This window comes from Micromonospora sp. WMMD975, assembly GCF_029581215.1.
Classification (GTDB): Bacteria; Actinomycetota; Actinomycetes; order Mycobacteriales; family Micromonosporaceae; genus Micromonospora.
Genome location: NZ_CP120739.1, coordinates 914773 through 972443 on the forward strand (window position 1 = coordinate 914773; position 57671 = coordinate 972443).

Consider the following 57671-nt stretch of genomic DNA (forward strand, 5'->3'; position numbering starts at 1 on the left):
GGGTGGGAAGCATCCGGACGCTCGGCGCCGGCGGGCCGCTCCAGAACGTGCTGATCTCCTCGACCGTCGACTTGGTCGCCTCGGCGAGGTCGTCGACGGACGAGTTGCCGTCCATCCGGGGGAGCGCCCCGAGGAAGTGCAGGCCGCCGCTGGTCAGGCCCCGGCCCGGCTGGTGCGGCACGGTGGCCGCCTTGCGCGAGCCCACGTCGGACTCCATCGAGTCCGCGAGCCGCAGCTCCAGCCGGGTGCCGAGCAGGTCCCGCAGCCAGGTACGCATCTCCGACCAGCGGGTGGTGGAGACGATCACGTGGATGCCGAACGACAGCCCCCGGGAGACCAGCTCCTGGAAGCGCGTCTCCAGGTCGCTGAAGTCCTGCTTCATCGTGTACCAGCCGTCGACGACCAGGAACACGTGCCCGTACGCGTCGGTGATCTCGCCCCGGGCCCGGGCCGCCAGGTAGGCGCCGATCGAGTCGAGGCCACGGTTGGCGAACTCGTGCTCGCGACGCTCCATCACCTGCCAGATCTCCTCGATGGTCCGGACCACCCGGTCGCGTTCCATCCGGGTCGCGATGGAGCCGATGTGCGGCAGCCCGGCGATCGAGGCGAGCCCGCCGCCGCCGAAGTCGAGCCCGTAGAACTGCACCTCCTGCGGGGTGTTGGTGAGCGCCAGCCCGAGGATCAGGCTGCGCAGCAACGCCGACTTGCCGCTCTGCGGGGCACCGGCGATGCCGACGTGCCCGTCCGCTCCGCCGAGGTCGATGGTGAGCAGTTCGCGGAGCTGGTCGGCGGGCCGGTCGACGACGCCGACCGGCACCCGGAGGCGGCCCTGCGCGCCCGGGTCGTCCACCGTCATCCCGCGCAGCGGATCCGGCACGACGCTCGGCAGCAGCGTGTCCAGGCTGGGCGCGGTCGACAGCGGCGGCAGCCACACCTGGCGGGCCGGCGGTCCGGTGCCGGCGATCCGGTTGAGCAGCACCTCGACCAGGCTCGGCCCGGCAGTGCTCTCGGTCTCCTCCGGCTCGCTCTCCTCGACCGGGTCGGCGGTCCGGACCCGGCCCGGGTCGTGCCGGACCGCGACCTGGCCGGTGGTGAACGGGACGACCTCGGCGGTGATCCGTTCGTCCTCGTCGGTCGAGCTGGACAGCCCGCTGCCCCGGTACGGCCCGGACACGTAGGCCGACTTGAAGCGGACCAGATTCGTGGTGTCGATCTTCAGGTAGCCGTTGCCCGGCTCGGGCGGCAGCTCGTACGCCTTGCCGACGCCGATCACCGACCGGGACTCCATGCTGGAGAAGGTCCGCAGCGCGAGCCGGTACGACAGGTGGCCCTCGACCCGGTTGATCCGGCCCTCGTCCAGCCGCTGCGAGGCGAGCAGCAGGTGCACGCCGAGCGACCGGCCGAGCCGGCCGATCGAGACGAACAGGTCCATGAACTCGCTCTTGCTGGAGAGCAGCTCGCTGAACTCGTCCACGATGATCAGCAGGACCGGGAACGGCATCAACTGGGCACCGGCGGCGCGGGCCTTCTCGTAGTCGAACAGTGAGGCGTACCCGCTGGCCCGCAGCACCTCCTGGCGGCGGGTCATCTCCCCGTTGAGCGCGTCCTGCATGCGGTCCACCAGCGGCAGCTCGTCGGCGAGGTTGGTGATCACGGCCGAGGTGTGCGGCAGCTTCTCCATGCCGAGGAAGGTCGCCCCGCCCTTGAAGTCCACGAGCACCAGGTTGAGGATCTCCGAGGAGTGCGTGGCGGCCAGCGCGCAGACCAGCGTCCGCAGCAGCTCGCTCTTGCCCGATCCGGTCGCGCCGATGAGTAGCCCGTGCGGTCCCATCCCGCCCTGCGCGGACTCCTTCAGGTCCAACCCGATGACCTCGCCGCCCTCGGTGACACCGATCGGGACGGTGAGGCGGTTGCGCTGCGGCGCGCGGGTCCGCCACAGCGCCGCGACGTCGAAGGTGTGCGCGTCGCGGATGCCGAGCAGCGTGGTCAACTCGAAGTCGCTCTCCAGCGGCTCCTCGACCACGTCGAGGGTGCCACTCGTCCGCTTGGGGGCGATGATCCGGGCCAGCGCCTCGCACTCGGTGGCGCCGAGCCCGTCGCGCGCCGCCGAGCCGGTGGTCTCCCCGGCGGGGAACGTCACCTGTTCCCCGTCCAGGGTCAACCGCAGCACCTTGGGTCCGCCCGGCATCCGGCCGGTCAGGTCGAGCATCACGACGTTGCGGATGCCCGCGCCGAGCAGCCGCGAGCTGTCCGGCAGGTCGGCCAGGTGCGCGATGATCACCACGAACGGCTCGGTGGACGAGGGCCGGGACTCCCGGTCGTGATCGCCCCGGTCGGAGATCTCCGCGCCGAGCAGGTCCATCAGTTCCTCGTGGCCGCCGGCGAACATCCGTACCGGGCCGGCCGCGTCGAACGCGGTCGGGTGGGCGTTGTGCGGCAGCCACTTGATCCAGTTCCACGGGCCCCGGTGGACCTCCGGCGCCAGCACCGCCACCCGCAGCTCGTCCGGCGCGTGCAGGGTGACGAGCGCGGCCACCATCGCCCGGACCAGGTCGACGGCCGCGTCGGCTTCCCCCTCGAACTCGACGCTCGTGAAGCTGCGCAGGCCCACCGAGGTGGGTACGCCGGAGACCGTCCGGTACGCCTCGGAGAAACGCCGCAACGAGATGGAGGCGAGCGGTTCGAGGTCCTCGATCGGCTTGGTCTGCGGAGGAAGGAACCGCAGCATGGCGTTCTGCCGGCCGAGCCCGATCCGCACCCGCGCGAAGTCGTCGTGGCTGGGTCGCCGCTCCCACAGCCGGCTGCTCATCGCCACCGACCAGAGCCAGTCCGGCTGCGGGTTGTTCCAGATCACCGCCGCCCGCTGCTGCTCGGCGGCCTTGCGCGCCTGGCGGCGCAACTGGGCGATGTACCGCAGGAAGTCGCGGCGTTCCCCGCGCATCTGGCGCTTGCGCTCGGCCGCCGCCCGGCCGACCTGCATCACGCCCATGACCAGCATGCCGACGGCCATCGCGCCGCCCATCACGTACAACACCGGGGCCCGGCTGTAGAGGCCGAACATGGCCATCATCGCGCCCATGCCGAGCCCCATCGGCACGATCATGGCGAACGAGCGGAAGTCGAGTGGCGCCTCCTCCGCCATCAGTGGCGGTTCCTGCAACTCCACCTCCCCGTCCGGGGTTTCCGGCCCGGACGCGCGGGGCGGGCGTTTGACCGTGACCGTGCTCATGTCGGCATCCCGTCGTGGCTCATCCGAGCACCCCCGTGCCAGCCCCGCCGCCGCCCCAGGCCGAGTCGTCCTGCCGGAGCAGCTTGACCGCGTACCGGTCCTTGCGGAGCCGTTCGGCGGCGAGGAAGTCGTCGTCCTCGTCGGCCGGCTTCGGCCGGCGACGCTTGCCGGCCTTGCGCGCCTCGGCCTCCGCCCGCTCGCGGGCCGCCTCGTCCATGGCCCGCTGCTTCTCCCGCATCAGGTCGAGGCGTTGGGCGGCGGTGTACTCCGGGCCGCCGCACATCGCCGGCCGGGTGCCGCCGGGCGACGCCACCGGCCGTTCCCGCTTCCACGCCTTGAAGGGCGTCGGTTCGAGCTGGTCAGCCATCGCTCGTCCGTTCCGTACGCTCGACGTCGCCGTGCAGCCACCACGCGTCCCCGTAGTCGTCCCAGGCCGACGTCTCGGCGTCCGCTCCGGCGGGCCGCACGATCACCACCCGGTCCTCGTCCGCCGGAGGCTCGGCCCCGGTCCAGGTGGGTTCCTCCTCGCGGAGCAGCCCGACCGCGTCCGGGCGGTCGGCCGGCGTCCGGTCGTCGTCCCCCGGGCCGCCGAAAACCGGGAGGGGTACGGCCGGGACGGCGGCGACCGGACCCACCGGGGCGTCGGCCCCGACGACGGGTACGGCGAGAGCGTCCTCCGACCGCCACTCCGGCCCGGGGACCACGTCCGGGTCGTCGGCCTCGGGCCGCGGCGCGGGTCCCCGGTCCCGTCCGCCGGGCGGGGTCGGCCCGGACGGGAACGGCGTCCTCGGGGTACGCGTCGCGGCCGGCGCGGTGGACGCCGGCACGATGACCGGCACCGGCACGACGGCCGGCACCTGTGGTTCGCCGAGCCTCAGACCGGCGCCCCCGGCGGCGGCACCGTCGGGAGCGGACGGCGGACCGACCTCGTCCGTGGGTGGCGTCCAGTCGTCCGGGTCGCCGTCGACGAGTCCGCCCGCATCCGGGCGGTCCGGCGTCCCGCCGCCGCCCGCACCCGGGGTGCCGGGTGAGCCGGGCGAACCGGGCATCGGCGGCGCCACCGGCACCCCGCCCGGTCCCGCCGCGCCCGGCGGCTGCCCGACCGGCGGCGCCCCGACCGGCGGCTGTTCCACCTGCGGATCCCGCAGCCCGGCGCCGCCGGCGGCGGCGCCGCCGGGAGCGGACGGCAGGCCGACCTCGTCCGTGGGTGGGGTCCAGTCGCTCGGATCGCCGTCGACGAGTCCGCCCGCATCCGGGCGGTCCGGCGTCCCGCCGCCGCCCGCACCGGGAGAACCCGGTGAACCGGGTGAGCCGGGCATCGGCGGTGCCACCGGCACCCCACCCGGTCCCACCGCGGCCGGCGGCTGACTGATCCCGGGTTCCCTGATGCCGCCGGGGCTGGCGCCGCCGGGGGCGGACGGGTCGACCGGCGGGGGGACGACCGGGGTCCAGTCGTCCTGGTCGCCTTCGACAAGTCCGGCGGCGTCGGGACGTTCCGCCGCCGATCCGCCACCCTGCCCGGCGCCGGGGGAGCCGGGTGTCCCCGGCATGGGTCCCATCGGCGCGCCTGGCGGCGGACTACCGACGGGCAGGCCGGGAGGCGCCTGACCGACGGGCGGCGGGTTGACCCCGCCCGGCGGGTTGACCCCGCCGGGCAGGCCGCCGCCGCCGGGTGCGCCCGGCAGGTCCACACCGCCGGGGGCGTTCGGTGGGGCGTGGAGAGCGGGTGGGACGACCGGCTTGTTGTTGCCGTTGCCCGTGGTCCCGCCGGGGTTGGTCGGTGGGGCGCTGACCGCTGGCGGGACGACCGGCTTGATGTTGCCGCCACCGGGGTTGGTCGGCGGGGTGTGGAGAGCGGGTGGGACCACCGGCTTGTTGTTGCCGTTGCCCTGGTTGCCGCCGCCCGGCGGAGCCGGCACCACGGGCGGGACGACTCCGCCCGGTCCACCGCCACCCGGCCCGCCGCCGAGGCCCGGTGGATTGCTGACACCCGGTGGATCGGCGATGCGACTGTTGAATTCCGGGTCGTTGAGGCCGGGCAGGCCATCGGGTGGATTCGAGGCGACGGGAGGGGCGAGGGCCGGGCCGTCGGGTCCGGATCCCGGCGGCTCGACGCCCGGGCCGCCGGGCGGATCCACGTCGGGGATCTCGGCCGTGGAAAGGTCGGGCGGATCGGCGACGGGCGGCGGCTCCACGCCCGTCGGAGGCGGCAACTCGGTCGGCGGCGGTTCGTACGGTGGCGGCGTCGGCGGCAACTCGGTCGGCGGCGGCGTCGGTGGGTCGTACGGTGGCGGGTCCGGCGGGGCCGTGGGCGGATCGACGGGCGGTGGGGTCGGCGGGTCCGGCGGTGGGGTCGGCTCGGCCGGCGGCGTCGGCGGCTCGGGTCCGAGGCTGCCGTCGCCGTCGGGTCCGCTGACGGAGCCGTACCGCAGCCGCGCGTACTGCTTCGCCAGTGTTTGTGCGACCTGGAGCATCTGGTCCGTCATCGGCCGGGCGAACCGGGTCGAGCTGATCGCCACGTTGCCGCCGCCCGTGTGGTTGGCGCCGTCGGCGGCGGCGATCTGCGCCCAGGTCACGTCGAGGTAGTCGACCTGCTCCTGCGCCCACTTGAGGTAGCTGGCGTTCATCATCAACTGGTATGGCACGCTCGACGTCTCGGGCATGCCCGCGCCACCGAGCAACCGCTCGGCCTGGCTGCCCAGGTAGTCGCCGAGATAGTCCATCTTGGCCAGGAACGCCCGGGCCGCAGTGCCCTGCCAGGGCTTCTCCTCACCGGCGATGGCATGCGAGTGGACGCTGACGAACGTCTCCAGCCAGTGCAGCAGGTTGTACGCCTCCTGGAACGCGTTGGCGGCGTCGATCAGGCTCTGGTAGTTGACCAGGGTCGCGGCGTACTCCCGGCCGGCGTCGCTCTCGATCGCCGAGCCGCCCCTGATCGCGGCCTTGATCCGGCGCCACCCGGGCGGGTCCATCCGCGCCCAGGTCTCCAGGTCGTTGACGTCCTCGACCGAGGTGTTCGGCGGCGGAAAGGTCGCCGGCTTGTCGACGGAGTTGGTCCAGTCGTCCGAGTCGTTGTCTGCCATGCCCCGCGGTGCCTACTTCTCTCCGTCGCCCGAGCCGTCGCCGCTGCCCGAGCCGTCCCCGTCGCCGTCGCTGCCGCCCGAACCCGAGGAGTCGCCGCCGCCGAAGTCACCGATGTCGCCGATGTTCCCCCACGAATCACCCATGGCCTTGCTGAACTCCTCCTCGGTCATCGCGTTGAACTCGGCGGTCTTCTCCTCGAAGTCCTTGCCGGTACGCGCGTTGCCGTCCTCGGTCTTCTCATAGGAGTCCGCCATCGTGAGCAGGTCCTGGCGCAGGGTGTAGAGCGTCTGGTGGATCTTTTCCATCAGGCCCTGGGTGTCGCCGATCAGCCCGACGCCCTCGCCGCCACCGTGGATCTTGCGTCGCATCAGTTCGGCCACCGCGAACTTGCCGGGCAGCACGTCCAGGTCGCCGAGTTTGTCGCCCACCGTGAGCATGAGGCTGCCGCCCCTGCCGTTCGGGTTGTCGAACAGCTCGCCGATGGAGTTCGCGAAGTATCGGATGGCCTCGGTACTGACCTTCAGGTCGCCGTCCTTGTTGTCGCCCCCGGTGTACGCCTTGACGTCCGGCGTGTCGATCTTCCCGTCGATGTCGAGCTTGTCGGACTCCCCGAACTCGTCCCACTCGACGGAATCCTCGTCGGGGACGTCGTTGTCCTTGAAGTCCTTGACGACGTCGTCCCAGTTGTCGACGACCTCGTCCCGGTACCACTCGTAGGCGGCCCGCTCCTCCGCCGAGTAGTCCGACCAGTCGACGTGGTTGGTCCGGCTCGACATGATGTCCGACTGAACCCGGTCGATGATCGCCTGGATCCAACCGTCCGGATGTTCCTTCGAGAAACCGTCGATCTCACCGTTGTTGAACTTGTCCAGGATGCCGATGTAGTCGATGGCTTTCTCGTTGGGATAGCCGAAATCGATGGAAGCCATCCGTCACAACCTTTCCAGCGCGGCCGACTCGGAGGAGATGGTGCCCGGGGCGTGCCGGCTGCCGGGGGCACCAGACCCGGCAGCCGGCCGACGGTCAGCCGCCGCGGACGTCGTTCCAGATCTTGGAGTGCCGCTGCTCGGTGGTCCCGTAGTTGTCGGAGATCGTGAGCAGCGTCTGTCGGGCCCGCTCAAGGTGGACCGTCATCGCGCCGGCGGCGTTGCGCCACTCGGCCTTGGCCACGTAATAGGCGCTGCGCGCGTCACCGGTCCATTCCTGGAGACTCCGTTCGACGTTGCGTTCCATCTCGTCGAGCGCGCTCGAGATGCGGCCGTTGATCTGGTTCATGTCGTAGAGGGTGGCGTCGGCCTGGTTGAAGTCGAACCGGTAGTTGGACACCGAGGTTCCTTTCGCAGAGATGGTGACGGGTCAGACGCCGGGGAGCGCCGAACCGAACGACTGGGCGGTCTGCGACGCGTCGTCCTCGGCGGTCCGGTAGCCGGCGGTCGTGACGCCCATCACGTCCAGCATGTGCAGCAACTGGTTGATGACGGTCTGGAAGGACCGCTCCCAGTTGTCCATCGCCTGGTTGAAGTTGTTCGAGGCGGTACCGTGCCAACTCGCCTGGAGCGCGGCCATCTCCGAGTTGACGCTGCGGAGGTGACCGGTGAACTCCTGGGCCTTGTTGGCGAACTCGTTGGCCGCCGCCTGCATACCCGGGTCGGTGGTCTGCACCGTTGGCATGGTCACAACGACACTCCTTTCGTCGTACGTCGAGGGGTGACGACGTCGAACCAGATGTGCTCGGCGTCCGCCGTGCCGAAGATCCTGGTGATCGCCCCGGCGCGGCAAGCTCCGCGCGGGGCGCATGTCCGAATGACAGGCAACTCTGCCTACTTCACCCCGGTACGCCACACGCGCCGGGCCGGTAACGGGCCGTGGCCGTGCGGTAGGGAAAGAAGCCCTGCACGTTCGTGCCCGACAACCGCCGCGCCCCTTCCGGCGTCGGCACGGCCGCCATGTACTGGATCTCTCGCAGAAGGGGGCCGGCCGGTGAACGTGGACGATCGCGTCGAGGAGCTGTTCGCGGAGTACGCACGGCAGCGCAGCAGCCTGAGCGACCTTCAGGAACGGATGAGGAAGGTGCAGGGCTCCGCCACCTCGCCCCGACGCGAGGTGACCGTCACGGTCGGGCAGAACGGCGTACTGACCGAGATCGCCTTCCCGACCGGCGCGTACCGGCGGATGACCCCCACCGAGTTGCAGACCACCATCCTGCAGACCTTCGCCGAGGCGAAGGAGAAGGTGATGGAACAGGCGGCGGAGCTGATCGCGCCGCTGCTGCCACCGGGCATGGACGCGGCCAGGATGGTACGCGGTGAGGCCGGCCCCGACATGTACCTGCCGCCCGGCGGACCCCGGATGACGAGCGGTGTCCGCGCCCTGCTCGGCCTCAGCCCGGAACAGCCGTGAACCACCCGAACGGACCCCTCTGGGTCGATCCCGAAGGCGTCATCTCGGTCGGCGACACCTACCTCCAGCACATCGAGCGCTACGACGAGTGCCTCCGTCATCTGGGCCTGCTGCGGGCGCGGTACGCGCTCGCCTGGGGCGACGACGACATGGGCAACCAGTTCCAGAAGCGCTTCGACTCGACCATGGACGGCGTCGAGGGCAGCATCCTCGGCGTCCGGGGTTACCTGGAGTACGCGGTCGTCGGGCTGCGCGTCAGCGGCGAGGGCTATCGGCAGGCGGACGAGGACGCGGCCCAAGCCGGACGCAGGATCGCCGCTGATTTCACACCGCTCTCCGCGTCGTTCGCGGCCGGACCCGACGGGGACGCGCAGGACCCGGTTCCGCTCACTCCCGCACACGCGGTGGTGGCCTTCCGGGTCGAGGAGGAGCCCGCCGAGCTCACGCCGACCCGCAGCTTCGTGGCTTTCCGAGCCGAGGCCCCGGGCGACGGCGAGCCCGCCCAGCTCACCCCGCTGATCCCCGCGATCTCGGCGTTCCGGACGTACGACACCACCGGCCTGTTCGTCGACGGTGAACCGATTCCCCCGGGCTACCAGTTGCAGACGCTCACCACGTTCCCGGACGGCACCTCCCGGATCGACGCCAACTACTACGACTCGGTCATCCCGCTTGGTACCCGGCAGCCGACCACCGCCGACGGCCGGCCCGTCGACCCGAGTGGCGACCAGTTCTTCCTGGTCAAGCGGAAGGAGGACGCCGCTGTCGAACCCTCCGCGCCCGGCTACCGCCCGCTGCTGATCAGTTTCAAGCCGGACGGGTCAGCGACGCCGATGACCGTGGATCCCGGCTGACGCCGTACCCATGGGCGACTTCCACATTCCCAACGACCCCAACTGGCAGTGGGCGTACGACGCGATCCTCTACACCGTCGGTGAGCAGTTTCCCAAGGGCGATCCGTCGCAGCTCAAGGCACTCAGCGCCGAGCTGCGACAGTTCAGCGCGAACCTGCGTAACGGGATCGCCGCCACCCAGGCGCTCGGCGTCGGGCTCCAGGGCAACCTCGACGGTCCGGCCGCCGACGCGTTCGCCCAGTTCCAGCAGATCATCACCCGGCCGCTTCCGGCGGGCATCCGCACGGCCCTGATCGCCGGCGACGTCGCCAACCAGGCAAACGAACAGATCGACTACGGACAGACCCAGATCGTCGTCGCGGCGTTCATGATCGTCCTGGACATCGCCGCGGCGATGGCAACCGGTTTCGGCGCCACGCTCGTCCCCGCGTACCTCAACATCGGTCAGAAGCTCACCCAGGCGCTGCTCGACAGGTTGCAGAGCCGACTCCAGCAACTGATGGCCCGGCTCGTCATCGGAGCGGTCGACGAGGGCATCGAGGAGGGCGCGGAGAACGTCATCGCCCAGACCTACGTGATCGCCAAGGGCAACAAGAGCGACGGGTTCAGTGGCTCGGACGTCCTGGACTCGGTCGGCGCGGGCGTCGCCGTCGGCGCCGTCGCCAGCGGTGTCTTCCTGGTCGGCGGACGCTACTTCCCCAGGTTGGCCGGCAACACCCACGGACAGGCCGGGCTCGGCGCGATCGGGGAGACGCTCGGCGAGTTCGCCTACATGGCCATGATCGGGGCCGCCGGCCAGTTCAACGCGCTCGCGACCGCGATCTCGTCCGGCGTCGGCACGTACGCCAGCCGCTACGCCCACGACTTCGGCGGCGCCTTCGGTGGCGGCCCCAGAACTCCCACCCCGCCCGGCATCACCGGTCCCGGTCCCGCGAAGGACCTGGCGGCCACGGGCCCCGCCTTGACCGGCCCCGGTGGCGTCGGCACCGACGAGCGGTCCGATGTCCGTACCGGACCCGGCGGCCCGGTCCCCGGGCCCGGCTCGACGGTCCCCGGGCCCGGCTCGACGGTCCCCGGGCCCGGCTCGACGGTCCCCGCCCCCGGGTCCGGGGGTCCGCCGTCCACCGTTCCCACCCCGAACGCCCCGCCCGCTCAGGTGCCCCCGGCCGGTTCGGCTCCCCAGTCCCCGGCCGGTCCCGATCCCCGGGCCACGCCGCCGGTCGCCGCCGTGGACGGCAGCCGTCCGCAACCGGGGCGACCCGGGGATCCGTCGGCCGGCGGCTCCATCGTCCAGCCGCCCGCAGCGCAGACCGACCTGGTACGGCCGCCCTCGGCAGGCGGGACTCCGCGTGCCGGACTACCCGGCTTCGAGACCCCGCCGGCTGACCGGGCCGTCGTCGGGTCGCCGGTCGACGCGGTGCCGGACCCCACTGCTGACCCGGCCACCGTCGACCGCGCGTCCGCCGCGCCAGCTCCGGCCGCGCCGAACGAGATTCCGGCTCAACCCGCGCCGCCCACCGCCCCGACGGCGACTCCACCCCAGGCGGAGGCTCCCGCAACGACCCCGCCCGCTCCGGTCCCGACGGCGAACCCGGCTCCACCCACCACGCAGCTCCCGACCTCTACGCCGCCGGCCGCACCGCCGGCCGTCGACCTGGCGGGACCACCGCCAGGGACGACGCCTTCGAACACGACTGCGCCCGCCACCTCGCCGCCGGGCACCCCGCTGCCGGTGGCCGCGCAGTCCGGCCCGATCCCCGCCGTCGGTGAGTCGACCCCATCGGGTCCGACGACCCCGACGGGTCCGAACTCGGGCAGCCTCGACACTCCAGGGTCATCCACTCCATCGACCACCGGCCCGACCACGTCACCCCCGGTGGCACCCGCCGTGCCCGGGTCCACCGCGACACCCGGCCCGATCACCAGCCCGCCGGCCACGCCGGGCCAGGAGGTCGATACGGCGCCGGGCGGCCCGCCGACCGCTCAGGCCCCGACCCCCACCACCCAGGTCGCGACCCCGCAGACCTCGTCGCCCGCCACGTCGTCGCCGGAGGTCGCCTCACCTGTCACCCTGCGACCCAGCACCACCGAGCCCGCCGGGGCCCGACCTGTCGACTCCCCGCCCGGCACCGTCCAGCCCGGCACCGCCCCGCCCGGCACCGTCCAGCCCGGCACCGCCCCGCCCGGCACCGCCCCGCCCGGCACCGCCCCGCCCGGCACCGTCCAGCCGGGCGCCGCCTCCCAGCCCGGTGCCGCCTCCCAGTCCGGCGCCGTTCAGCCCCGGGACACGCCGGCCGAGCCGGGCCGGCCCGGCCCGACCCACGTCACCCCGGGCGCGCAGGATCAGGCAGCTCGACCAGTGGACACGACTGCCGGCGAGGCCGTACCGCCCCCGACCGATCGGGTCGCCGGCCCTACCGGCACCCAACCGATCGCTGTGCTTCCCCCCGCCGCACCGGAGACCGAGCCGGCTATCGACCCGCCCACCGCGCCGAGGTCCACACCCGAGGGTCAGCTGCCGGCGACGGCACCGGTGGCGCCGGCAACCGGACAGCCGTCGACTCCGACACGCACGTCCGCAACCGAACCCGCCTCCACCTCGACGATCACGCCGGCAGTCGGGCCGCCCCCGGTCCCGGTCACCGGCCCCAGGGTCACCGGCTCCACGCCGTCGACCACGACGGACGCGAAGACCTCGATGCCGGGCGCGGGCAGCCGCCCCGTACCGCCGGCATCGGTTCCCCCGTCCTACGCCGACTCGGTCGAGCCCGCGCCGAACCCAGCCGTAGCCGACACCCAGCCCCCACCCCCCTACGCGGACCTCCCCCCGTCCCCACCGCCCTACGCGCCCCGAACCGACCCCGACCACACCGATCTTGGTACGAAACCGCCCCCCGAGGGGCGCCCGCATACCAAGATCGCCTCCGGCGAGACGCGAGCCGGCGAGACGCGCGCGGGCGGGGCGCGGGGGCAGGGGCGTGAGTGGGGTGGGAAGGGGGCGTGGCTGCGGGACGTGCCGGTCGCCTCGGTGTGGAAGTCGACAGGTGAGACCGTCTGCGTCGGTGACCCGATCGATGTCACGACCGGCCGGATGATCTACACCGAGACGGACGCGCGGCTGCCCGGCCTGGCGCTGGAGCGTACCCACCGATCGGACTGTCACTGGGGGAGGACCTTCGGCCCGAGGTGGACGTCCACGCTGGACCAGCGCGTCGTCGCGGACGGGACGCGGGCCTGGTTCCTGGCCGCCGACGGCTCGATTCTCACCTACGAGATGCCCGTCGAGGGCGCGGAGGCGCTGCCGCTGCTCGGGCGACCCGCGTCGCTACGGCGGTTGAGAGGCGGTGGCTGGGCGATCACCGACCGGGACATGCTGCTGCTGTTCGCCCCGGCCGGGGAGGACGGCGAGGCCCTGCTCTCCGACGTCGCGGCGGACCGCGTCAGGTGGCATGTCACCCGGGACGACGCCGGCACCCCCACGCTGCTGGCGTCGTCGTCCGGGGACCGGGTGGAGCTGCACACCCGCGCCGGCCTGGTGACCGGCGCGCGGTTCGTCCCGGCCGACGGCGCCGACGTGGTCGAGCTACCCACGTTCGGGTACGACGACAGGCGCCGCCTGGTCGAGGTACGGAACTCCTCCGGCGACCCGGTGCGGCTCGGTTACGACGACGCCGGCCGGATCGTGCGGTGGGAGGACCGCAACGGCGAGTGGTACACGTACGCCTACGACCGGGCGGGCCGGTGCGTGCGCGCCGACGGCAACGGCGGTCACCTGCGGTACGGGTTCGCGTACGGCGAGGGTGTCACTGTCGTGACCGACTCGCTCGGCGGGCTGCACCGGTACGAGGTGAACGAGCGTCTCCAGGTCACCGCGGTCACCGATCCGCTCGGCGCCACGACCCGCGAGGAGTGGGACGCGGCGAACCGGCTCCGGTCGCGCACCGACCCGCTCGGGCGGGTCACCCGGTTCACCTACGACGAGGCGGGTCGCCCGGTCGCGACGATCCGCCCGGACGGCAGCCACCACCCGGCCCTGCCGGACGGCACGCAGACGGACGGCACGCGGACCGACGGCGAGCGGGCGGACGGCGTACCCGGGACTGTTGTTGATTTTGACGGTCTGGGGCGGCCCCGGTCGGTGCGGCTGGCGGACGGTGCCGTCACCGAGTTCGGGTGGACCGCCGAGGGGGATCTGGCCTGGCGCACCGACCCGGCCGGCGGCACCCGGCGGTGGCGGTACGACGGCGAGGGAAACCTGGTGGAGGGCGCCGACGCCGAGGGGCGGAAGGTGCGGATCGAGTACGGTCCCTTCGACCTGCCGACCGCCCGGATCGACGCGGCGGGGCACCGGACCGAGTTCGCCTACGACACGGAGCTACGGCTGGTCGCGGTCACGAATCCGCTGGGCCAGGTGTGGCGGTACGCCTACGACGCGGCGGGGCGGCTCGTCACCGAAACCGATTTCGACGGGCACGTGCAGCGTTACGCCCACGACGCGGCCGGGCAGGTGATCGCCCGCACGAACGCGGCGGGCGACACCATCCACTTCGGCTACGACCTGCTCGGCCGGGTGGTCGAGCGCCGGGCCGGCGACGCGGTCACCCGGCTGGCGTACGACGACGCCGGCCACCTCGCCGAGGTGACGAGCCCGGACGCGGTGGTGCGGTTCGAACGCGACGACCGGGGCCGGATCGTCGCGGAGACCGTCGACGGCCGGACCGTCCGTACCTCCTACGAGGGGAACGGGGTGGTGGTCCGGACCACCCCGTCGGGCCGGGCCAGCCGGTGGACCGTCGACGGGCGGGGCCGGCCGGTCACGCTCGTCACCGGCGGGCACGTGCTGCGGTTCGGCCACGACGCGGCCGGGCGGGAGGTCAGCCGCAGCGTCGACGACGTGGTCGCGTTGCGGCAGGCGTACGACGGGGCGGGCCGGCTGGCGGCGCAGCACGTCGCGGACGCCGCCGTGCGCGGCTTCGACCACGACGCCTCCGACCGGGTCGTCGCGATCACCGATTCGCTCGACGGCGACCGTTCGTTCCGGGCCGACGAGACCGGCCGGGTCCGCGCGGTGACCGCCGGCGGCGTCGTCCGGGAGCGGTACGCCTACGACGCTGCCGGCAACCTCGTCGGCGCCGGTGACGGGCGGTGGGAGTTCGCCGGCGGCCGGCTCCTGCGCGCGGACGACGCGCGGTTCTCCTACGACGGGAAGGGCCGCCTGACCACCCGCGTCGACGAGGCGGGCACCTGGCGGCTGACCTGGGACGCCGAGGACCGGTTGACGGCGGTCACCACACCCGGCGGCGACCGGTGGCGGTACCGCTACGACGGGTTCGGCCGCCGGGTCGCCAAGCAGCGTCTGGCCGGCGACGGCACGGTCCTGGCGGAGACGCGTTTCGCCTGGGCCGGCGACCTGATGGTCGAGCAGACCGACGCCACCGGCACCGTCTCGTGGGACTACCGTCCCGGCGACTCCGCGCCGGTCGCCCAGACCAGCGACGCCGACGGGCTGCACACGGTCGTCACCGACGGCATCGGCACACCCACCCACCTGGTCGCGCCGGGCGGGCATCTGCGTTGGCGGTCGCGGGGCGACCTGTGGGGCCGCACCGGCGGCCCGGCCGGCACCCCGTTGCGCTTCCCGGGGCAGTACCACGACACCGAGACCGGCCTGCACTACAACCGGTTCCGCTACTACGACCCGGCCACGGCCCGCTACCTCAGCCCGGATCCGCTCGGGCTGGCCGGTGGGCCGAACCCGGCCGCGTACGTCGACGACCCGCTCACCCTCGCCGACCCGCTCGGCCTGACCCCGTGCAGGCCGGGCCGCAGCGGCAGTCGTTCGCCGGGTCCGGCCGGTGAGCGCGGCGAGCCGAGCATCCTGCCGCCGCAGGCGGCCCCGCCGTCGCCGGAGCAGTTGATCGGCGGGCCGCAGACCCCGTCCGGCCCGTACGACACGCCGGTCGCCGAGGACGACCGCGCGTCGCCGCTGTCCTGGTCGGACGACTCCTCCCACAGCGACGTGCAGCAGAGTCTCCAGCCGCTGCCCCCGCAGAACTCCTCGGTCGACTTCCAGAAGGCGCAGGAGGACTGGGACAAGATCGAATATCGGATGTCCCGGTACGACCGGCTGTGGCACGACCGCGAGCTGCGGGAGGCGTACCGCGACTTCAAGCACCAGATGCGGTTCGAGCTGAAACTGAAGGCCCAGGGCCGGACGAACGACGAGATCGACGCCGAGGTCGTCCGGCGGTTCGGCGCGGACCGGGCCACCCCGTTCGCGCAGGTGATGGCGGACAACCACGCCTTCTCCGTGCCCGCCAAGTGGTGGTACCGGCACCAGCACGACAGCGACTTCGACACCACCCTGCCGGAGGCGGTGCGGCAGTTCCGGTCGAACCTGGCCCTCTGGGGCAAGGTCGGCCCGGCGGTCGCCGAGCGGATCACCGAGCAGAACGGCCAGCGGATTCTCGAGGCGACACCCGGCGGGCAGATCTTCGACAACGTCATGCTCGGCACCGGCACCTTCGCCAACTACCCGCCCGGCTTCAACCGGATGTGGGAGCAGTTCTCCCACCAGCTCGTGGCGGTCACCGACGGCATGGTCGACGCGCACGTCTACCGGGCGGTCATGGTGCCGAGCGTGCTGCACGACGTCGAGGCGCAGGTGCTGTTCGACAAGGTCCGGCAGGGCGAGATCGACGGTCTGCGGGTCGTCGCCTGGGAGTTCGTCGACGACCACACGATCGCGAAGGCCGGCGAGTACACCGTACGGTCGCGGCAGTCGTACGACGAGCGGGTGCCGAAGCTCCAGAAGGGGCAGACCTCCAAGTCGTTCGACGACCATCAGCAGCAGCTCTACGACCAGCTCTCCTACCGGCGTGCGGAATACAACCGGATCGGGTTGCAGAACTCGCTGTCCGAGGTGCCGGCGTTCGAGCGCCGGGACAGCAACTACATCTTCGTGGTGTCGGACGCGAACCAGCCCGAGATCATGGAGAGCCCGGAGAGCCTGTCCCGGAAGCTGTCGTCCGCGCGGCAGCACCAGACCCAGGACAATCCCCTGGCCCGGCTCGACCAGATGCTTGCCGTGATCGAGTACGCGCAGGACGTCTCGGAGGGGTCGGACAGCAGTTCCTCGGTCGCCGACCTGATGGACAGCGTCTTCCCGCCCCCGGCGCGGCACAACACCACGGTGGAGTCGGGCAGCCCGGCGTCCGGCCAGCTCCCGGAGCGTCCGGGCGTCGCCGGCTTCACCCCGGACTGGGAGAACTACGACTTCCCGCCGGCCGACGCGCATCACAGCTCCAGCGGCATCGCGCCGTCCGACAGTGACGGCCGGTCCGACAGTGACCGCCGGTCCGGCGGATCACGCCGGTCCAGCAACCCGGACCCGGACGCCTACCTGGGTGAGCCGTTCGGCGACGTGCCGCCGGCCTCGGTGGCGAAGAGCACCGACGAGACGTACTGCGAAGCCGACCCGATCGACGTGACCACCGGCCGCATGATCCTCACCGCGACCGACGTCACGCTGCCGGGTCTGCCGCTGCTGCGTACCCACCGTTCCGACTACCGCTGGGGCCGCTCGTTCGGCCGGTCCTGGGCCTCGACGTTGGACCAGCGTGTCGTCGTCGACGGCACGCTGGTGCGGTACCTGGCCGCGGACGGGTCGATCCTGACGTACCCGCTCGTCGCGGAGGGCGCGACGGCGTTGCCGACGATCGGGCGCGCGTTGCCGCTGCGCCGTCTGGTGGGCGGCGGCTGGCTGCTCACCGACCCGGCGTCCGGCCAGGTCCGGGTGTTCGCCCCGGCGATCCGCGGCGAGTCGCTGCTCAGCGACGTGAGCGACGGCGGTCACCGCCTGTCGTTCGCGCGGGACGGGAGCGGCACCGTCACGCACGTGCGCTCCTCGGCCGGCGCGACTGTCGAGTTCGTCTCCGCCGACGGGCTGGTGACGGCGCTGCGCCTGCCCGGCCGGGACGGGACGTCCGTGGCGGCGTACCGGTTCGACTACGACCGGGACCGCCGGTTGGTCCGGGTGGTCAACTCCTCGGGCGACCCCGAACGCTTCGAGTACGCCGACGGGCGGATCGTGCGCTGGGCGGACCGCAACGGCGAGTGGTACAGCTACGCCTACGACGAGGCGGGCCGCTGCGTCGACACCGACGGCCGGGGCGGTCACCTGCGCTACCGGTTCGACTACGCCGCCGGGCTGACCGTGGTCACCGACTCGCTCGGCACCGAACGCCGGTACGAGCTGAACGACCGCTTCCAGGTGGTGGCGGAGACCGACGGCCTCGGCGCGACGACCCGGCACGAGTGGGACGACGCGTACCGGCTGCTGTCGCGGACCGACCCGTTGGGCCGCACGACGCGCTACGAGTACGACGCCGACGGGCGGCCGACGGTGGTCGTCCGGCCGGACGGCAGCCGGTCCGCGCCGGACGCCGCACCCCCTGCCGCGTCGACGGCCGGCGGGCCCGGCGACATCCACCACGTACACGACGACCTCGGGCGGGTGGTCGCCATCGACACCGACGAGGGCAGCACGGAACTCCGCTGGACGCTGGAGGGCGACCTCGCGTCGCGCGTCGGCCCGGACGGATCCCGGCAGGAATGGCATTACGACGGCGAAGGGAACCTGGTGGAGAGCATCGACGCAGCGGGTCGGGCGGTGCGGTTCGAATACGGGCCGTTCGACCTGCCGACCGCGCGGATCGACGAGGTCGGCAACCGCACGGAGTACGGATACGACACCGAACTACGGCTGACCTCGGTCACGAACCCGGCCGGGCAGGTGTGGCGGTACACCTATGACGCGGCCGGCCGGCTGATCGGGGAGACCGACTTCGACGGCCGTACCCAGCGGTACACGCGCGACGCCGCCGGGCAGTTGATCACGCACACCGACCCGGCCGGTGACACCACCCACTACCGCTACGACCTGCGGGGACGGGTCGTCGAGCGGCGCGTCGGCGACGCCGTGACGCGGCTGGAGTACGACGAGCACGGCCGGATCGCCACGGTGACGAACCCGGACGCGGTGGTCCGTTTCGAGCGCGACGAGCAGGGTCGGGTGACCGCCGAGACGATCAACGACCGGACCGTCCGCACCTCGTACGACGCGGCGCTGGGCACGGTGCGGGCGCGTACCACGCCGTCGGGTCGGTCGAGCCGGTGGTCGTACGACGCCGACGGCCGGCCGGAGAGCCTGCGCACCGGCGGTCACCTGGTGCGCTTCGGGCACGACGCTCTCGGGCGGGAGATCAGCCGGACCGTCGACGACGTGACGGCACTGCGTCAGACGTTCGACGCCGCCGGGCGGCTGACCGCCCAGCACATCGCCGGCGCCACCGAGCGTGGCTTCGGCTACGACGCCACCGGCCGGGTGACCGCGGTCGCCGACACGCTCGACGGGCAGCGTTCCTTCCAGGCCGACGGGACGGGCCGGATCCACCGGGTGGTCGCCGACGGGGCGGAGCGCGAGCGGTACGACTACGACGCGGCCGGCAACCTGGCCGGCGCGGGCGGCGGCCGGTGGGAGTTCGACGGCACCCGCCTCGTCCGGTCGGACGACGCCACGTTCGCGCACGACGCGAAGGGCCGGCTGGTCGCCCGCGCCGACGCGGCCGGGGACTGGCGCTTCGTCTGGGACGCCGAGGATCGGATCGTGGCGGTGGTCACGCCGGTCGGGGACCGGTGGCGGTACCGCTACGACGGCTTCGGTCGCCGGATCGCCAAGCAGCGCCTCGCCGCCGACGACAGCGTGGTCGAGGAGGTGCGGTTCGCCTGGTCCGGTGACCTGATGGTGGAGCAGCACCACCGGGACGCGGCCGGCGCCACCGCCACCACCTCCTGGGAGTACCGGCCGGACGGTTCGGCGCCGGTGACCCAGACCGACGACGACGCGCTGCGTACCGTCGTGACCGACCTGATCGGCACGCCGACCCACCTGGTGGAGCCGGACGGCGCGCTGCGCTGGTGGGCGCGTAGCGACCTGTGGGGCCGCGGCCACGGCCCGGCCGCCACGCCGCTGCGCTTCCCCGGGCAGTACTTCGACGCCGAGACCGGCCTGCACTACAACCGGTTCCGGTTCTACGACCCGGCGACCGCGCGCTACCTGAGCCCCGACCCGCTCGGCCTGGTCGGCGGGCCGAACCCCACGGCGTACGTGCCGGACCCGCTCACCTTCGCGGACCCGCTCGGCCTGGCGAGCTGCAAGGTGACCCAGCCGGCCCTGGACCCGCTTGCCGACGCCACCGTCACCGACGGTGAGCCGCGGCAGGTGCCGGCCCGGGCCGTCCCGCCGTCGCCGGAGGCCCTGTACGGCACGCCACCGCTGACGCAGGTGGTGAACACGGTCCAACCCGCCGACACCTGGTTCTCCGAGGTCGGGCCGACGCCGCTGGCGCAGATCTCCACGGTGGACGACGTCCGGCAGCAGTTGCCGCCGCTGCCGGGGCGGGGCGACCGGCCTTCGGCCGAGAGCGGCCGGGACACGGCCACGCGGCGCCGGGGCCGGGTCGTCGAGGAGTCCGACGGGACGCAGTTCGGCCCGATCCGGCCGGTCTTCACCCCGGCCGGTCTGCGCATGCTGCACGAGACCGACGTCGCCCACCAGACCCACGCCGACTCCCTCCCGGTCGGGCCCGACTACAAGCTGGCGGTGGAGGGCGTCGACGGCGAGATCGTCGCCGGTGGGCACGCCTACGACCCGGACGTCATCGGCGGTCTGATCGAGAACGATCCCGGCTGGAACAACCGACCGATCACCGTCGTCGCCTGCGACGCGGGCCCGCTCTTCGCCGTCGACCTGGCGAAGCGGCTGCCGGACGTGCCGGTCACGGCCGCCCAGACGACCGTCTTCACCACCGGCCGGGGGCACGCCTTCTCCGACGACGTCTGGGTCACCTACACCGCCGACTCCGACGGGCGGGTCACCGAGGTCGTCCACGACCAGACCCACATGCCCGGCGGTCCGGTCCCGTCCGCCGCCGACATCGCCACCGCGGACACCCACTGGCGGATCGCCACCGAAACGGAACTCGCCATCCAGATCGGCGTCCGGGTCGAGGGTTTCCGCCTCGACCTGGGCGACACGATCGCCCGCGCGCCCGGGTTGGTCTTCAAGGTCGACAGCCAGAACCGCACCATCGGTGGCCGCACCGGCACCGTCATGATCATCGAGGTGGTCACCGGGCCGAGCCGGGTGGAGTCGTGGGAGGACGCCCCGCGCACCAGCACGGTCCGCGACGCGCGCGACGAGGCGCTCGACGCCATCCTCCGGGTGCCACCGGGAGAGATCGTTCCCCTGCGGGACGTGCTGCGGAACGTGCCGGGCATCCAGTTCCACCACGTCGGCGGCATCTCGTCGGGCGTCGGGGTCGGCGTCCAGGGCGGCCAGTTCTCCTCGCCGTACACGCAGTGGACGGTGGGCCTCTACAACCACACGCTGCCCCGCTTCCTCGGGTACGCCGCGAACAACTACTCCACCAGCGCGAACCAGACCCCGCGACAACTCGCCGAGACCGCCCTCGACCTCGGCCGCCGGGTGGCCGCCGACTTCCGCGACCACACCCGGGGCCGGGCGCTGCCCTGGCACGAGACCCGCCTGAACGGGCACATCGCCATGACCTTCCCGGCCATCGCGACGCCGATCGTCGCCGTGGCGCAGGAGGCGAGCAGCGGCACCCGCCTGTTGAACAAGCACTTCCTCCTGCTGGCCCCGCGCAAGGAGTTCCGGGACATGCGCGCGGCCCTGCCGAAGCCGATCCGGGACTACCTGGTGGATCGCGCCGACCACATCAAGCGGTTGATGCAGGAGCAGTTCGGCAGGTACGACACCAATCAGGTGTTCGCCCAGACCCGGCAGCTCTTCGACTACGAGACGAACCAGGTCGACTACTTCTCCAACCAGACCATCCGGAACGCGACGGACAATGCCATCTACGGATATCGCTACGCCGACGGCCGGGACGTGCCGTTCTTCAGTCTGCAGAACGACTTCGGCATCAACACCACGCACGACACCGCCGACCCGCCACAGATGGTGGGCGCCGAGTTCCGCTACCTGACGACCCGCAGCGCCAACCTCGCCGGCATCGACCGCCAGTCCGACGAGCTGATGAGCATGGTGCGCAACAACACCGCGCCGCCACCGCTCACCTCGACGCAGGCGCACCAGATCATCCAGGCGGTCCGCACCCAGGACGGGCGCATCGAGGACACCCTCCGCGACATCGAACGGGACCTGCGGCGGGACCGGTCACCGAACCGGGTGCACTCCACCCTGACGGACCTGCTGCGCCAGGCACAGAGCGCGGCCTCCCGCGCCCGGCGCAACGAGTCCTACGCGCACGAGCTGCGGGACGCCACCCAGGCCACGTTCGGGCACAACGACACCGCCCGGCGTAACGCCCGGACGTACCACCACAACGCCCGGGACCGGACCGCCGCCGCGAACGCCCTGGTCAGCCGCATCGAGCGTTACCTTGCCGACGCGCCCCCGCCGCCTAGCAGCCAGCCGTCGTACGGTGGGAACAACGGTCCCGGCGGCGGATATCCGGGTCCCTCCTACCCGAGTTCCGGATACCCCGGTACGTACGGCCCGACCACCACCGCCTTCGGTCCGGTGCAGTACAGCAGCTACCCCGGCATGTCCTCGAACCCCTACGGCTCCTACGACCCGTACATCCGGATGGCCTTCGTCGACGTCACCGCGACGGACCCGAACCAGCCCACGCCACGCGTGCTCGACCCCGGCCTCGGGGTGGAGGGGCGTCAGCGCATCCTCGACGACCTCGCCACGCTCGCCGACGACCGCGCCGACGCGGTACGCGACTTCCTCAGCCGGCACGAGTCACACCCCGACCACGACACCGCCACCGGGCTGTGGGACAGCTTCGTCGCGGCTCTCGACTCCCGCGGCCAGGCGGACCTGCAACCGGTCGTCAACCTCTACGAGCAGACCCACGACCGGATCACCGGCCTCGACCCGGACCACCCGCTGCCGGCGATCGAGTCCACGTTCGACGACGCGGACTTCTTCCCCGGCCACACGTCGTCGACGACCACCGACGGCCCCGCCGTCAACCCGCGGGACCTGCTGCGCGACGTGCCGCTGACCAACGGCGCGAACCTTCAGGTGATCGCGCGCAACGTGCACGGCGCGACCACCGACACCGACCTGGCCACCTTCGACGACAGGTACCTCGGTTGGGTCGGCCGGGTCGGCGCCGACGGGAACGGCCGGACCAGCATCGAGTCCGCCCTGATGGTCGACGAGTACCAACGGTCCGCGCGGGTCCTCGACACGCCGCCGGCGTCGGTCCCGAAGACCCTCGACGACCTGCGCAGGTCGTACCCGGGCGGCGCCGTCACCGAGGTCGGCACCGCGCAGGGCCTGATGGACGCGCTCGGCGACCTGCCGAAGGGCACCCGCAGCCAGGGCATCGTGGCCGTCCGCCCCGGCCCGGCCGGCACTCCGGTCCAGGTGTTGAACGTGACGCGGTTCCCCTCGGGCCCGGTCGTCTTCATCGACCGCCAGCTCGGCGGTCTCGGCACCGTACCGACGATCGGCCCGGACGGGACGGCCGTCCTCATCGACACCACGAACCACCCCGGCCCGACCCCGGAGCCGGCGCTGGCGTCCTTCACCGACGTGCCGCCGGCCACGGTCGCGAAGACCACCGAGCAGACGCCGACCGCCGGTGACCCGATCGACGTGACCACCGGCCGGATGATCCTGACCGAGACCGACGCGGTGCTGCCGGGCCTGACCCTGGCCCGGACGCACCGCTCCGACTACCGGTGGGGCCGCTCCTTCGGCCCGTCCTGGGCCTCGACGCTCGACCAGCGCGTCGTCGTCGACGGCGGCCGGGTCCGCTACCTGGCCGTGGACGGGTCCGTGCTCACCTACCCGCTGCCCGCCGAGGGCGCGGAGGCGGTGCCGGAGATCGGCCGGGCCCTGCCGCTGCGCCGGCTCAAGGGCGGTGGCTGGCTGCTGACCGACCCGACGTCGGGACGCGTCCTGGTCTTCGCCGCCGGGAACGGCCCGGAGTCGCTGCTCAGCGACGTGACCGAGGGTGACCTCCGCTGGTCGGTCGCGCGCGACGAGGCGGGGACCCCGACCGAGCTGCGCTCCACCGGCGGCGCCCGGATCGGCTTCAGCTCCTCCGGCGGCCTGCTGACCGTGCTCTGGCTGCCGAACCGGTCCGGCGTCATGGTGGCCGCGTACCGGTTCGGTTACGACCGGGAGCGCAACCTGGTCGACGTGGTCAACAGCTCGGGCGCGGCCACCCGCTTCGGCTACGCCGACGGCCGGATCGTGCGCTGGGACGACCGCAACGGCGAGTGGTACACCTACACCTACGACGCGGACGGCCGCTGCGTCAGCACCGACGGCAAGGGTGGCCACCTGCGCTACCGGTTCGCATACTCCGACGGACTGACCGTCGTCACCGACTCGCTCGGCGCGGTGCGCAGGTACGAGCTGAACGACCGCTACCAGGTCGTCGCGGAGACCGACCCGCTCGGCGGGACGACCCGCACCGAGTGGGACGGCGCGAACCGGCTGCGGTCGCGGACCGACGCGCTGGGCCGCACCACCACCTACGACCACGACGCCGACGGGCGGTTGGCGACCGTCACCCGGCCGGACGGCAGCACGTCGACGATCACGTACGACGAGTCGGGCCGTCCCTCGTCCTGGACCGACTTCGACGGCAGCACCCGCCAACGAGCCTTCGACGACGACGGCCGGGTGCTCGCCGAGACCGACGCCGCGGGCGAGGTGGTGCGCTTCGACCGACCCGTCGAGGACGGGCCGGGCACGGTCACCCAGGCCGGTCCCACGGCCATCGTCCGGGACGCGGCGCGGTTGATCACCATGCTGACGAAGGGCGATACCCAGACCCGTTTCGAGTACGACAACCTCGGCCGCGTCGCCGCCGTCGAGGACGATCACGGCACCACCCAGGTCGGCTGGACGCTTGAGGGGGAGCTGGCCTGGCGGGAGAACCCGGACGGCAGCGTCGAGGAGTTCGGCTACGACGGCGAGGGCAACCTGGTCGAGTCCGTCGACGCCGCCGGCCGCCGTACCCGCTTCGAGTACGGCGCGTTCGACCTGGTGACGGCCCGGATCGACGACGCCGGCAACCGCACCGGGTACGCGTACGACACCGAGCTGCGCCTGACCACCATCACCGACCCGCAGGGCCGGACGTGGCGATACACGTACGACCCGAACGGCCGGGTGACCGAGGAGACCGACTTCGACGGCCGCACCCAGCGGTACGCGTACGACGCCGCGGGGCAACTCGTCGCGCACACCGACGCGGCCGGTGCGGTCACCACCTTCAGCCGGGACGCGCTCGGCACGGTGGTCGAGCGCCGCATCGGCGCCCCGGTCAAGTGATCCGCCGCCTGCCCCGGTCATCACGGTGACCGGGGCAGGCACCCCACCGGAAGAACGACGGAAGGACGAGACATGAACGCCGACAGGGCACTCGCCCGGGCCACCGTGGCGCTCCGGCGGGTCGAGGAGGAGAGGCCGGACGAGCCGCTGACGTTGCTGCCGGAGGCCGCCACGGAACGGCTGTGGTGCTGGGTCTTCCCGTTCGACACCGTCCGGGCGATCGAGACCGGCGACATCATGGCGAGCCTCGCCACCGGCCCGCTCGTGGTGCCGAAGAACAACGCCGAACCGTGGGTCGCGCCGTCGAGCGGGCCGATCGAGCGATGGCTCAACGAGTACGCCATGGCGCACGACCTGCCCCTGGTCTTCGAGCCGGCGAGGCCGGACCCGTTCGCGGGAGCCGCATGAGCATCTTCGTCTCGGTGGCGGCGTACCGCGATCCGGAGCTGGTGCCGACGGTGCTCGACTGCCTCGCGCAGGCCGACCGCCCGGACGAGCTGCGCATCGTGGTCAACTGGCAGCACCTCGGCGACGAGGACGTGTCGGCGTTGCGGGCGGATCCCCGCGTCACGGTGCTGGAGTTCGACGCCCGGCGCAGCCGCGGCGTGTGCTGGGCCCGCGCGCGGATCCAACGCCACTACGTCGACTCCGACTGGTATCTCCAGGTGGACAGCCACACCCGGTTCGCCCCGGGCTGGGACACCAGGTTGATCGCGATGGCCGCGCGAACCGGGGCGGCCAAACCGATCCTGAGCTGCTATCCCTCGCCCTACGACCCGGCTCGGGAGCGCGCCGGAGGCGGCGAGCCGACGCTCATCGCGCTCCACGGCTGGACCCACGACGGCCTGCCGCGGTTCCGGCACTTCCGGATCCCGGGCTGGCAGCAGGCGAGCGGGCCGGTCCCGGCGCGTTTCGTGGCCGCCGGGTTCCTCTTCGCCCCCGGCTCGTTCGTCCGCGAGGTGCCCTACGACGAGCGCATCTACTACCAGGGCGAGGAGATCAACCTCGCCACCCGCGCGTTCACCTGGGGCTACGACCTCTTCCATCCGGTCGAGGTGCTGGCCTGGCACTACTACGTGCGGGAGGGCCAGGCCCGGCACTGGATGGACCACCGGACACCTGGTGACGGTCACTGGTACGACCTGGACCGCGCCGGCCGCCGCCGGGCGCTGACCCTGCTGCGGTACGTCATCGTGGGCGGCTTCGGCAGCGGCCCGGTCCGCCCGATGTCGGCCTATCAGGAGTACGCGGGCATCGACTTCGGACGGCGCACGGCGACCGCCGAGGCGCTCGCCGGTCAGCTCCCCGGCGTCCCGCGCGAGGTGGAACTGACGCGCTAGGCGCTTTTCGTCGCGGCGTCGGCGGCTTACCTGCGGACAGCGGTCAGGCGCCAGGTGGCGTAGGCGAGGGTGACGTCGCCGTCGACCGCGGGGGTGACCGTCGACAGGATCTCGGCGACATTGTCCGGTGGCAGGCTCGCGAGGCCGCCGGAGGTCGTGATGAGTTCGAGCAGTTGGTCCGGGGCGTAGGTCCGCTGCCAGTCGTAACGGCGGATCTCGGGTTCGGCGAAACAGCCGGACGCGCGGACTCCCTCGGCGGCGCGGTCGTAGAGGGCGCGGTAGCCGTCGAGAATGGAACCGGTCGGCTGTCGGTAGGGCAGGTTCGGCGCCGCCCGGCGTAACCCGTCAGCGAGCGCTGTGGCAATCGGCGACGGCAGTTCGTAGACGTGGCCGAACGGCGCGAGGACGCCGCCCGGGCGCAATATCTCGGCTGCCTTGGCGGCTCCGGCGACCGGGTCGACCCAGTGCCAGGCCGTGCCGGAGACGATCGCGTCGAAGTTTCGGCCGGCGGGCTCCCACGCCTCGAAGGTCGCCACCTCGACGTCGATGCCGCTCGCGCGGGCGAATTCGGCCATCCGAGGGTCGGGCTCGACCCCGAGGACCGTACGTCCGGCGGCGCGGAACTGGCGGGCTGCGATCCCGGTCCCGCATCCGACGTCGACAAATGCGGGGCCCGGTGCGGCGGCGACGATGTGCTCGATCAACGCATCCGGATACGGCGGCCGACTGCGGTCGTAGCGCCCGGGGTCGGTTCCGAACGACTCTGCGACGCGGCGGGCTTCGTGCGGTTGCGGCGGTAGAGTGACCATGTGCCCACTCTAATGGGCGATCGCCCATTAACGAAGCGGGAGCGTTGCATGCCGACCGGCGTAGCTCTGCGCGATCCGCGCCAGCAACTGTTCGACGCGGCCGTGCGGGTGCTGACCCGCGGCGGTGTCACGGCGTTGACCAGCCGCGCGATCACCGACGAGGCCGGAGTCGCCAAGGGCGTGCTGCACCGATACTTTGCCGACTTCGACGCGTTCCTGGTCGATCTGGTGCTCGACCGCATCGCGTGGGTGGAGGCGGAAGGTGTGGCACTCCGCGACGCGGCCGGGACGGGGACCGTTGCCGGCAACCTCACCGACGCGATGTTCAAACTCTTCGAGCCGGTCATGTCCGCGATCATCGTGCTCACCATCGCCCGCGACGAGCTGCGCAACCGCCTGCGCGCGGCCGGCACCGCCCGGTTTCCCCTGGTGGGCGAGGCGGTCGCCGCGGTGGCCGGCTATCTGGCGGCCGAACACGACCTCGGTCGGATCGCCGCCGACGCGGACGTGCAGGTGCTGGCGCCGACCCTGATCGGCGCCGTGCAGTTGCTGTTCACCGAGCACCACGGCGATCCGCCGGTCGACGACGTGCACAACGTCGTGGCGAGCGTGCTGCGCTGACGCGGTACGCCGGAGCGGGCCACCTTGGCTAGATACTCATGTTGCTTGTATATTCAGCTCATGCGATCGACTTCGCGTCCCGCGCTGCGGGAACCGTCGTACTTCGTTCTTGCTGCCCTGCTCGGTGGCCCGCTCCACGGCTATGCCGTGATCAAACGGGTCACCGAGCTGTCGGACGGACGGGTGACCCTCGCCGCCGGCTCGCTCTACTCGGTGATCGACCGGCTGCTCGGCGAGGGCCTCGTCACCGCCGACGGTGAGGAGATCGTCAACGGGCGCGCCCGTCGCTACTACCGGCTCACCGACGAGGGCTACCGCCTGCTCGCCGAGGAAGCCGACCGGCTCGCCCGGGCCGCCCGGGTGGTCATGGACCGCCTGGCGCAGGAAAGCACCCGTCAACCTTCTACCGCGAGGATCAGACCAGCATGAGTGCCGATGTTCTGGAGAAGCGCTACCGGATGCTGCTGCGGGCCTATCCGGCCGGCTACCGGCGCGAACGCGCCGACGAACTGATCGACACGCTCATCGGCGACGAGCCGACCACCCGCCGCTGGCCAAGCGTCCGGGAGGCGGCCTCGCTGATCCGCGGCGCCCTCCAGGTGTACGGCGGCAGCACCGCGCCCCGGCCCACCGCCGTGCTGCTCTGGCAGGGCATCCACCTGGGCGCCATGGCGGTGCTGGCGCTCGGCGCGCTCATCGGCCTCGACGACCTGATCGAGGCGTTCCAGTTCGGCGGCCTCTCCGACCCGCTGACCGTCCTGCGGAATCAGGGCGTCCACGAGATCATGGTCGGCGTGGCGCTCGTGGCGCTCGTCGCGGGCCGCCGCCGCACCGCCGCCGCCCTGGTGGTGGCCGCGGCGGTGGTACCGACCGTGATCTCCCCGTACCTCTTCCTCAACGGCCTGCCACAGTGGTGGGCGCCGGTCGTCGCCGCGCCCCTGGTCGTGGCGGGCCTGCGGCGTCCGGCAGACGTACCGCCGACGCCCCGGGCCAACGCCGTCCTGGTCACCGCCGGCATCCTCGCCCTGCACCTGATCTCCGCGGACGGCCTCCGCATGGTCGACACGGGCGCCCGGATCGGCGCCGCCGCCCTGGTGGCCGTCGGACTGGCCGCCTTCCTCTGGGTGGCGACAGCCGACCAGCGCCTGCTGATCGCCGTCGCGCCGACCCTCCTGCTGGGCACGCTCCATCAACTGGGCGACACCGGGTCGGCGGGGGAGCTGCTGCGCCGGCCCGACGCCCTGCCGTCGCTGGTGGTCGCGGTCCTCCTGGCGGTCGGCGCGGTCGTCTCGACCCGGCTGCGGCAACGCACCCGCGCCTGACCCAGCTTTCGTCGTCCCGCTGGCGGCTGCGCGCCGCAGACGTCCATACCGTTCCACTCGTGCCGCACGCTGGCCATGGGTGGAACGCTATGGACGTCTCGGGGCGCCGCAGACGTCCATACCGTTCCACCCGTGTCGCGTCCGGGCGATGGGTGTGTCCGCGCAGCAGGCATCCCGCCCACCCGGCACGGGCGCGAGCCGGCAGCGGCGGCTGTTACGTAGACGTGACCATACGGTGTACCGTCCGTAGTGGTCGTCCACTGATGAGAGCTGAAGCGCGTTCCTCCTTCCTGCGCTGGGAGCGTCGTTGTGATGCACGTCGATCCGCGTTTCGGGGCTCGGTTGCGGGCGCTGCGTGTGGGCCGTGGGTTGTCGCTGCGGGCGCTTGGGCAGCTCGCGCATCGGGGCAAGAGCCACCTGCACGATCTGGAGACCGGCGCCAAGGCCCCGACGTCCGAGACGGCTCGGCATCTCGATGAAATTCTTCAGGCCGGCGGGGCACTCGTGCGGCTTGTCGGCCTGCCCGTCGACCACGATGCGGAGGCCGATGAACTGCTGGCTCGGGTGCGTGCCAGTGACGTGAGCGTCGAGACGCTGAGCCGGATCGAGGCGGGCGTCGACGATCTGGCGAGCGCGTACGCGACCACGCCGCCGATGGACCTGCTTCCGATGGTGCGGCGGCATCTGGCGTACGTGGGTCGGCTGCTCGACGGCCGGGGCACCCTTGCGCAGCGGCGGCGTCTGATCGTTGCCGGCGGCTGGCTGACCGTGCTGCGGGCGACTGTGCACATCGACCTTGAGCAGCATTCCGCAGCCGGCGCGCACCTGGTTGCCGCTGCCAAGCTCGCCGGACACGGCGAGCATGCGGAGATCCAGGCGTGGTGCCTGGAAACCCGGGCATGGGACCGGCTCACCCGGGGCGAGCACCGGCAGGCGCTCGAACTGGCGCAGCAGGCCCAGGGGGTGGCACCTCGCGGAAGCTCGGCGTACATCCAGGCGACGGCGCAGGAGGCAAGGGTGTGGGCGCGCGTGGGTGATGTCCGGCGGACCCGCGATGCGCTGGACCGGTTGGAGCGGCTGACCGCGAACCTGTCCGTGCCGGAGCAGGCCGAGCATCACTACCGGTACGACCCGACGAAGGCGTTGGCGTACACGGCGACGACGCTGTCCTGGGCCGGCGACCCGGCTGCGGAGCAGGTCGCCCGGGTCGTGTTGGCGGAGTTGGATCCGCGCGGAGACGGCGGCGACCGCCCTCGGCGCTCCGCGTCCGCACGTCTCGACCTGGCCTTGGCGCTGGTCGCGGCCGATCAGCCCGACGAAGCGAGCGCGGTCGCCGCCGAGGCGATCCGCTCCGGGCGGGTGGTGCCGTCGAACTGGTGGCGGGCACGAGAGGTACTCCGGCGGGTCGAGCAGACCGGTGCGACAGAATTGTCGGCGCTGCGCGAGGTCTACGAGACGTACCGGCCCGCGTCCTGACAGCGGACAGCCCGCTCGTCCAGCGGACACGTGTCACCTTGGGGTAACCGGCCATTCACTCGATGCTGTCACCAGGCGGATCACGTTCGGTCACGGTTGTCGCCGGAAGGTGACCCGTCTGGAGTCGGGCGCGGTGGTGTCGGTCCCTGCCGAGCATGTCGCCGTGCCCCTGCCAGCGGAGGTAGGGATGAGCGAGAAGACCCCGTCGGGAAGCCGAGGCGAGGAGATTGAGGAGGCGGAGCGGGAGGCCGCGCGGCGGCGGCTTCTCCAGCAGGCCGAGGCGGACCGGATACCGGTCGAGGAGACGACCCGGGCGGTGCCGGACCGGCGGTGGCGCCGTGGACAGCAGTGACCTGCTGCCGGTCGGCCGGCGGGTGGCGTACTGGCGGGGCCGGCGCAAGCTGTCCCAGCAGATGCTCGCCGACCGGTTGGGCAAGTCGAAGAGTTGGGTGGACAAGGTCGAGCGGGGTGTCCGGTCGCTGGACAAGGTGTCGACGCTTCGGGAGATCGCCGTCGCCCTGCGGATCGACACGGCGGTGCTGCTCGGCCGGCACACCGAGCCGGTCGGGGTGGCCGAGCGCGTCGAGGGGGTGGAGCGGATCCGCGCGGCGCTGTCGACGTACGAGATCGCCCTGGGCCGCCCGGTCGGCCGTGGCCCGGTGCTGCCGGTCGAGGCGCTGGCGGGGGCGGTCGGGCACGTGTGGAGCACCTTCCAGCACGCCCGGTATCCGCAGGTGGTCGAGCTGGTGCCGCGGTTGTTGGCCGACGCGCAGCGTACCCACGCCCACGAACCCGGGACGGGTCGCGCGTTGTTGGTGGAGGCGTACCGGGTGACGGCGTCGCTGCTGACGAAGCTCGGCGCTGTCGACGTGGCGTGGCTGGCCGTCGACCGGGCGATGATCGCCGCCACCGGTGACCGACTGGCGGTGGCTGCCGCCGCCGTGCAGCTCGGCCCGGTCCTGCGCGAGTCGGGACGGGCCAGGCTGGCGACGTCGGCGATGCTGGCCGCCGCCTACCGGATCGCCCCGCCGGTGATCGAGGACGGCAGCCTGCCCGAGTTGTCGCTGTGCGGGACGCTGCTCGTCCAGGCCGCCCTGGCCGCGGCCCGCCACGGCGACGACCGTACGGCGACGAAGCTGCTCGACGAGGCCGCCGAGATGGCCGCACGGGTGGGCGAGGGCCACGACCACCACCGGACCGGGTTCGGACCCACGGCGGTGGAGCTGGCTCGGATCACCACCACCGCCGAGCTGGGCGAGACCCGGCAGGCCATCGTCCGGCACGAGCAGGTCACCACCGGCGACGGATGGCGGTGGCTGCCCACCGAACACCGCGCCGCGCACCTGATCGACGCCGCCCGCGCCTACCTGCACGCCGACGACCCGGTCAACGCCGGCCGTGCGCTGACCGCAGTCGACCGCATCGCGCCGGCCGAGCTCCGCCACCGCCCAGCCGGTCGGGACGTACTCCTTCGGGTCGCCCGCGACCCGCGCGCCCCGACGACGCTCACCGACCTCGCCGCCACCCTCGGCACGGGCTGACGATGACCGGCCCGGGGGTGGTCAGCCCGCCGGCGCGGGTACCGGGCTCTGCCGCTGTCCACGATGGCGGCGCGACCGGGTGAGTACGCCGGCGGCGCAGAGGAAGCACGCGACCGTCCAGAGCCAACCGACGGTGTAGTCTCCGCTCACGTCCACCAGGATCCCGAAGATCGGCGGGCTGAGGAAAAGCCCGGCGAAGAAGGAACCCTGGATACGTCCCGACGAGCGGGCCACGTCGCGTCCCCGTACCGTCCGGATCACCACGAACATGGCCACACTGTTGAACGCCGCCGCGGTCAGCCCAATCACGGCCGCGCCCGCCCAGAGGGCCACCGGCCCGACCCGGATACCGGCCAGGACCAGCCCGATGGCGAGCGCGCCGACGAGCGCCATCAATCGCAGCATCCGCAGGCCGGACCGTTCCGCGTCGGTGGTGCGTTCGACGACGAGGGTGACGATGATTCGGGAGATCACCGCGCAGAGTCCGACGGCTGCCAGCAGCGCGCCGGCGAGTCCGGCACCGAGGCCGATCCGTTCGTGTGCGTAGAGCACCAGGTAGGTGTTGATGGTTGCCATCCCGCCGCCCATCAGCGCGCTGAAGACGGCGAGCCGCAGCAGGGGAGGCGTGCGGGTCGGCCGGTCCGGCCCGGTCGCCGACACCGGCGGCGGGTTGCGCGGGGTCGGCCCGGCGGCCCGGATCGCCGGCAGCGCGAGCAGGCTCGCCCCGGCGGTGGCGAGGACGGCGTAACGCCAGTCGGTGGCCAGCGCGATGGCGGGCAGGCTGATCCCGGTCAGCAGCGCGGCGGCCTGCACACCGGACTGCTTGACCCCGATCAGGACGGCGTGCGGGCGGGGCCGGCCGGCGATGGCGAGGTTGGTGGCCGGGTTGGCGGTGGCCGCCGCCGAGCCGGCGACGACGACCGCGATCACGACGGCGGCCAGGGTGGTCGACGCGGCCAGGATGGTGGCGCCGGCGGTGGCGAACGCCACCGTCAACAACATCGCCCGCCGGGCACCGAGTGCGCCGACCCAGTGGCCCATCACCGGAGACAGCAGCGCAGCGGCGAGATAGTAGGCGCTTGTGACGATGCCGAGCTGGGACCGGGAGAGGTCGAACTCGGCGGTCAGGAACGGGCTCAACGCGCCGATGCCGAACTGCATCAGGCTGGCGACCACCATGATGGCGGCGAAAGCCGCCGCCGGCCCGACCTGGTGCCGGGCCGGCGGTGCGGCGGGCACCGTCGTGGGTGGCATCACGGTCCGAGGTCCCCGGGGTCGGTGAGGACCTCGATGAAGCGGGGGCCGTCGGCGTCGCCGGCCGCGTCGAGGGCCCGCGCAAGCTCCGGTCCCGAGGTCACCCGTTCCGCAGGTACGCCGTACCCCGCGCTGATCGCGGCGAAGTCCGGTCCGGCGATGTCCTTGCCGGGGTAGTGGCCGGACTCCACCGCGCGCCGGCCGTAGCGGCGCAGCGCCGCCGCCACCGCGGCGTACGATCCGTTGTTGATCATGAGGAAGGTGACCGGTAGCCGCCGGCGGGCGGCGACCCACAGCGCGGGCGCGCCGAACTGGAACGAACCGTCCCCGACCACCGCGACGACCCGGTCCGACGGCTTGGCGACGCTGACCCCGAGCGCGGCGCCCATGCCCCACCCCAGCGCTCCGGAGGAGGTGGTGATCACCTGCCCCGGCACCTCCTGCGGCAGATGGGCGAAGAGCGCGGCGTTCGAGGTGGTGGCGTCGGCGACGATCCGGGTCCGCCGGTCGACCGTGGCGGCCAGCGCGCCCGCCACCTCGGGTACGCGCAGCGGCCCGGCCGGCTCAGGGTCGGCGGTGACGGCGGGCGGGGCCGGGAGAGCGGGGTGGGGTCGGTGCCCGGCCGGCAGCGCCGCCATCAGGCGGTCGAGGATGAGCCGGTGATCCCCGGTGAGGGTGATGTCCGCGCCGTGCGTCTTGCCGATCTCGGCGGGGTCGGCGTTGCTGTGGATGAGGGTCACTCCGGCGGCGGGCGCCGCGATGCTTCCGGCCTCGAACTCGTGGAAGCAGCGTGCGCCGAGGAAGGCCACCACGTCCGCCTCCCGTACCGCCGGCAGCCGTTCAGTGTAGAAACCGGCGTAGCGCGGGTGGCCGGTGGGGAACGCGGAACGCTCGAACGACCGCCGGTCCTCGTTGACCACCCGCGCACCGAGCTGCTCCGCGAGGCTGACCAGCAGATCGACCGCATTCTCCCGGACCAGGTCGGCGCCGGCGACGAGCAGCGGCGACCGGGCGACGGCAAGCGCGGCGGCGGCTGCGGTCACCTGCTCGGGATCGGGAGCGCCGGGCGCCACCCGGCGGGACCGGGCGGGGGCCGGGGCGACCGCCGAGGCCGGCGCCGCCACGAGATCCTCGGGCAGACCGAGCCACACGGGGCCGGGCGGCCCGTTGGTGGCCGTCTGCAGCGCCCGCGACAGATCCTGGGCGAGGTGCTCGGCGCGTTGCGCCTGCCAGCTCCACTTGGCGTACCCGGCGGCAAGCGCGCCGACGTCCGGCGGCGCGGTGAAGCCGCGTCGGGACTGGATCACGCCGGCCTTGAGGCCGTTGAGCACCACCACCGGCGCCCGGCCCAGTTGCGCGGCGTACATCCCGCCCAGTCCGTTGACCAGCCCCACGTTGGTGTGCAGGTAGGCCACGGCCGGCACGCCGCCGGCGAACCGGGCGTAGCCGTCGGCCATGGTGACCGCGGTCAGCTCGTGGGTGGTGAGACAGACGTCGAGTTCCGGCCGGTCCACCGAGGCGTCCAGGAACGGGGCCTCGGTGCTGCCGGGGCAGGTGAAGACCTGCCGTACGCCCCAGTCGAGCAGGATGTCGATGAGGGTGTGCGCGGCGCTTTCGGACACGTCACTGCTCCTTCCGGCCGGGCGGGGCCTGGCGGCCCGGCCGCGTCGGGGTGGCCGGTCCGGGCAGGCCGGCCGGATCGGCGATGTGCGCGATGGTCTGTAGTTCGCTGCATTCCTCGACGGCCACGAAGCCGTGCCGGCGACCGATGCCGCTCTGCTTCGCGCCGCCGAACGGCATCGCGAGGTCGGAGGCGCCCAGCCGGTGCGCGTTGACGAAGACCGAGCCGGCCTCGATCCGGCGGGCCACCACGTCGGCGTGCGCGGGGTCGGCGGTCCAGACCGACGCGGCGAGACCGTAGTCGGTGCCGTTGGCGAGGGCTACCGCTTCGTCGTCGGTGTCGAACGGCAGGATCGGGATGGCCGGTCCGAACTGTTCCTCGGCGACCAGGGCGGCGTCGTGCGGCGCGTCGGTGACCACCGTGGGCAGCAGGAAGTTGCCGCACTCCCACCGCGCGGTGGCGCCGCGTCGGCCGATCGTGGTGACCTGGGCGCCGCGCTGCCGCGCGTCCGCGACGAGGGCGCGTACCCGGTCGTACTGGGATCGGGTGGTCAGCGGGCCGATGGTGGTCTCCGGGTCGCGGCCGTCACCGACCACGAGCGCGTTGGCGGCGTCCAGGTAGGCCGCGACCAGCTCGCGGTAGCGGCTCCGGTGCGCGTAGATCCGCTTGACGCTGTAGCAGACCTGGCCGGACGAGGTGAACGTGCCACGCACCAGTTCGTCGACGAGCCGGTCGTCGACAACGGCGGACTCCAGCACCAGGGCGGGGTCGTTGCCGCCGAGTTCGAGACCGAGTCGCTTGAGGGTGGGTGCGGCGGACGCCATGATGGTCCGTCCGGTCGCGGTGCTGCCGGTGAAGAGCACCGCGCGTACGCGCCGATCGCTGGTGAGCGTGGCGCCGACCACCGGGCCGGTGCCGGGTACGACGGTGACGACTCCCGCGGGTAGTGCGGCGGCGAGGGTGCGTAGCGTCTCGGTGAGTGCGAGCGGGGCGACCTCGGACGGTTTGACCACGACCGGGTTACCCGCCAGCAGCGCGGGCACCAGCATCAGCGAGGCGAGATAGACCGGATAGTTCCAGGGCACGATCACGGCGGTGACGCCGAGTGGCCGGCGCCGGAACCGGGCGGTGCCGACGGCGTTGCGGTGGTCGACCTCGGCGTCGAACTCGGCGGCCAGGCCGGCGTAGTAGCGCAGGATCGCGGCTGCTCCGCCGACGTCGAGCGTCGACTCCCACAGCACCTTGCCGTGTTCGCGGGTGAGGAGCATGGCCCGGGCCGCCGTGTCCTGGCGGTCGAGGGCGTCGGCGGCGGCGCGGAGCAGTTCGGCACGACCGGCGGCGGTCAGCGCCGCCCAGCCGGGGGCCGCCGCCACGGCCAGGTCCAGCGCACGGTCGACCTGTTCGGCGGTGCCGAGCGCCACGGTGCCGACCAACTCGCGGTGGTCGGCCGGGTTGCGTACCGGCAGTCGATCGCTTGTCGGGAACTGTGCCAGGGGCACGTCGCCGTCGAGGTAGGGAAGCGCGGTCGGTGGGGTGGTGGCTGTGGAATTCAGCGCCAAGAGAGGGATCTCCTCCGCTGGGAGGAACAGACGTTCCGCTCAACCTTGTCGACGTCATCCGGCCTGTCAAGACCTTCGGCGTGGGCATCTACCTGGGCTCATTTGCTCCTGCGTAACGCCGACGAAACAACTGTGACGTGGCCCTTGACATCCCACGGCGGGATGGCGGAGGGTTTGCGGAACACGTAAACCGTTCAACGGAACAGTCCGAGCGGAAGCGTCAGCGGAACAGGAGCCGATGGTGTCTCGTCCCTCCGACGGAGCCCGTGAGCCGATCACCAAAGCGATCGACCTCATCACGGCGTTGATCAGCCACGGTGGCAAACCGGTCGGAGTGCGCGAACTGGCCGCCCAGACCGACATGGCCCCCAGCACCGTCCACCGGCTGCTTGCCGTGCTGGAACGACGCTGCCTCGTCGAGCGGGACGACACCGGCCGGTACGGCATCGGGCTGGAGCTGTTCCGCTGGAGCTCCCGGCTGGCCGGCCTGTTCAACCTGCGCGAGACCGCCCTGCCGTGGGTGCGCGGCCTCGCCCACGAGACGAACGAGACCGCCCTGCTCGGCGTCTACAACGCCACCACCCAACTGATGATGTACACGGCCAGCGTGGAGTCCTCACACCCGCTGCGCTACGTCCTCGAACTGGAGAAATGGCGCCCGGTCTATGCCGGCGCGAGCGGCCTGGCAATCATGGCGTTTCTCCCGGCCGACCAACAGCAGGCGATCATCGACCGCACCGGGCTCCTCCCGGTCACCGATCGCACCGTCACCGACCCCGAGGCGCTGCACCGCGAACTGGCGAAGATCCGCCGCCGTGGCTACGCGCTGACCAGCGGGCAGAACATCCCCGGCGCGGTCGGACTGGCCGCGCCGATCTTCGACGGCCGGGGCGTGGTGGTCGGCGACGTCTGCCTCACCATCCCCGAGCAGCGATACGACGCCACCGCACACGAAGACCTGACCAACCACCTCATCGACTGCGTCCGCGACATCTCCCACTCGCTCGGCGCCCCGGTGAAACCCGGGGTGTGGCCGCCGTCCCCCGTGCCCGACGCAGACGCACCTGCATAAGGAGCATCCCCCATGCTGATCTCCCTGTCCTCAGTCACCCGGTCCAGAGCCCTCCGCCTGGCCCTGGCCGCCGTGCTGGTGGCGACCGCCACTACCGCCTGCGGTAGCGACGACGCCGGAGCCGACGGCGACGTGCGGACCATCCGGTTCGGCTCCGTCGGCGGGCTCACCGACGCCGGCCTCTACCTCGCCGAGGCGAGGGGTTACTTCGCCGACGCCGGGCTGAAGGTTGAGCGACAGCGGATGGGTGGCGGATCGGAGATCACCACCGCCGTCGCCACCGGCAACCTCGACGTCGCGGGCTTCGCCGTCACGGCCGGCCTGTTCAACTCCGCCGCACAAGGGCTGGAGGCCAAGGTGGTGGGAGACAAGCAGAGCGTCAGCACCACCGCATCGGCCACCCGGCTGGTGGCGCAGAAGTCCCTTGTCGGCAGCGACGTCGCCACCAGCCTCAACAACCTGCGCGGCAAGCGGATCGCCGTGTCCGATCCCCGCTCGGCGACCATCGTGCTGCTCGACGGGCTCCTCAAGAAGCACGGCATGACCCGCGACGACGTCAAGGTCGAGACGCTTGCCTACCCGGAGATGACCGCAGCGCTGATCAACGGCTCGTTGGACGCGGCGATCGAACTCGAACCGTTCCTCACCACCGCGCTCAAGTCCGGCGGCATCGCGGAGGTCTCCAACCTCTCCGAGGTGGTGCCCGCCGACGGCGCCACGCTGGTGCCGCTGGTCTACAGCCAGCGCTTCATCGACGACCACCCCGACGCCGCCCAGGCGTTCATGACCGCCTACCTGCGCGGGGTACGGGACTACAACGACGCCTTCCTCAAGGACCAGAACAAGCAGGAGGTCGCCAAGATCATCTCGGAGGCGGCCGGACAGCCGCTCGACGTGGTGCTCTCCGCGAACGTCGCCGGGCTCGACCCGAACCAGGCGGTCAGCCGGCAGTTCCTGGAGGACACCCAGCAGTGGTTCGTCGAGAGCGGCCTGGTCAACAAGCCGGTCGACATCTCCACCCTGCTCGACGACTCCTTCGCGACAAAGGCGGTGAACGAACTTGGCAAGTACTGACACGGCGACCGGCACACCCGGAACCCCCGACACCGCCCCGGCCGAGACCGACGGCGACCGCACGGTCTGCGAACTGGACGACCTCAGCCGTGTCTACTTCGGCAAGTCCGGCCAACCGGTGGTCGCCATCGGCGGCATGTCCTTCCAGATCAAGGAGGGCGAGGTGCTGTCGGTGATCGGGCCGAGCGGCTGCGGCAAGAGCAGCCTCCTGCGGATCCTCGCCGGCCTCGATCGCGACTACGAGGGCACCCTGCGGTGGCAGCGGCAGGTCAACGACTCCGGCCGGCACCGGCTGGCCAGCGCCACGGTCTTCCAGTCCGACAGCCTCTTTCCCTGGCTCACCGTGCGCCGCAACGTCGAACTGCCGCTCAAGCCGCTCGGCTGCGGCGCCGCCGAACGTCGCGAACGGTCGCAGCGCTACCTCGAACTCACCGGGCTGCGTGACTTCGTCGACGCCTACCCGCACGAGCTCTCCGGCGGGATGCGCCAGCGCGCGGCGCTGGCCCGGGCGCTGGCGGCGGAACCGCTGCTGCTCCTGCTCGACGAGCCGTTCGCGGCGCTTGACGCGCAGACCCGGCTGATCATGCAGCAGGAACTGCTGAACGTCTTCGCGAAGAGTCCGACCACGGTCCTCTACGTCACCCACGACATCGAGGAGGCGGTCACCCTCGGCGACCGGGTCATGGTGATGACCGCCCGGCCCGGCCGGATCCGCCACCTGCAGGAGATCGACGTGCCGCGACACGACGAGGTGATGTCGACCCGCAGCACCGAGGAGTTCCGCACCGTCACCGAACAGCTCTGGACGATCCTCGCCGAAGAGGTCGGCGACACCCTCACCACACAGAGGAGGTAGGGCGATGGCCGAGACCGCCACCGTCGGCACGTACGCCGCTCTCAACGCCCGTGCCGCCCGCAGCTACCAGCGGCGACGCCGGCGCGGCCGGCTCATGCAGATCGGCCTCGGCGCCGGGGTGCCGATCGCCCTGCTGCTGCTCTGGCAGATCGCGTCCACCTTCGGCCTCATCGACGATCGGTTCTTCCCGGCGCCCTCGACCATCGTGGAGCGGGCCGCGGTCGACATCGCCGAACGCAACCTCCTCGGCGACCTGGGCACCCAGATCCAAGCCAGCCTGATCCGGATCGTGGTCGGGATCCTGCTCGGCGTCAGCACCGGCGTCCTGGTCGGTACCCTGATGGGCAGCGTCGCGGCCGTCCGGCACGCCCTGTCACCGCTTGTCTACGCGCTCTATCCGATGCCAAAGCTGGCGATCCTGCCGCTCCTGCTGATCATCTTCGGGATCGGCGACACCAGCAAGATCGTGCTGGTCACCCTCGGTGTCTTCTTCGTGGTCTGCCTCTCCGCATTCAGCGGCACCCTCTACACCAGCCAGGTCTACAGCGACGTCGCCCAGGCGTTCGCGTTCCCCCGGATGATGCGCTACTGGCGGGTGGTGCTGCCGGCCGCGCTGCCGTCGATCATGAACGGCGTCAAGCTCGGCATCGGTCAGGCGCTGATCCTGGTCGTCTCCGTGGAGTTCGTCAGCTCCAACGACGGCATCGGCTACTTCATCTGGCAGTCCTGGCAGACGTTGGACATCCCGCGGATGTTCATCGGTCTGATCTGCGTGGCCCTCGGCGGCGCCGGCGCGGTGCTCCTCGGCGACCTGTGCGAACGGATGCTCGTGCCATGGGCCAAGCGCTGACCGACCGGCCTGCCGACGACAGTGCGGGCCGACCCGCACCCACAGTCGTGCTGCTGCACGCCGCCGGGTTGGACCACCGGATGTGGCAGCCGGTACGCGAGCGACTGACCGCACGCGGGTACCCGGTGGTCGTACCGGACCTGGCCGGCCACGGCGGCCGGCCGGCGCCCCCGGCCGGCTTCACGCTCGACGACCTCGTCGAGGACGTGGCCGCCCAGCTCGCCGGCCGGACCGGATCGCTGGTGCTGGCCGGCGTCTCGCTCGGCGGGATGCTCGCCCAGCACTGCGCGCTCCGGCCGGAACTGCCGGTCGCCGGGCTGGTGCTCGCCAACACGATGTCCGAGACACCGGAGCCGCTGCGCGCGTCACTGCTGCTGCGTGCCGATCGCACCGCCCGGATCGGGATGGCCGGCATGCTGGGGGAGACCGTCGACCGCTGGTTCACCGACCACACCCGGCACGCGGAGCCGACGCTGATCACCGAGGTGCAGGGTTGGCTGCTGGCCGCCGACCCGGCCGTCAACGCGCAGACCTGGCGGGCGATCGCCGAGCTGTCGCTGCTCGATCGACTTGCCACCGTCACCATCCCGGCCCTGGTCGTCTCCGGGGCGGCCGACCGTGCCGTCCCCGGGGACGCCGCCGCCGCGACCGCCGCCGCGCTGCCCCGGGCACGCCACGTCCAGCTCACCGGCGTCGGGCACCTCGCCCCGCTGGAACAACCGGACCGATTCGCCGACGAACTGCACCGGTTCATCGTCGACGACGTCGTCCCGAGAAAGGAAGGCGACCGAGCATGACCACCCCGCTTTCGCCGGCGCCGGCCCACCTGACACCGGCCGGCGGCACCACCGACCGACCGCGCATCGCCGTGGTCGGTGCCGGGATGGGCGGCCTCACCCTGGCCACCCTCCTCACCCGGCTGCCCTGCACCGTGGACGTCTACGAGCAGGCGCCCGCGTTCGCCCGGGTCGGCGCCGGCATCAACGTCAGCCCGAACGCCACCCGAGCCCTCGACGGCGCCGGCGTGCTCGCCGCGATGCGCCGTACCGCCTGCCGCCCGACGGGTTGGACCAGCCGCGCCTGGGACACCGGCGACGTCCTCGCCTACCTGCCGCTCGGCGACGAGGCGGAAGCCAACTACCACGGACCGTTCCTCCAGATGCACCGCGGCGACTTCCACCAGGCGCTCGTCGAGGCGGCCGAGGCGAGCGGACGGGTCAACCTGCACCACGGCCATCGGCTCGCCGGGCTGGACCAGGCCGCCGACGGCCCGGTCCGGCTGACCTTCAGCGACGGACGGACGGCCGACGCCGACCTGGTCATCGGCGCGGACGGAATCCACTCCCAGGTACGCCGAGCGGTGATGGGCGAGTCCGAACTGCACTTCACCGGCCGGGTCGCCTACCGGGGCGTGGTGGAGATGGACCGCAGCCAACGCCACGTCGACGACGACTTCGTCAAGTGGTGGGGGCCGGACCGGCACATCGTGGCCTACTACATCGGCGCCGGCCGGGAGATCTACTACGTCACGAGCATCCCGGAGACCTCGTGGCGGGAGGAGTCCTGGTCGACCCGGGGCAGCCTCGACGACCTGCGCGAGGCGATGGACGGCTTCCACTCCGACGTTCACCAGGTGATCAACACGCCGCACGCCACCTACAAGTGGGCGCTCTACGACCGGCCGCCGCTGGCCAGCTGGCACGACGGCCCGGTCGCGCTGCTCGGAGACGCCTGCCACCCGATGGTGCCGTACATGGCCCAGGGCGCGGCGATGGCGGTGGAGGACGCGGTCGTGCTGTTCCGGTGCCTGACCCAGCACGGCTTCGGCGACCTGCCCCGAGCCCTGCAGGCGTACGAGGGGACCCGGCTGGCCCGGACCGCCAAGGTGCAGACCGAGTCCGCCCGGAACACGTTCATGCGCAACGGCAGCTCGCCGCAGTGGCTCTACGGCTATGACGCGTGGAGCGTGCCACTGACCCCAGCCGACAGCGAGGTAGTCCGATGAGTGAGCCACGGCCCCTGGCCGACCTGATCCCACCCGAGGTGGTCGCCCCGGCCCACGACGGCCAGCCGGCCCGGCTGCTCGGCGGGGAGTGCCGCGAGTGCGGAACCCGGACCTTCCCGCGTCGCGCGACGTGCCCCCGGTGCCTTGGCCAGGACGTCGTCGCCCTGCCCCTGGGCCCGCGCGGCACGCTGTACGCCCACACCACCGTGCACGTGTCGGCGACCCGGCCGGTGCCGTACACCATCGGCTACGTCGACCTGCCGGAAGGCCCCCGGGTGCTCGCCAGCCTCCACGGCGACCCGGCAAGTTACCGCCACGACGAGCCGGTGTCGTTGGTGATCGACACCGAGGGTGGGGACGACCGGCCCGGCTGGGCGTTCGTCCCGGCCGGACCGGCCCGACCGGAGGGAGAGCAGTCATGACCCGCCAGGTACACGTGATCAGCGCGGCGATGATCCGGATGGGGCGTTACCGCGACTCGTCGTACACCGGGCTCGCCGCCCCGCCCACGATCACCGCGCTGCGCGACAGCGGGCTGCCCACCGACCGCATCGGCGCCGTCTACTGCGGACACGCCTTCGGCGGGATGCTCACCGGCCAGCGGATCGTCAAGGAGGCCGGGCTCGCCGGCATCCCGGTGGTGAACGTGGACAACGCCTGTTCCGGCGGCGCCACCGCGGTGCACCTCGCCGCCGAGGCGATCGCCCGAGGCGCGCAGGAGACCGCACTGGTGATCGGCGTCGACAAGATCACCCAGTTCGGCGGCGGCACGCTGCCGCTCGTCGCCGAGGACTGGGAGGTGCAGCAGGGCATGGTGATGCCGGCCCTCTACGCCATGCGCGCCGGCCGTTACCTGCACGACCGGGGCGGCACGACGGCCGACCTGGCCACGGTCAGCGTCAAGAACCGCCGGCACGGCAGCAAGAACCCCTACGCGCAGTACCAGGCCGAGGTGACGGCTGAGGAGGTGCTCGCCTCCCGACCCATCGCCGAACCGCTGACCCTGCTCCAGTGCTGCCCCACCGGCGACGGTGCCGCCGCGCTGGTCCTGGTCGCCGACGAGGTGTGGCGCGAACTCGACCGTCCGCCGTCGATCCGGGTCGCCGCGTCGGTGCTGCACTCGGGCGGCTTCGAGCCCGGCTTCCGGGACATGACCCGACCGGAGATCAGTTACGGGTCGGCGCGGGAGGCGTACGAGCAGGCGTCGATCGGGCCCGCCGACCTCGACATGATCGAACTGCATGACGCGTTCACCGTCGCCGAACTTGTCTACTACGAGGCACTCGGACTCTGCGCGCCGGGCGAGGCGATCGAACTGCTCCGTTCCGGCGCCACCACGTACGGCGGCCAGGTCGTGGTCAACCCGAGCGGCGGGCTGCTGGCCAAGGGCCACCCGGTCGGAGCGAGCGGCGTGGCCCAGGTGGCAGAAGCCTTCTGGCAGCTCACCGATCGGGCCGGCGCCCGGCAGGTGCCAGGTGCCCGGACCGCGCTGACGCACGTTACCGGCGGCGGCATCGCCGGCCTCGACCACGGTGCCTGCGCGGTGCACATCTTCGAGGCGGCGCAGTGACCGCCGCCCAGGCCGGCGCGGCGACCATCCGGACGCCGGACGGCCCGCTGGCCGGCGTACGGGTGCTCGACCTGACCACCTTCCTGTCCGGTCCGTTCGCCACCCAGATCCTGGCCGACCTCGGCGCCGAGGTGATCAAAGTCGAGCCGTTCGGCGGGGACCTGAGCCGGTCCATCCCCCCGCACTTCGTCGGCGACGACAGCGTCTACTTCCTCGCCAACAACCGCGGCAAGCGCAGCATCGCGGTCGACCTGAAGACCGACGACGGCCGTCAGGTGGTGCTCGACCTGATCGCCCGCAGCGACGTGGTGATCGAGAACTTCCGTCCCGGGGTGTGCCGCCGGCTCGGCCTCGACCCGGACCGGATCCGGGCCGACCGGCCCGACCTCATCTGGTCGTCGATCAGCGGTTTCGGTCAGGTCGGCCCACTGCGCGACCAGCCCGCGTACGACATGGTGGTGCAGGCGATGTCCGGGGTGATGAGCCTCACCGGTGAGCCGGGCGGCCCGGCCGTCCGACTCGGCATCCCCGCCGGTGACCTGATCGCCGGCATGTACGCCACGATCGCCATCCTGGCCGCGCTCGTGGACCGGCCACGCGCCGGCGGGCGGGTCGCGGACGTCTCCATGCTCGACGGACAGCTGTCGATGCTGTCCTACCAGGGGGCATACTCGCTGGTCGCCGGCGTGACACCGGGTCCGCAGGGAAGAGGACACGACTCGATCCCCACCTACCGCTCGTTCTCCGGACGCGACGGCCGGGAATTCGTGGTTACGGCCAACACCGAGCGGATGTGGCAGGCGCTCTGCGACGCACTCGACCGGACCGACCTGGTCGACGACGAGCGGTTCGTCGACGGCCGGGCGCGGCTGACCCACCGCGACCAGCTTTGGAATATCCTGGAGAAGGAGTTCGCCCGGCGGCCGGCCCGCGAGTGGGTAGGCGAACTGTCCGCACGGTCCGTGCCGGTCTCCCTCATCAAGACGGTGCCCGAGGCGCTGCGCGACGCGGAGGAGGCCGGCCGGAACATGGTCCTCGAACTGGCGCACCCGGACGGCCGGCAGGCCCGCGTGCTCGGCAACCCGGTCCAGTACCTCGGCGAACCGGCCCGAACGGGAACGTACCCGCCGGGACTTGGCGAACACACCGTGGCGATCCTGCGGGACGTCCTCGGTCTGTCATCCGAGAAGGTCGACCAACTGCTGTCCGAACGTGCGGTGGCGACAGGTCCACGCCCGCCCGGCAACACGTCGGCAGTCGCCTGAGGACGGCCGGGCCGGCGGGAATTCCGGTCATCCGTCCGGAGTGAACAGACCCTGGATGCCGACCGCGATCGCGATGAGACCGAAGACCGCGAGCAGCAGGCGGACGCCCGTGGCCCCGCCCGGCTGCTCGGCCCGCGGCTCCTGCCGCCCGGTCAGCCGGCTCCACAGCAGAGCCAACCCGACGCCGATGCCGACCACCTCGAAGTGAAACACCCGGGGGCCGGAAACGAGGTGGACGATCAGGTAGTAGCCGCCGGTCACGAGCGCCACCAGGCCGACGATCCAGGCGACCGGAGCGGCTCGACCGGCGAGCCGGTCCAGGTCGTCGCCGACCCGTGGCAACAGCCGCAGCAGCGCGGCAGCCAGCAGGAACCCACCGACGATATTGGCGAGGTCGAGCAGTAGCGCCATGACCACGAGGAGCCTCCATTCTGCGAGGGGACGAGCCGTGGGAGCGCGCCCACGACCCCCGTTCTCTTCCCCCTGCGGAGTGTCGCCATGCCTGTGGATGCGCGCACGGGCGTCCGGCTCAGCGCGTGGTCGATCCGGGCCGGGTCGTGTCATGCTGCACGGACCCGACGGAGGGACGACGATGACAGCTGGCGACGCCGTACACACGCGGCCGGCGCGACGGTCGCTGCGACCGCTGGTGTCCGGTGCGACGCTTGTCGCGGTCCTCGCACTGCTGTTCGGGCTGCCCTGGTGGACGTTGACGGTGGCCGCGCGGTGGCCGGGTCCGGTGGTGGCCGCCGGCACGGCGGTGTTCGTCGTCGCGCTCGTCGCGTTCCCCGCTCTGATGTATCTCGGACATGGCCGCCGGCGGCTGGACGCGGCGGCCCGCGCCGGCGACACACTCCTCGGCCTGGTCTGGATCCTCTTCGTCTGGGCGCTGCTGGGCAACGTGGCCCGGATCGTGCTGGCCGCGGCAGGCGTCGCGGACCCGGTCCGGTCCCGGTCCGTGGCGGTCGGTGTGGGCGCCGTCTCGGTCGTCCTGGCCGTCTGGGGGTACGCCGAGGCGATGCGCGTGCCCCGGGTCCGGCGGGTGGACGTCACCGTCGACCGGCTCGGCGCGGGCCTCGACGGGGCCCGGGTGGTGCTGCTGACCGACACCCACTACGGCCCGATCGACCGGGCCCGCTGGTCCGCCCGCACCGTCGAAGTGGTCAACGACCTGGCCGCCGACATCGTCTGCCACACCGGCGACATCGCGGACGGCACGGTCGACCAGCGCCGGGCGCAGGCCGCGCCGCTCGGCGCCGTCCGGGCCCGGCTGGCCCGGGTGTACGTGACGGGCAACCACGAGTACTACGGCGAGGCGCAGGGCTGGGTCGAGCACATGCGGACCCTCGGCTGGGAGCCGCTGCACAACCGGCACCTCGTGGTGGAGCGGGACGACGCCCGGCTCGTCGTCGCCGGGGTGGACGACGTGACGGCTGCCTCGTCCGGCCTGGCCGGTCACCGGGCCGACCACGCCGCGGCGCTCGCGGGCACCGATCCGCAGTTGCCCGTGCTGCTGCTGGCCCACCAACCGAAGCAGATCGGTGACGCGGTGGCGGCCGGCGTGGATCTGCAACTGTCCGGGCACACCCACGGCGGCCAGATGTGGCCGTTCCACTACCTGGTCCGGCTCGACCAGCCGGTCGTGCAGGGCCTCAGCCGGCACGGCCGGACCCAGCTCTACACGAGCCGGGGGACGGGGTTCTGGGGGCCGCCGTTCCGGATCTTCGCGCCGAGCGAGATCACCCTGCTCACCCTCCGGGCGGGGTAGTCCGGGCCGGTCGGCGCACCATCCGATCCGGTGACTACGGCGGTGGCGCGGCCATCGCCGGCCCGGTGTGTCACGGTGGAGGTCGGCGGCGGGTGGCGGCGCGGAACCGGGGGGACACGGATGCGGTTGGACCGGATCGGAATGGTGGTGCACTCCGGCAAGGCGGAGGCGACCCGGGCCGCTGAGGAGATCCGGGCCTGGGGCGTCGACCGGGGGGTCGAGACGGTCGAGCTGGACGTGTGGCACGCGACCGAGCGGCGCACCGGCCGGGACGAGACACGGGCGATCGGCCTGCTCGACCTGATCGTCACGATCGGCGGCGACGGGACCTTCCTGCGTGGCGTGCACATCGCCGCGGTGGTCGACTGCCCGGTCCTCGGGGTCAACGTCGGGCGGGTCGGGTTCCTCACCGAGGTGCCACCGGAGCGCACGATCGAGACCCTTGAGGCCGCGCGGGTCGGCCCAGTGGACGTGGAGGAGCGGATGACCCTGACCATGCGCGCCTCCCGGCCCTTGGAGATCCCCCCGGAGCTCGGGACGCTGCTGCGCTACGGCCGGGGTCCGGCGATGCCTCCGCCCGGGGTGCGCGACAGCACGCCGGAGGCCGTCGGTTGGGGGGTGCCGTTGGACGTCGTCGCCGTCAACGACGTGGTCTTCGAGAAGCTCGCCCGGGACCGGCAGGCGAGCCTGGGCATATACATCAGCGGGCGGTTGTTCGCCTCGTACTCCGCCGACGCGGTGATGGTCTCCACCGCGACCGGTTCGACGGCCTACAGTTTCGCGGCCGGCGGGCCGGTCCTGTCGCCGCTGCTCGACGCGCTCGTGTTCACTCCGGTCGCCCCGCACATGGCGTTCAACCGCAGCCTGCTGTTCTCCCCGCAGGAGTCGGTGGGGGTGCGGGTGCTGCCCCGGTCGGGGCAGGTCGCGGTGAGCATCGACGGGCAGTTGCGGGGGGTGCTGGACCCGGGCGACTGGGTGGCCGCGTACGCCGCGCCGTGGCGGTTGCGGATCCTCCGGTTCGGCTCGACCGACTTCTTCGGACGCCTGCGGGACCGCTTCTCGCTGGCCGACGCGCCCGCCGCGACGGCGGACGGGGACGCCCCGCTGGTCTACCGGCCGGACAGCCCGGTGCCGGAAGACCTGCGGCATCTGCGGGACATGAGGGCCTGAGGTCGAGGACCGGGCCGCCGATCAGTCGGGTCGGCCGCGACCGCGCACCAGGGGCAGGAACACCTCATCCACGATCTCGACGAGCACCTCGTCGGGGACCGAGGGGACGCCGCGCATCGCGTACTCGGCGCGCAGCAGCATCATCGGTGTGGTCGCCACCCGGCGGTGGGTGGCCGCGGTCGGCGCCTCGCCGCGGGCCACGGCCCGTTCGAGCATCGTGATCCACGCGCGGTCCATGGTGTCCGCGCCGGAGCGTTCGCGCATGAGGGTGAGCAGATCCGGGTCGTCGGCCGCGGCGGCGATCAGGCCGCGCAGGATCGCGCCGTGCGGCGACGACCACGTCTCGTTGGCCCGCCGGAGCATCTCCAGCGCGTCGCCCCGCAGGCCGCCGGTGTCCGGGTGCGGCAGGGCGGCGTCGGACAGGTGGCGGAACGCCGCGATGCCCAGCGCCGCGCGGTGCGGCCATCGGCGGTAGATGGCGTTCTTGTTGGTGCCGGCGCGGGCGGCGACCCGGTCCATCGTCATGCCCGCGTATCCGGACTCGCGCAGTTCCGCCGCCGCCGCGAGCAGGATCGCCCGTTCCAGTTCCGCGCCCCGACGCCTCGTGCCCATGCCTTGCAGGGTACGCCTCGTACCTTATAGGGTACGAGGCGTACCTTAAGGAGAGGGTTCCTGATGCGCGTCTTCGGCATGAACTACGACACCGGCTTCGTCAGCGCCGGATCCACCACCCACGAGCCGTTCGACCCCGACACCGTACGCAACGACATGCGCGTCATCCGCGACGAGCTGCACTGCGACGCGGTGCGGATCACCGGCGGCGTCCAGGACCGGCTGGAGGTGGCCGCGCGGCTGGCGGCCGAGGCGGGGCTCGAGGTGTGGTACTGCCCGTTCACCAACGGCCTGGACCGCGACGAACTCATGGCGTTCGTGCTCGACGGCGCCGAGCGGGCCGAACGGCTGCGGCGTGGTGGCGTCCCGGTCGTGTACCTCACCGGCTCCGAGATCTCCATGTTCACCGACGGCTTCCTGCCCGGCCGCGACCTGGCCGAGCGCATGGCGCTGTTCACCGATCCGATGCGGATGCGGGAGGCGGTCCCGGCCGCCCGGGCCGCGGTGCGCGACTTCCTCGCCGAAGCGGTGCCCGCGGTGCGCGAACGCTTCGGTGGCCCCGTCGGATACGCCTCGATCCCGCTGGAAGACGTCGACTGGACGCCGTTCGACATCATCGCCAGCGACGCCGGCTACCGCGACGCGACGAACGCCGCGGCGTTCCCGCAGAGCCTGGCGGCGGCGGTGGGGCAGGGCAAACCATACGCCGCGACCGAGTTCGGCTGCTGCACGTACCGCGGCGCCGCCGACGTCGCGGGCGCGACCGAGCCGGTGACGTATGACGAGCACGGCCGCGCCGCCAAGCTCACCGCGGAGTTGGAGCGCGACGAGGAGGGCCAGGCCCGCTACGTCGTCGACCTGTTGCGCGACTACGAGGCCGGTGGGGTGGAGGCGGCTTTCGTCTACACGTTCGCGAACCGGCACCTGCCGACCACCGGCGACCCCGAGCACGACTACGACCTGGCCGCGCGGGGGATCGTCCGGGTGCTGCCGGACGGCTCGTGGACGCCGAAGGCCGCCTTCCACGCTCTCGCCGAGTACGGCCGCTCCCGCGCGGCGCAGAGCTAGCCGTGCGCGACGGCCGGCAGGTGTGCGCCCCCCTCTCGGGGCCCGAACCGGAACGCTTCAGGACTGGTCGGCGCGTTCCTGGAGCAGCCGGTGCTCCACCCGCACCAGCCGCAGGAACGCCACCAGGCCCACCCCGCCGACGACGTTGCCCAGCACCGACCAGCCCAGTGCACCGAGCCAGGCCAGGTAGCCGAACGGGGCGTGCCCGGTCGCCAGCGCGGCGAACATCAGGATCGAGTCCAGCACGCTGTGGAACAGTTGGCCGCCGGCGAGCAGCGCGCCGAACAGCAGGGCCGGCACCAGTTGCACGCCGAGGCTCCCGGTGGCGTGCTGCATCCGGGTCATCAGGGTGATCACCATGCCGGCGAGCACCGCCAGGACGAACGAGCGCAGGTTGACGCCCAGGTCGGCGTAGAAGCGGCCGGACTCGATCGCGGTCTCGCGCAACCCGGGCAGACCGGTGACGATCAGCCAGGCCAGCAGCCAGCCGCTGACCAGGTTGCCCGCCAGCGTGACCGCCCACAGCCGCAGCAGCGACCCGAGCGACTTGCGCCGGGCGGCCACCGCGGTGACGGGCACCAGGAAGTTCTCGGTGAACAGTTCGCTGCGGGCCAGCAGCAGCGCCACGAAACCGATGCTGAACGCGAGCCCGGCCAGCAGCGGCTGTCCGGCGACGTGCTCGACCAGCAGATACGCCAGCACCCCGGTGCCCACGTCGATGCCGCCGAGCAGCCCGGTGGCGATCAGCGCCGGCCACGGCCGGGCCAACCGCGTGTCGCCCTCCTCCACCAGCCGGTCGAACGCCTCTTCGAGTTCCGGCTCCGGTCGCTCGGGGGTGGCCTCCTCGGCACGGTCGGCATCGCGGCGCTGTTCGCTCATCGTCCCGCCGTACCCGAACCGGGGCGAATTAGCCCGAATGTGGTCGACTTGGTGGGCTCCACCAGGTCGAGGGTCAAGGGGGCGGGAGGTGTCAGGCGCCCGCGCCGCCGTCCACCGGGACGATCGCGCCGGTGACCATGGCGGCGCGGTCGCTGAGCAGCCAGGCGGCGGCCTCGGCGACCTCACGTGGTTCGGCCATCCGACCCAGCGGAATAAGGGTGTTGATCCGCTCGATCACGCCCGGGGACGCCGCCTCCCAGGCGTCGATCATCTCGGTCGCGGTGCCGCCCGGGGTGATGCCGTTGACCCGGATGCCCTCCCTGGCCCAGGTGACGGCGGCGGTCTCGGTGATGCTGTTGAGCGCCCGCTTCATCGCCCCGTAGGCGGGGAGGTCCCGGTTCGCACGGCGACTGCCGATGCTTGAGGTGTTGACGATCGCGCCGCCGCCGGTGCGCCGCATCAGGGCCGCCTCGGCGGTCATCGCCGTCCAGTGCCCACGGAAGTTCACGGTGAACTGGCGTTCCACGTCCTCGTCGCTTGTCGTGTCGAGCGGCCCGGGCTGCTGGAGCGCCGCGCCGTTGTTGAAGGCGCCGTCGAGTCGACCGTGCAGCTCGTCGACGCGGTCGACGGCGGCGCGCACGCTCGCCCGGTCGGCGAGGTCCAGGGTGACCGCGTCGGCGACGCCGCCGTCGGCGCGGATCCGGGCGACGATCCGGTGCAGGGCGTCAGCGCCGCGGGCGGCGAGTACGACCGCGGCGCCCTCGCGGGCGAACAGGTGGGCCGCGGCCTCCCCGATGCCGCGGCTCGCGCCGGTGATGAGCACGACCTTGCCGGTGAGCAGGCCGATCGGTGTGGTGTTCCCGTCGTTGGTCATGCCCCAAGCGTGGTGGCGGCTCGACCGCGCATACAGGTACCGGTGGTACCAGGCTCCGCCGCCACGCGGGGGGCAGACTTGGGGGATGGACAGACACGAACTCGGGGCGTTCCTGCGCAGCCGCCGCGAGCGGCTGCGACCGGAGGACGCCGGCCTCGCCCCCGGCCGGCGACGGCGTACGCCGGGCCTGCGTCGCGAGGAGGTCGCGGTGCTCGCGCACATCTCCACCGAGTACTACGTGCGACTCGAACAGGGCCGCGCGCCGCGGCCCTCGGGAGAGGTCCTCGCCGCCGTCGCGGGCGCGCTGCGGCTGACCGACGTCGAGTCCGACCACCTGCACGTTCTCGCCGGCGCCACGCCGAGCCGCGCGGGGCTGCACCGCCGGGACGTACGCCCGAGCATCCTCGCGCTTCTCGGCCGGCTGCCGGGCACGGCCGCGTTCGTGACGTCCGCGACCTTCGAGGTGCTCGCCTGGAACGATCTCGCCGCCGCGCTCATGGAGGACTTCGGGCGGCTCACCCCGCGGGAGCGCAACCTCGCGCGCCGGGCGTTCCTCGGGCCGGTGCCCGGCACCGCGCCGGTGTACGGCGTCTCGGAAGCCGCCGAGTTCCGCCGGCACGCCGTCCGGCGACTGCGGGCCACCCACGCCCGGTATCCACGCGACCCCGCGGTGACCGGCCTGGTCGCCGAGCTGCGCCAGGGCAGCCCCGACTTCGCCCGCCTCTGGGACCGCCACGACGTACGCGCCGCGTCGATGCTCACCAAGACCTTCCACCACCCGGTGGTCGGCGAGATCACCGTCGACTGCGACTCGCTCGACCTCACCGACCGCGACCAGCACCTCGTGCTCTACACCGCACCGGCCGGATCCCCGGACGCCGACACCCTGGCCCTGCTCGCCGTGGTCGGTCCCGACTACGCCCCGACGCACCGGTCACCCTGACCGCACCGGCGCAGCCGGTGGCCGGGATCCGGTAACGACCGGCGGCAGGTGCGCGCCCGACCATGTCAGGCGATGTTTCGCCCCCCGATGGAAGGGCATCTTCCGGCCGCGACCCACGTCGGTTGCCGGGATGGGGGTTCGCGATGACGGGTGGGGATCCGAGGGTGACCACGGGGGAGCAGCACACGGCGGCGGCGTTCCGGTCGGCGGTGCGCGACGGGCGTCTCGACCTGCCGTTGCCCGGCGGCGGACGGACGGCCGAGCGGTGGCGGCGCCTCGTCGAACTCGGCCGTGCCGACCCGGCGCTGGCGCGGCTGGGGGAGGGGCACGCCGACGCGCTGGCGATCCTCGCCGAGCTGGGTGCGGCGATCGACCCCGGGTGGCGCCGCGAACCGTGGGGCGTCTGGGCCGCCGCACCGGCCTCGGTCACCGCTTCCCGGGACGGCTCCCGGTGGCGGCTGACCGGTGACCGTCCCTGGTGCTCCGGGGCGGGTCTGCTGTCCCGGGCCCTGGTGACCGCCGTCGCCGCCGACGAGGTACGACTCTTCGCGATCGACGTCGGCGCGGCCGGAGTCACCCCGCTGGCCGGCACCTGGCCCGCCGTCGGCATGGCCGCCAGCGACAGCCGGACCGTCCGCTTCGACGGTGTGACCGCCGTACCTGTGGGCGGTCCCGGCGGTTACACCGCGCGGCCCGGCTTCTGGCACGGCGGGCTGGGCGTGGCGGCCTGCTGGTACGGCGGAGCGGTCGGGATCGCCGACACCCTGCACGTCGCGGCGCGGCGCCGTGACCTCGGCCCGCACGCGATGGCGCACCTCGGGGCCGTCGACGTGGCCCTGACCGCCGCCCGCGCCGTCCTGTTCGCCGCCGCCGACGAGGTCGACGCGAACCCGACCGGCGACGCGGACCGGTTGGCGCACCGGGTCCGCGCCACCGTCGAGGCGACCGCCACCACCGTCGTGGACCGGGTCGGCCGGGCGCTGGGGGCAGGCCCGTTGTGCCAGGACGCCGACCACGCCAGGCGGGTCGCCGACCTGACGGTGTACGTGCGCCAGAGCCACGCGGAGGCGGACCTGGCCCACCTGGGCGAACTGGTGACGGCAGAGGGGGACCCCGGATGGTGAGACCGATCGTCGGCGCGGGCACAGACGAGACGAGGTGGCGTACGTGGACAGCTCCGGCCACCTGGCCCACGCTGGCCCTGGAGGACCCGGCGTGGTCGTCGCCGCCGCTCGTCGTCGCCCCCCACCCCGATGACGAGGTGCTCGGTGTCGGCGGCCTGGTCGCCATGCTCGCCGACGGTCCCGGCGCCGAGATCGCGGTGGTCACCGACGGCGAGGCGTCCCATCCCGGTTCGACGGTCCACTCCCGGGCGGAACTGGCCGCGATCCGGCGGGCCGAGACGGTCACCGCGTGCGGACTGCTCGGCGTCGCGCCCGCCGCCATCGACCATCTCGGGCATCCCGACGGCGGGGTCGACGAGGCGGCGCTCACCGACACGCTGACCGCCCGGCTGACCCCCGGCCGGTGGTGCGTCACGACCTGGCGCGGCGACGGCCACCCGGACCACGAGGCGGTCGGGCGGGCCGCCGCGGCGGCCTGCCGGCGTACCGGCGCGATGCTGCTGGAGTTTCCCGTCTGGACGTGGCACTGGGCCGAGCCGGACGATCCGGAGGTGCCGTGGCACCGCGCGCGCCGGGTCGACCTGACCGGGGCGGCCAGGTCGGCCAAGCGGGACGCGATCGACGCCTTCCGCAGCCAGGTCCGGCCGCTCGGACCGGACCCCGCCGACGCCGCGATCCTTCCCCCGCACGTCCTCGCCCGCTTCGCGCGTCCCTACGAGACGGTGCTCGTGCCATGACCGCACGACGCACTCCAGCGGCGTACTTCGACGACATGTATGCCGGGGCCGAGGACCCGTGGAGTTTCGAGACCCGTTGGTACGAACAGCGCAAGCACGATCTGACCGTCGCCTGCCTGCCTCGTCGGCGATACCGGTCGGCGTTCGAGCCGGGATGTTCGACAGGCGTGCTCACCCGCCGCCTCGCCGCCCGGTGCGACCGGCTGCTGGCGGTCGACCTCGCCGCCGCGCCCGTGGCCCGCGCCCGGCAACGGCTCTCCGACCTGGCCCACGTGCGGGTGGAGCGGATGCGCGTGCCCGACGAGTGGCCGGCCGCGACGGACGTACCCTTCGATCTGGTCGTGCTCTCCGAGCTGGGCTACTACCTCGACGACGCCGGTCTCGACCTGCTGACGGCCCGGACGGTGGACTCGCTCGCGCCGGGCGGCACGCTCGTCGCCGTGCACTGGCGGCCGGCGGTGGCCGAACACGTCCGCGGCGGGGACGACGTGCACCGGCTGCTCGACGACGTCGACGGGTTGGTGCGGACGGTGCGCCACGAGGAGGCGGACTTCCTCCTGGACGTCTTCCTCCGGGTGCCGCCGCCGGCCCGCTCCGTCGCGCAGGCGGAAGGTCTGCGGTGAACCGGATCGCGGTCGTGGTGCCCGCCCACGACGAGCAGGCGTCGCTACCCGGTTGCCTGATCTCGGTCCTCGGCGCGCTCCGTCACCTGCCGGTGCGCTCGGAGGTGATCGTCGTGGCGGACGACTGCCGGGACGGGACGGCCACCGTGGCCGAGGGCCTCGGCGCCGTCGTGGTGACGGTACGGGCCCGCAGCGTCGGCCGGGCCCGCGCCGCCGGCATGGCGTACGCCCTGCGCCACGGCTCGGACGGCCTGTGGCTCGTCACCACCGACGCGGACAGCCGCGTGCCCCACCGGTGGGGCGGCTGGCAGCTGCGCCACGCCCGCGCCGGCACCGACCTGCTGGTCGGCACCGTGCGCGTCACCGACTGGGCGGTCCGTTCCCAGCAGGTCCGGGAACGCTTCGAGGTCCGGTACCGGCAGGGCCTGACCGCCGCCGGTCACCGGCACGTCCACGGCGCGAACCTGGGCTGTGCCGCGACGGCGTACGAGCGGCTGGGCGGATTCTCCGACCTGCGTTCCGGCGAGGACCACGACCTCGTCGAGCGCGGTCGCCGGCGTGCCATGCGGGTCGTCGCCGACGCCGGCTGCCCGGTCCGGACCAGCGCCCGGCGGCACGGCCGGGCCCCGCACGGCTTCGCCGGCTACCTCGATGCCCTCGACGGCCGGCCGGTGGCCCGCTGAGGCAACGACCGCCTAGGGTCGGGACGCCTGCACGAAGGTGATCCGGCCGAATCTGTGGTCGACGTGCGCGACCTCCCGGGCGTCGCCGAACCCGGCGTCGGTCAGGAGCGTGACGAGGCCGTTGCCGTGGTTGCGGGCCACCACCGGGCTGTGCGCGACGCGGGAACGCATGGGGCGGGTCAGGGCCCGGAACGGGCTGTGTCCATGGCCGTGTGCGGGGTGCCCGGCGGTGGACGCCGGGCCGCCGAGGTCGACCACCGTGACCGTGCCTCCCGGCCGAAGAGCACGCCGCGCGTCGCGTGCGAACGCGACCCGACCGTCGTCGTCGACGTGGTGCAGGGCCAACGAGGAGACCACGTGGTCGAGCGAGGCGTCCCCGGCGGGGAGCCGGTCGGCGTACCCCTGGACGAGGGTGAGACCGACGCGGCGCCGGCGTGCCTTGCGGGCCGCCCTGCGGAGGGCGTCCGCGTCGGGGTCGAGGCCGGTGACCCGCGCGTCCGGCCGGGCGGCGAGCACGGCGAACGACAGGTTGCCCGTGCCGCAACCGACGTCGACCACGGCCTGGCCGGGTTCGATGCCGGCGAGTTCGACCGCGCGTTCGTGCAGCGCGCGGATGCCGGCCACGCGGCTGAAGGTGTCGTAGAGCGGCAGGAGCCAGGTCTTGCCCGCGCCGGGCAGGAACGCGCGGTCCCGCTCCTGCGGCGTTCGGTTGTCGAGGATGCGGACGTGGGTCGGAGCTGCCATCGATGCCTCCAGGTGACGGGCCGGGTCGGCCGCCTCCGAGTCTTGGACTTTCCGGGGTTGTCGTGCCGGACCTAACGTGGCAACCATGGGACTTTCTTCGGTAGGTGACCCGCCGGACGCGGCGCGGGGGCTGCGCACGGTGCGGCCCGACGGGACGCCTGTCTACCGCTACCGGCAGCGTCCCGGCCGGCCCGCCGTCTCGGTGACCCGCTTCGACCCGGACGCCGCCCGGGCGAGCCTCCCGCCGGAGCACCGGCACGCCCACGACTTCCTCGTCCTGGTCTATGTCGAGAAGGGCGCGGGCGCGTTCACCGTCGACGGCGTGGAACGGTCGCTGCGCGCCGGCGAGGTGCACGCGGTGTCGCCCGGACAGGTCATCGGCGGGGCGGTCACGGCCGAACTCGCCCGCGGTCGCGCGTGGGCGGTCGCGTTCATCCCGGACGCCGTCCCGGCGCTGGCCTCGGTCTCCCCGCTGGCCTGGGCGCACCATCCGCTCCTGGCCCTGTTCGCGTCCGGCACGGGTCACGGCCGGATCGCCGAGCCCGACCGGGCGACGTGGTCGGCGTGGCTGGTGGACCTGGCCGGGGAACTCGCCGACCCGGACCGTCAGGGCGCCGGGGCACCTCACGACCGTGCTCCGCCGCCGCACCGGCCGCCCGCTGCTCGAATGGATCACCGAACGGCGCATGATCGAGGTCCGGCGGATGCTGCGCGAGACCGACCTGCCGCTCGACGTCGTGGCCGCCCGAACCGGCCTGCGCGACGCCGCCTATCTCGTCCGTCGCTTCCGCGAGCGCTACGGCATCACGCCCCAGCGGTGGCGTCGCTCCCAGCGCGCCGGGTCGTGAGCGTGACCTGTCCGCGGTCGGCGTCCCCGGGTCGACGGTGGACACCGCCGGTCCGCCGGACGAGGGCCGACCGAGTTCTTACCGATCGGTGACGCGCCGGGAAAAGCTGATCGGCCGCACCCGGCGACGCCGTACCCGAACGCGACAGCCGGAGCACCGGAAGGCCGGCCCCCGCGACCGAGGAGAAGACGACATGAGAAGGCGTTACGGAAGGCGACCGTCGGGTGGTGTGACACCCACCCGGATCGTCGCGGGCGCGGTGGTGCTCGCCGCGACGGCCGCGCTGACGGCCACGTTCGTCTCCAGCGGCGGTAAGGGCACCGCGGACGCGGCGACGAACCTGTCGTCCTTCGTCCCGATCGAACGGGTCACGCCGAACGTGGA

The 57671-nt window shown here is 72.7% G+C and carries 45 protein-coding genes (2 of these 45 only partly in view); 30 read left to right on the forward strand and 15 right to left on the reverse strand.

Annotated features, from left to right (window positions below; translation table 11 throughout):
* The 6 genes from eccCa to O7613_RS04205 all read right to left on the reverse strand — a co-directional run.
* Positions 1-3229: the 5' portion of a type VII secretion protein EccCa gene (gene eccCa / locus O7613_RS04180; protein ID WP_282292199.1), read on the reverse strand. It extends 728 nt beyond the left edge of the window; the window shows 3229 of its 3957 coding nt (coding positions 1-3229); its start codon is at positions 3227-3229; its stop codon lies off the left edge, out of view.
* A gap of 19 nt (positions 3230-3248) precedes the next feature.
* A complete protein-coding gene (locus O7613_RS04185; RefSeq protein WP_282292201.1) occupies positions 3249-3596 on the reverse strand; it encodes a hypothetical protein in 348 nt (115 codons plus the stop codon).
* Entirely contained in the window at positions 3589-6312 is a 2724-nt protein-coding gene (locus tag O7613_RS04190) for a hypothetical protein (protein WP_282292202.1), read from the reverse strand. Before O7613_RS04190 ends, O7613_RS04185 begins: the two co-directional genes overlap by 8 nt.
* A 12-nt stretch (positions 6313-6324) precedes the next feature.
* Positions 6325-7242 (reverse strand): hypothetical protein, encoded by a 918-nt coding sequence (locus O7613_RS04195; protein WP_282292204.1) that lies wholly within the window; start codon positions 7240-7242, stop codon positions 6325-6327.
* Positions 7243-7336: 94 nt separating this feature from the next.
* Positions 7337-7639: a WXG100 family type VII secretion target gene (locus O7613_RS04200; RefSeq protein ID WP_281584108.1), complete on the reverse strand. Its 303-nt coding sequence runs from the start codon at positions 7637-7639 to the stop codon at positions 7337-7339.
* 30 nt (positions 7640-7669) lie between these two features.
* Positions 7670-7990: a WXG100 family type VII secretion target gene (locus tag O7613_RS04205; RefSeq protein WP_348651289.1), complete on the reverse strand. Its 321-nt coding sequence runs from the start codon at positions 7988-7990 to the stop codon at positions 7670-7672.
* 303 nt (positions 7991-8293) lie between these two features.
* On the opposite strand from O7613_RS04205, the gene O7613_RS04210 reads away from it, so the two are divergent.
* The 5 genes from O7613_RS04210 to O7613_RS04230 all read left to right on the forward strand — a co-directional run bounded on the left by O7613_RS04210 (position 8294) and on the right by O7613_RS04230 (position 26319).
* Positions 8294-8713 (forward strand): YbaB/EbfC family nucleoid-associated protein, encoded by a 420-nt coding sequence (locus O7613_RS04210; RefSeq protein WP_281584107.1) that lies wholly within the window; start codon positions 8294-8296, stop codon positions 8711-8713.
* Positions 8710-9567, forward strand: a complete 858-nt coding sequence (locus O7613_RS04215) for a hypothetical protein (protein ID WP_282292207.1) — start codon at positions 8710-8712, stop codon at positions 9565-9567. The genes O7613_RS04210 and O7613_RS04215 overlap by 4 nt, the downstream gene beginning before the upstream one ends.
* A 10-nt stretch (positions 9568-9577) precedes the next feature.
* Entirely contained in the window at positions 9578-24979 is a 15402-nt protein-coding gene (locus O7613_RS04220; protein ID WP_282292208.1) for a DUF6531 domain-containing protein, read from the forward strand.
* Between the two features lie 72 nt (positions 24980-25051).
* Positions 25052-25387: a YrhB domain-containing protein gene (locus O7613_RS04225; RefSeq protein ID WP_282292209.1), complete on the forward strand. Its 336-nt coding sequence runs from the start codon at positions 25052-25054 to the stop codon at positions 25385-25387.
* Positions 25384-26319 (forward strand): GlcNAc-transferase family protein, encoded by a 936-nt coding sequence (locus O7613_RS04230; protein WP_282292210.1) that lies wholly within the window; start codon positions 25384-25386, stop codon positions 26317-26319. The genes O7613_RS04225 and O7613_RS04230 overlap by 4 nt, the downstream gene beginning before the upstream one ends.
* A gap of 26 nt (positions 26320-26345) precedes the next feature.
* Here O7613_RS04230 and O7613_RS04235 read toward each other — a convergent pair whose 3' ends face one another.
* Positions 26346-27128, reverse strand: coding sequence for a class I SAM-dependent methyltransferase (locus O7613_RS04235; RefSeq protein WP_282292212.1), 783 nt, complete (start codon positions 27126-27128; stop codon positions 26346-26348).
* 48 nt (positions 27129-27176) lie between these two features.
* Between O7613_RS04235 and O7613_RS04240 the strand changes: the two genes are divergently transcribed.
* From O7613_RS04240 to O7613_RS04265, 6 genes are all read left to right on the forward strand, one after another.
* Positions 27177-27749 (forward strand): TetR/AcrR family transcriptional regulator, encoded by a 573-nt coding sequence (locus tag O7613_RS04240; protein ID WP_281584100.1) that lies wholly within the window; start codon positions 27177-27179, stop codon positions 27747-27749.
* Positions 27750-27809: 60 nt separating this feature from the next.
* The gene (locus O7613_RS04245) at positions 27810-28178 is read left to right on the forward strand and encodes a helix-turn-helix transcriptional regulator (RefSeq protein WP_281584099.1); all 369 of its coding nucleotides are present in this window, start codon (positions 27810-27812) and stop codon (positions 28176-28178) included.
* Entirely contained in the window at positions 28175-29071 is an 897-nt protein-coding gene (locus O7613_RS04250; RefSeq protein WP_282292215.1) for a hypothetical protein, read from the forward strand. Before O7613_RS04245 ends, O7613_RS04250 begins: the two co-directional genes overlap by 4 nt.
* Positions 29072-29383: 312 nt before the next feature.
* Positions 29384-30547 carry a helix-turn-helix transcriptional regulator gene (locus tag O7613_RS04255; protein ID WP_282292217.1) on the forward strand — a complete coding sequence of 388 codons (1164 nt, stop codon included), beginning with the start codon at positions 29384-29386 and terminating at the stop codon, positions 30545-30547.
* Between the two features lie 187 nt (positions 30548-30734).
* Positions 30735-30899 (forward strand): hypothetical protein, encoded by a 165-nt coding sequence (locus O7613_RS04260; RefSeq protein ID WP_281584096.1) that lies wholly within the window; start codon positions 30735-30737, stop codon positions 30897-30899.
* The gene (locus O7613_RS04265; RefSeq protein ID WP_282292219.1) at positions 30886-32088 is read left to right on the forward strand and encodes a helix-turn-helix domain-containing protein; all 1203 of its coding nucleotides are present in this window, start codon (positions 30886-30888) and stop codon (positions 32086-32088) included. The genes O7613_RS04260 and O7613_RS04265 overlap by 14 nt, the downstream gene beginning before the upstream one ends.
* Positions 32089-32109: 21 nt before the next feature.
* On the opposite strand, the gene O7613_RS04270 is transcribed toward O7613_RS04265, so the two are convergent.
* From O7613_RS04270 to O7613_RS04280, 3 genes are read right to left on the reverse strand one after another with little or no spacing between them, the layout of a single operon-like run.
* On the reverse strand, positions 32110-33342 hold the full coding sequence (locus tag O7613_RS04270) for an MFS transporter (RefSeq protein WP_282292221.1): 1233 nt from the start codon (positions 33340-33342) through the stop codon (positions 32110-32112).
* Complete coding sequence (locus tag O7613_RS04275; RefSeq protein WP_282292223.1) at positions 33342-34964, reverse strand: thiamine pyrophosphate-binding protein; 1623 nt, start codon at positions 34962-34964, stop codon at positions 33342-33344. The genes O7613_RS04270 and O7613_RS04275 overlap by 1 nt, the downstream gene beginning before the upstream one ends.
* 1 nt (position 34965) lies before the next feature.
* Positions 34966-36522, reverse strand: a complete 1557-nt coding sequence (locus O7613_RS04280) for an aldehyde dehydrogenase family protein (RefSeq protein ID WP_282292225.1) — start codon at positions 36520-36522, stop codon at positions 34966-34968.
* A gap of 241 nt (positions 36523-36763) precedes the next feature.
* On the opposite strand from O7613_RS04280, the gene O7613_RS04285 reads away from it, so the two are divergent.
* Genes O7613_RS04285 through O7613_RS04325 form a run of 9 tightly spaced genes read left to right on the forward strand, consistent with a single transcriptional unit; the run spans position 36764 to position 45214 of the window.
* Complete coding sequence (locus O7613_RS04285) at positions 36764-37594, forward strand: IclR family transcriptional regulator (protein ID WP_282292227.1); 831 nt, start codon at positions 36764-36766, stop codon at positions 37592-37594.
* Between the two features lie 12 nt (positions 37595-37606).
* On the forward strand, positions 37607-38668 hold the full coding sequence (locus tag O7613_RS04290; protein WP_282292229.1) for an ABC transporter substrate-binding protein: 1062 nt from the start codon (positions 37607-37609) through the stop codon (positions 38666-38668).
* Entirely contained in the window at positions 38655-39524 is an 870-nt protein-coding gene (locus O7613_RS04295; protein WP_282292231.1) for an ABC transporter ATP-binding protein, read from the forward strand. The genes O7613_RS04290 and O7613_RS04295 overlap by 14 nt, the downstream gene beginning before the upstream one ends.
* A gap of 4 nt (positions 39525-39528) precedes the next feature.
* Positions 39529-40374, forward strand: coding sequence for an ABC transporter permease (locus O7613_RS04300; protein WP_282292232.1), 846 nt, complete (start codon positions 39529-39531; stop codon positions 40372-40374).
* Entirely contained in the window at positions 40359-41171 is an 813-nt protein-coding gene (locus O7613_RS04305; protein WP_282292233.1) for an alpha/beta hydrolase, read from the forward strand. The genes O7613_RS04300 and O7613_RS04305 overlap by 16 nt, the downstream gene beginning before the upstream one ends.
* Positions 41168-42379: an FAD-dependent monooxygenase gene (locus O7613_RS04310; RefSeq protein WP_282292235.1), complete on the forward strand. Its 1212-nt coding sequence runs from the start codon at positions 41168-41170 to the stop codon at positions 42377-42379. Before O7613_RS04305 ends, O7613_RS04310 begins: the two co-directional genes overlap by 4 nt.
* On the forward strand, positions 42376-42801 hold the full coding sequence (locus tag O7613_RS04315) for an OB-fold domain-containing protein (RefSeq protein ID WP_282292237.1): 426 nt from the start codon (positions 42376-42378) through the stop codon (positions 42799-42801). The genes O7613_RS04310 and O7613_RS04315 overlap by 4 nt, the downstream gene beginning before the upstream one ends.
* Positions 42798-43949 carry a thiolase family protein gene (locus tag O7613_RS04320; RefSeq protein WP_282292239.1) on the forward strand — a complete coding sequence of 384 codons (1152 nt, stop codon included), beginning with the start codon at positions 42798-42800 and terminating at the stop codon, positions 43947-43949. Before O7613_RS04315 ends, O7613_RS04320 begins: the two co-directional genes overlap by 4 nt.
* Positions 43946-45214: a CoA transferase gene (locus O7613_RS04325; RefSeq protein WP_282292241.1), complete on the forward strand. Its 1269-nt coding sequence runs from the start codon at positions 43946-43948 to the stop codon at positions 45212-45214. Before O7613_RS04320 ends, O7613_RS04325 begins: the two co-directional genes overlap by 4 nt.
* A 27-nt stretch (positions 45215-45241) precedes the next feature.
* Here the strand turns inward: O7613_RS04325 and O7613_RS04330 are convergent, their stop codons facing one another.
* The gene (locus tag O7613_RS04330) at positions 45242-45625 is read right to left on the reverse strand and encodes a hypothetical protein (RefSeq protein ID WP_281590405.1); all 384 of its coding nucleotides are present in this window, start codon (positions 45623-45625) and stop codon (positions 45242-45244) included.
* Between the two features lie 181 nt (positions 45626-45806).
* Here O7613_RS04330 and O7613_RS04335 point away from each other — a divergent pair, with 181 nt between their 5' ends.
* Both O7613_RS04335 and O7613_RS04340 read left to right on the forward strand, forming a co-directional pair.
* The gene (locus tag O7613_RS04335) at positions 45807-46982 is read left to right on the forward strand and encodes a metallophosphoesterase (protein ID WP_282292242.1); all 1176 of its coding nucleotides are present in this window, start codon (positions 45807-45809) and stop codon (positions 46980-46982) included.
* 120 nt (positions 46983-47102) lie between these two features.
* Positions 47103-48152 carry an NAD(+)/NADH kinase gene (locus O7613_RS04340; RefSeq protein WP_282292244.1) on the forward strand — a complete coding sequence of 350 codons (1050 nt, stop codon included), beginning with the start codon at positions 47103-47105 and terminating at the stop codon, positions 48150-48152.
* 21 nt (positions 48153-48173) lie between these two features.
* Here O7613_RS04340 and O7613_RS04345 read toward each other — a convergent pair whose 3' ends face one another.
* Positions 48174-48764, reverse strand: coding sequence for a TetR/AcrR family transcriptional regulator (locus O7613_RS04345; RefSeq protein ID WP_282292246.1), 591 nt, complete (start codon positions 48762-48764; stop codon positions 48174-48176).
* A 63-nt stretch (positions 48765-48827) separates the two neighbouring features.
* Between O7613_RS04345 and O7613_RS04350 the strand changes: the two genes are divergently transcribed.
* A complete protein-coding gene (locus tag O7613_RS04350; protein ID WP_282292249.1) occupies positions 48828-49832 on the forward strand; it encodes a hypothetical protein in 1005 nt (334 codons plus the stop codon).
* A 57-nt stretch (positions 49833-49889) separates the two neighbouring features.
* Here O7613_RS04350 and O7613_RS04355 read toward each other — a convergent pair whose 3' ends face one another.
* Both O7613_RS04355 and O7613_RS04360 read right to left on the reverse strand, forming a co-directional pair.
* Positions 49890-50711, reverse strand: a complete 822-nt coding sequence (locus O7613_RS04355; RefSeq protein WP_282292251.1) for a formate/nitrite transporter family protein — start codon at positions 50709-50711, stop codon at positions 49890-49892.
* Positions 50712-50802: 91 nt separating this feature from the next.
* On the reverse strand, positions 50803-51585 hold the full coding sequence (locus O7613_RS04360) for an SDR family oxidoreductase (protein ID WP_282292253.1): 783 nt from the start codon (positions 51583-51585) through the stop codon (positions 50803-50805).
* 85 nt (positions 51586-51670) lie between these two features.
* On the opposite strand from O7613_RS04360, the gene O7613_RS04365 reads away from it, so the two are divergent.
* From O7613_RS04365 to O7613_RS04385, 5 genes are all read left to right on the forward strand, one after another.
* Positions 51671-52528, forward strand: coding sequence for a helix-turn-helix transcriptional regulator (locus tag O7613_RS04365; protein WP_281584088.1), 858 nt, complete (start codon positions 51671-51673; stop codon positions 52526-52528).
* A gap of 164 nt (positions 52529-52692) precedes the next feature.
* The gene (locus O7613_RS04370; RefSeq protein ID WP_282292255.1) at positions 52693-53652 is read left to right on the forward strand and encodes an acyl-CoA dehydrogenase family protein; all 960 of its coding nucleotides are present in this window, start codon (positions 52693-52695) and stop codon (positions 53650-53652) included.
* The gene (locus tag O7613_RS04375) at positions 53646-54389 is read left to right on the forward strand and encodes a PIG-L family deacetylase (RefSeq protein WP_282292257.1); all 744 of its coding nucleotides are present in this window, start codon (positions 53646-53648) and stop codon (positions 54387-54389) included. Before O7613_RS04370 ends, O7613_RS04375 begins: the two co-directional genes overlap by 7 nt.
* Positions 54386-55012, forward strand: a complete 627-nt coding sequence (locus O7613_RS04380) for an SAM-dependent methyltransferase (RefSeq protein WP_282292259.1) — start codon at positions 54386-54388, stop codon at positions 55010-55012. The genes O7613_RS04375 and O7613_RS04380 overlap by 4 nt, the downstream gene beginning before the upstream one ends.
* Positions 55009-55695: a glycosyltransferase gene (locus tag O7613_RS04385; RefSeq protein ID WP_282292261.1), complete on the forward strand. Its 687-nt coding sequence runs from the start codon at positions 55009-55011 to the stop codon at positions 55693-55695. Before O7613_RS04380 ends, O7613_RS04385 begins: the two co-directional genes overlap by 4 nt.
* 12 nt (positions 55696-55707) lie before the next feature.
* Here O7613_RS04385 and O7613_RS04390 read toward each other — a convergent pair whose 3' ends face one another.
* Entirely contained in the window at positions 55708-56439 is a 732-nt protein-coding gene (locus tag O7613_RS04390) for a class I SAM-dependent methyltransferase (RefSeq protein ID WP_282292263.1), read from the reverse strand.
* Between the two features lie 284 nt (positions 56440-56723).
* Here O7613_RS04390 and O7613_RS04395 point away from each other — a divergent pair, with 284 nt between their 5' ends.
* Both O7613_RS04395 and O7613_RS04400 read left to right on the forward strand, forming a co-directional pair.
* Positions 56724-57287: a helix-turn-helix transcriptional regulator gene (locus tag O7613_RS04395; RefSeq protein WP_282292264.1), complete on the forward strand. Its 564-nt coding sequence runs from the start codon at positions 56724-56726 to the stop codon at positions 57285-57287.
* 229 nt (positions 57288-57516) lie between these two features.
* On the forward strand, positions 57517-57671 hold the 5' end (the start) of the coding sequence (locus O7613_RS04400; protein WP_282292266.1) for a DUF1996 domain-containing protein. The gene runs 1558 nt beyond the window's last position; the window shows 155 of its 1713 coding nt (coding positions 1-155); its start codon is at positions 57517-57519; the stop codon falls past the right edge of the window.

Excerpts from the sequence above, each read along its gene's own strand:
- O7613_RS04185 (WP_282292201.1), bottom strand. The coding sequence starts at position 3,596 with ATGGCTGACCAGCTCGAACCGACGCCCTTCAAGGCGTGGAAGCGGGAA.
- O7613_RS04190 (WP_282292202.1), bottom strand. The coding sequence starts at position 6,312 with ATGGCAGACAACGACTCGGACGACTGGACCAACTCCGTCGACAAGCCG.
- O7613_RS04195 (WP_282292204.1), bottom strand. The coding sequence starts at position 7,242 with ATGGCTTCCATCGATTTCGGCTATCCCAACGAGAAAGCCATCGACTAC.
- O7613_RS04220 (WP_282292208.1), top strand. The coding sequence starts at position 9,578 with ATGGGCGACTTCCACATTCCCAACGACCCCAACTGGCAGTGGGCGTAC.
- O7613_RS04225 (WP_282292209.1), top strand. The coding sequence starts at position 25,052 with ATGAACGCCGACAGGGCACTCGCCCGGGCCACCGTGGCGCTCCGGCGG.
- O7613_RS04230 (WP_282292210.1), top strand. The coding sequence starts at position 25,384 with ATGAGCATCTTCGTCTCGGTGGCGGCGTACCGCGATCCGGAGCTGGTG.
- O7613_RS04235 (WP_282292212.1), bottom strand. The coding sequence starts at position 27,128 with ATGGTCACTCTACCGCCGCAACCGCACGAAGCCCGCCGCGTCGCAGAG.
- O7613_RS04240 (WP_281584100.1), top strand. The coding sequence starts at position 27,177 with ATGCCGACCGGCGTAGCTCTGCGCGATCCGCGCCAGCAACTGTTCGAC.
- O7613_RS04245 (WP_281584099.1), top strand. The coding sequence starts at position 27,810 with ATGCGATCGACTTCGCGTCCCGCGCTGCGGGAACCGTCGTACTTCGTT.
- O7613_RS04250 (WP_282292215.1), top strand. The coding sequence starts at position 28,175 with ATGAGTGCCGATGTTCTGGAGAAGCGCTACCGGATGCTGCTGCGGGCC.
- O7613_RS04255 (WP_282292217.1), top strand. The coding sequence starts at position 29,384 with ATGCACGTCGATCCGCGTTTCGGGGCTCGGTTGCGGGCGCTGCGTGTG.
- O7613_RS04260 (WP_281584096.1), top strand. The coding sequence starts at position 30,735 with ATGAGCGAGAAGACCCCGTCGGGAAGCCGAGGCGAGGAGATTGAGGAG.
- O7613_RS04270 (WP_282292221.1), bottom strand. The coding sequence starts at position 33,342 with ATGCCACCCACGACGGTGCCCGCCGCACCGCCGGCCCGGCACCAGGTC.
- O7613_RS04290 (WP_282292229.1), top strand. The coding sequence starts at position 37,607 with ATGCTGATCTCCCTGTCCTCAGTCACCCGGTCCAGAGCCCTCCGCCTG.
- O7613_RS04300 (WP_282292232.1), top strand. The coding sequence starts at position 39,529 with ATGGCCGAGACCGCCACCGTCGGCACGTACGCCGCTCTCAACGCCCGT.
- O7613_RS04305 (WP_282292233.1), top strand. The coding sequence starts at position 40,359 with ATGGGCCAAGCGCTGACCGACCGGCCTGCCGACGACAGTGCGGGCCGA.
- O7613_RS04310 (WP_282292235.1), top strand. The coding sequence starts at position 41,168 with ATGACCACCCCGCTTTCGCCGGCGCCGGCCCACCTGACACCGGCCGGC.
- O7613_RS04315 (WP_282292237.1), top strand. The coding sequence starts at position 42,376 with ATGAGTGAGCCACGGCCCCTGGCCGACCTGATCCCACCCGAGGTGGTC.
- O7613_RS04320 (WP_282292239.1), top strand. The coding sequence starts at position 42,798 with ATGACCCGCCAGGTACACGTGATCAGCGCGGCGATGATCCGGATGGGG.
- O7613_RS04330 (WP_281590405.1), bottom strand. The coding sequence starts at position 45,625 with ATGGCGCTACTGCTCGACCTCGCCAATATCGTCGGTGGGTTCCTGCTG.
- O7613_RS04335 (WP_282292242.1), top strand. The coding sequence starts at position 45,807 with ATGACAGCTGGCGACGCCGTACACACGCGGCCGGCGCGACGGTCGCTG.
- O7613_RS04340 (WP_282292244.1), top strand. The coding sequence starts at position 47,103 with ATGCGGTTGGACCGGATCGGAATGGTGGTGCACTCCGGCAAGGCGGAG.
- O7613_RS04345 (WP_282292246.1), bottom strand. The coding sequence starts at position 48,764 with ATGGGCACGAGGCGTCGGGGCGCGGAACTGGAACGGGCGATCCTGCTC.
- O7613_RS04350 (WP_282292249.1), top strand. The coding sequence starts at position 48,828 with ATGCGCGTCTTCGGCATGAACTACGACACCGGCTTCGTCAGCGCCGGA.
- O7613_RS04355 (WP_282292251.1), bottom strand. The coding sequence starts at position 50,711 with ATGAGCGAACAGCGCCGCGATGCCGACCGTGCCGAGGAGGCCACCCCC.
- O7613_RS04360 (WP_282292253.1), bottom strand. The coding sequence starts at position 51,585 with ATGACCAACGACGGGAACACCACACCGATCGGCCTGCTCACCGGCAAG.
- O7613_RS04365 (WP_281584088.1), top strand. The coding sequence starts at position 51,671 with ATGGACAGACACGAACTCGGGGCGTTCCTGCGCAGCCGCCGCGAGCGG.
- O7613_RS04375 (WP_282292257.1), top strand. The coding sequence starts at position 53,646 with ATGGTGAGACCGATCGTCGGCGCGGGCACAGACGAGACGAGGTGGCGT.
- O7613_RS04380 (WP_282292259.1), top strand. The coding sequence starts at position 54,386 with ATGACCGCACGACGCACTCCAGCGGCGTACTTCGACGACATGTATGCC.
- O7613_RS04390 (WP_282292263.1), bottom strand. The coding sequence starts at position 56,439 with ATGGCAGCTCCGACCCACGTCCGCATCCTCGACAACCGAACGCCGCAG.
- O7613_RS04395 (WP_282292264.1), top strand. The coding sequence starts at position 56,724 with ATGTCGAGAAGGGCGCGGGCGCGTTCACCGTCGACGGCGTGGAACGGT.